44 protein-coding genes and 1 pseudogene (1 of these 45 running past the window's edge) are annotated in these 57671 nt (G+C 41.6%); 20 read left to right on the top strand and 25 right to left on the bottom strand.

Annotated elements, in window-relative coordinates:
* Nucleotides 1–280, top strand: the 3' portion of a protein-coding gene (gene rplJ, locus H6G74_RS13595; protein ID WP_190968174.1) for a 50S ribosomal protein L10. The gene continues 260 nt to the left of window position 1, outside the view; the window shows 280 of its 540 coding nt (coding positions 261–540); its start codon lies off the left edge, out of view; the stop codon is at nt 278–280.
* 188 nt (nt 281–468) lie between these two features.
* Nucleotides 469–861 carry a 50S ribosomal protein L7/L12 gene (gene rplL, locus H6G74_RS13590; RefSeq protein WP_190968173.1) on the top strand — a complete coding sequence of 131 codons (393 nt, stop codon included), beginning with the start codon at nt 469–471 and terminating at the stop codon, nt 859–861.
* Nucleotides 862–1069: 208 nt separating this feature from the next.
* Here the strand turns inward: rplL and H6G74_RS13585 are convergent, their stop codons facing one another.
* Nucleotides 1070–2092, bottom strand: coding sequence for a GGDEF domain-containing response regulator (locus tag H6G74_RS13585; RefSeq protein ID WP_190968172.1), 1023 nt, complete (start codon nt 2090–2092; stop codon nt 1070–1072).
* 923 nt (nt 2093–3015) lie between these two features.
* On the opposite strand from H6G74_RS13585, the gene H6G74_RS13580 reads away from it, so the two are divergent.
* Nucleotides 3016–3276: a chlororespiratory reduction protein 7 gene (locus H6G74_RS13580; protein WP_190968171.1), complete on the top strand. Its 261-nt coding sequence runs from the start codon at nt 3016–3018 to the stop codon at nt 3274–3276.
* A gap of 81 nt (nt 3277–3357) precedes the next feature.
* Here H6G74_RS13580 and H6G74_RS13575 read toward each other — a convergent pair whose 3' ends face one another.
* A complete protein-coding gene (locus H6G74_RS13575) occupies nt 3358–3903 on the bottom strand; it encodes a DUF2854 domain-containing protein (protein WP_190968170.1) in 546 nt (181 codons plus the stop codon).
* A 157-nt stretch (nt 3904–4060) separates the two neighbouring features.
* On the opposite strand from H6G74_RS13575, the gene H6G74_RS13570 reads away from it, so the two are divergent.
* On the top strand, nt 4061–4243 hold the full coding sequence (locus H6G74_RS13570; protein WP_190589107.1) for a hypothetical protein: 183 nt from the start codon (nt 4061–4063) through the stop codon (nt 4241–4243).
* Nucleotides 4244–4370: 127 nt separating this feature from the next.
* Here the strand turns inward: H6G74_RS13570 and H6G74_RS13565 are convergent, their stop codons facing one another.
* From H6G74_RS13565 to H6G74_RS13540, 6 genes are all read right to left on the bottom strand, one after another.
* On the bottom strand, nt 4371–4787 hold the full coding sequence (locus H6G74_RS13565; RefSeq protein WP_190589109.1) for a response regulator: 417 nt from the start codon (nt 4785–4787) through the stop codon (nt 4371–4373).
* 157 nt (nt 4788–4944) lie between these two features.
* Complete coding sequence (gene ppk1 / locus H6G74_RS13560) at nt 4945–7152, bottom strand: polyphosphate kinase 1 (RefSeq protein ID WP_190968169.1); 2208 nt, start codon at nt 7150–7152, stop codon at nt 4945–4947.
* Between the two features lie 274 nt (nt 7153–7426).
* Nucleotides 7427–11731, bottom strand: coding sequence for a carboxypeptidase regulatory-like domain-containing protein (locus H6G74_RS13555; RefSeq protein ID WP_190968168.1), 4305 nt, complete (start codon nt 11729–11731; stop codon nt 7427–7429).
* A gap of 186 nt (nt 11732–11917) precedes the next feature.
* Nucleotides 11918–12808, bottom strand: coding sequence for a fimbrial biogenesis chaperone (locus H6G74_RS13550; protein WP_190968167.1), 891 nt, complete (start codon nt 12806–12808; stop codon nt 11918–11920).
* A 19-nt stretch (nt 12809–12827) separates the two neighbouring features.
* A complete protein-coding gene (locus H6G74_RS13545; protein WP_190968166.1) occupies nt 12828–13262 on the bottom strand; it encodes a hypothetical protein in 435 nt (144 codons plus the stop codon).
* A gap of 229 nt (nt 13263–13491) precedes the next feature.
* The gene (locus H6G74_RS13540) at nt 13492–14088 is read right to left on the bottom strand and encodes a hypothetical protein (protein ID WP_190968165.1); all 597 of its coding nucleotides are present in this window, start codon (nt 14086–14088) and stop codon (nt 13492–13494) included.
* Nucleotides 14089–14593: 505 nt separating this feature from the next.
* Between H6G74_RS13540 and H6G74_RS13535 the strand changes: the two genes are divergently transcribed.
* From H6G74_RS13535 to H6G74_RS13525, 3 genes are all read left to right on the top strand, one after another.
* Entirely contained in the window at nt 14594–16006 is a 1413-nt protein-coding gene (locus tag H6G74_RS13535) for a sensor histidine kinase (RefSeq protein WP_190968164.1), read from the top strand.
* A 197-nt stretch (nt 16007–16203) separates the two neighbouring features.
* Nucleotides 16204–16683 (top strand): DUF2267 domain-containing protein, encoded by a 480-nt coding sequence (locus H6G74_RS13530; RefSeq protein WP_190968163.1) that lies wholly within the window; start codon nt 16204–16206, stop codon nt 16681–16683.
* A gap of 141 nt (nt 16684–16824) precedes the next feature.
* Nucleotides 16825–17679 (top strand): hypothetical protein, encoded by an 855-nt coding sequence (locus tag H6G74_RS13525; RefSeq protein WP_190968162.1) that lies wholly within the window; start codon nt 16825–16827, stop codon nt 17677–17679.
* 193 nt (nt 17680–17872) lie between these two features.
* On the opposite strand, the gene H6G74_RS13520 is transcribed toward H6G74_RS13525, so the two are convergent.
* Both H6G74_RS13520 and hslO read right to left on the bottom strand, forming a co-directional pair.
* Nucleotides 17873–19930: a chromosome segregation ATPase gene (locus tag H6G74_RS13520; RefSeq protein WP_190968161.1), complete on the bottom strand. Its 2058-nt coding sequence runs from the start codon at nt 19928–19930 to the stop codon at nt 17873–17875.
* 312 nt (nt 19931–20242) lie between these two features.
* On the bottom strand, nt 20243–21142 hold the full coding sequence (gene hslO / locus H6G74_RS13515; RefSeq protein ID WP_190968160.1) for an Hsp33 family molecular chaperone HslO: 900 nt from the start codon (nt 21140–21142) through the stop codon (nt 20243–20245).
* Nucleotides 21143–21355: 213 nt separating this feature from the next.
* On the opposite strand from hslO, the gene H6G74_RS13510 reads away from it, so the two are divergent.
* Both H6G74_RS13510 and H6G74_RS13505 read left to right on the top strand, forming a co-directional pair.
* A complete protein-coding gene (locus H6G74_RS13510) occupies nt 21356–21742 on the top strand; it encodes a hypothetical protein (protein ID WP_190968159.1) in 387 nt (128 codons plus the stop codon).
* Nucleotides 21743–21907: 165 nt separating this feature from the next.
* A complete protein-coding gene (locus tag H6G74_RS13505) occupies nt 21908–22231 on the top strand; it encodes a hypothetical protein (protein ID WP_190968158.1) in 324 nt (107 codons plus the stop codon).
* Between the two features lie 11 nt (nt 22232–22242).
* Here the strand turns inward: H6G74_RS13505 and H6G74_RS13500 are convergent, their stop codons facing one another.
* The 3 genes from H6G74_RS13500 to hisD all read right to left on the bottom strand — a co-directional run bounded on the left by H6G74_RS13500 (nt 22243) and on the right by hisD (nt 24782).
* Nucleotides 22243–22830 carry a Uma2 family endonuclease gene (locus H6G74_RS13500; protein WP_190968157.1) on the bottom strand — a complete coding sequence of 196 codons (588 nt, stop codon included), beginning with the start codon at nt 22828–22830 and terminating at the stop codon, nt 22243–22245.
* Between the two features lie 19 nt (nt 22831–22849).
* Nucleotides 22850–23281, bottom strand: coding sequence for a universal stress protein (locus H6G74_RS13495; RefSeq protein WP_062290373.1), 432 nt, complete (start codon nt 23279–23281; stop codon nt 22850–22852).
* A 199-nt stretch (nt 23282–23480) separates the two neighbouring features.
* A complete protein-coding gene (hisD, locus tag H6G74_RS13490; protein WP_190968156.1) occupies nt 23481–24782 on the bottom strand; it encodes a histidinol dehydrogenase in 1302 nt (433 codons plus the stop codon).
* A gap of 777 nt (nt 24783–25559) precedes the next feature.
* On the opposite strand from hisD, the gene rpsT reads away from it, so the two are divergent.
* The 5 genes and pseudogenes from rpsT to H6G74_RS13460 all read left to right on the top strand — a co-directional run bounded on the left by rpsT (nt 25560) and on the right by H6G74_RS13460 (nt 37669).
* Nucleotides 25560–25853: a 30S ribosomal protein S20 gene (gene rpsT / locus H6G74_RS13485; protein ID WP_190968155.1), complete on the top strand. Its 294-nt coding sequence runs from the start codon at nt 25560–25562 to the stop codon at nt 25851–25853.
* A gap of 75 nt (nt 25854–25928) precedes the next feature.
* Nucleotides 25929–26714 (top strand): TatD family hydrolase, encoded by a 786-nt coding sequence (locus tag H6G74_RS13480; protein ID WP_190968154.1) that lies wholly within the window; start codon nt 25929–25931, stop codon nt 26712–26714.
* 737 nt (nt 26715–27451) lie between these two features.
* Complete coding sequence (rpoB, locus tag H6G74_RS13475) at nt 27452–30751, top strand: DNA-directed RNA polymerase subunit beta (RefSeq protein ID WP_190968153.1); 3300 nt, start codon at nt 27452–27454, stop codon at nt 30749–30751.
* A gap of 118 nt (nt 30752–30869) precedes the next feature.
* Nucleotides 30870–36896, top strand: a pseudogene (locus tag H6G74_RS13465) (DNA-directed RNA polymerase subunit beta'').
* Between the two features lie 224 nt (nt 36897–37120).
* The gene (locus H6G74_RS13460) at nt 37121–37669 is read left to right on the top strand and encodes a GIY-YIG nuclease family protein (RefSeq protein ID WP_190968150.1); all 549 of its coding nucleotides are present in this window, start codon (nt 37121–37123) and stop codon (nt 37667–37669) included.
* Between the two features lie 332 nt (nt 37670–38001).
* On the opposite strand, the gene H6G74_RS13455 is transcribed toward H6G74_RS13460, so the two are convergent.
* The 3 genes from H6G74_RS13455 to H6G74_RS13445 all read right to left on the bottom strand — a co-directional run bounded on the left by H6G74_RS13455 (nt 38002) and on the right by H6G74_RS13445 (nt 41717).
* Nucleotides 38002–39276, bottom strand: a complete 1275-nt coding sequence (locus H6G74_RS13455; protein ID WP_190968149.1) for a hypothetical protein — start codon at nt 39274–39276, stop codon at nt 38002–38004.
* A gap of 369 nt (nt 39277–39645) precedes the next feature.
* On the bottom strand, nt 39646–41094 hold the full coding sequence (locus H6G74_RS13450; RefSeq protein WP_190968148.1) for a DUF4335 domain-containing protein: 1449 nt from the start codon (nt 41092–41094) through the stop codon (nt 39646–39648).
* The gene (locus H6G74_RS13445) at nt 41091–41717 is read right to left on the bottom strand and encodes a DUF3038 domain-containing protein (protein WP_190968147.1); all 627 of its coding nucleotides are present in this window, start codon (nt 41715–41717) and stop codon (nt 41091–41093) included. The genes H6G74_RS13450 and H6G74_RS13445 overlap by 4 nt, the downstream gene beginning before the upstream one ends.
* Nucleotides 41718–42262: 545 nt before the next feature.
* Here H6G74_RS13445 and H6G74_RS13440 point away from each other — a divergent pair.
* From H6G74_RS13440 to H6G74_RS13430, 3 genes are all read left to right on the top strand, one after another.
* Entirely contained in the window at nt 42263–42781 is a 519-nt protein-coding gene (locus tag H6G74_RS13440; protein WP_190968146.1) for an adenine phosphoribosyltransferase, read from the top strand.
* Nucleotides 42782–42959: 178 nt separating this feature from the next.
* Nucleotides 42960–44000 carry an ABC transporter permease gene (locus H6G74_RS13435; RefSeq protein ID WP_190968145.1) on the top strand — a complete coding sequence of 347 codons (1041 nt, stop codon included), beginning with the start codon at nt 42960–42962 and terminating at the stop codon, nt 43998–44000.
* Nucleotides 44001–44035: 35 nt separating this feature from the next.
* The gene (locus tag H6G74_RS13430) at nt 44036–44317 is read left to right on the top strand and encodes a hypothetical protein (protein WP_190968144.1); all 282 of its coding nucleotides are present in this window, start codon (nt 44036–44038) and stop codon (nt 44315–44317) included.
* 88 nt (nt 44318–44405) lie between these two features.
* On the opposite strand, the gene lspA is transcribed toward H6G74_RS13430, so the two are convergent.
* The 3 genes from lspA to cruF all read right to left on the bottom strand — a co-directional run bounded on the left by lspA (nt 44406) and on the right by cruF (nt 46674).
* Nucleotides 44406–44879, bottom strand: a complete 474-nt coding sequence (lspA, locus tag H6G74_RS13425; protein ID WP_190968143.1) for a signal peptidase II — start codon at nt 44877–44879, stop codon at nt 44406–44408.
* Nucleotides 44880–44959: 80 nt separating this feature from the next.
* Nucleotides 44960–45514, bottom strand: a complete 555-nt coding sequence (locus H6G74_RS13420; protein ID WP_190968226.1) for a biotin transporter BioY — start codon at nt 45512–45514, stop codon at nt 44960–44962.
* A gap of 251 nt (nt 45515–45765) precedes the next feature.
* A complete protein-coding gene (cruF, locus tag H6G74_RS13415; RefSeq protein ID WP_190968142.1) occupies nt 45766–46674 on the bottom strand; it encodes a gamma-carotene 1'-hydroxylase CruF in 909 nt (302 codons plus the stop codon).
* A gap of 526 nt (nt 46675–47200) precedes the next feature.
* Here cruF and H6G74_RS13410 point away from each other — a divergent pair.
* A complete protein-coding gene (locus H6G74_RS13410; RefSeq protein ID WP_190968141.1) occupies nt 47201–47647 on the top strand; it encodes a hypothetical protein in 447 nt (148 codons plus the stop codon).
* A gap of 274 nt (nt 47648–47921) precedes the next feature.
* On the opposite strand, the gene rpmA is transcribed toward H6G74_RS13410, so the two are convergent.
* From rpmA to H6G74_RS13395, 3 genes are all read right to left on the bottom strand, one after another.
* Nucleotides 47922–48203, bottom strand: coding sequence for a 50S ribosomal protein L27 (gene rpmA / locus H6G74_RS13405; protein ID WP_190592671.1), 282 nt, complete (start codon nt 48201–48203; stop codon nt 47922–47924).
* Between the two features lie 24 nt (nt 48204–48227).
* Nucleotides 48228–48617 (bottom strand): 50S ribosomal protein L21, encoded by a 390-nt coding sequence (gene rplU, locus H6G74_RS13400; RefSeq protein ID WP_190968140.1) that lies wholly within the window; start codon nt 48615–48617, stop codon nt 48228–48230.
* A 425-nt stretch (nt 48618–49042) separates the two neighbouring features.
* Nucleotides 49043–50470: an ABC transporter substrate-binding protein gene (locus H6G74_RS13395; protein ID WP_390849788.1), complete on the bottom strand. Its 1428-nt coding sequence runs from the start codon at nt 50468–50470 to the stop codon at nt 49043–49045.
* A gap of 72 nt (nt 50471–50542) precedes the next feature.
* On the opposite strand from H6G74_RS13395, the gene H6G74_RS13390 reads away from it, so the two are divergent.
* Complete coding sequence (locus H6G74_RS13390; protein ID WP_190968139.1) at nt 50543–51301, top strand: YebC/PmpR family DNA-binding transcriptional regulator; 759 nt, start codon at nt 50543–50545, stop codon at nt 51299–51301.
* A gap of 445 nt (nt 51302–51746) precedes the next feature.
* Here the strand turns inward: H6G74_RS13390 and H6G74_RS13385 are convergent, their stop codons facing one another.
* The 3 genes from H6G74_RS13385 to H6G74_RS13375 all read right to left on the bottom strand — a co-directional run bounded on the left by H6G74_RS13385 (nt 51747) and on the right by H6G74_RS13375 (nt 55756).
* Nucleotides 51747–52940 (bottom strand): catalase, encoded by a 1194-nt coding sequence (locus tag H6G74_RS13385; protein ID WP_190968138.1) that lies wholly within the window; start codon nt 52938–52940, stop codon nt 51747–51749.
* Nucleotides 52941–53053: 113 nt separating this feature from the next.
* A complete protein-coding gene (locus H6G74_RS13380; RefSeq protein ID WP_190968137.1) occupies nt 53054–54691 on the bottom strand; it encodes a peroxidase family protein in 1638 nt (545 codons plus the stop codon).
* 54 nt (nt 54692–54745) lie between these two features.
* Complete coding sequence (locus H6G74_RS13375) at nt 54746–55756, bottom strand: DUF2235 domain-containing protein (RefSeq protein ID WP_190968136.1); 1011 nt, start codon at nt 55754–55756, stop codon at nt 54746–54748.
* A gap of 369 nt (nt 55757–56125) precedes the next feature.
* Between H6G74_RS13375 and H6G74_RS13370 the strand changes: the two genes are divergently transcribed.
* Complete coding sequence (locus tag H6G74_RS13370; RefSeq protein WP_190968135.1) at nt 56126–57394, top strand: FAD-dependent hydroxylase; 1269 nt, start codon at nt 56126–56128, stop codon at nt 57392–57394.
* Nucleotides 57395–57671 lie beyond the last annotated feature (277 nt).

Raw genomic sequence — 57671 nt, 5'->3', positions numbered from 1 at the left:
AGAAGACTTCTCCTCAGCAATTAAGGCTTACCAAGACTTCCAAAAAGCCACCAAGAAAACAGAAATGCGTGGTGGTGTCATGGAAGGCCGTCTGCTGAAAGAAGCAGATGTCAAGGCTTTAGGAGACTTGCCATCCAAAGAACAACTCATGGGTCAAATTGCTGGAGCTATCAACGCATTGGCTACCAAAATTGCTGTTGGTATCAACGAAGTTCCTGGTGGCTTGGCTCGTGCTTTGCAAGCTTTGGCTGAGAAAGAACAAGGAAGCGCAGCTGAATAGTCAGCAAAAAATAGGAAGTATGAAGTATGAAGTGTAAAATAAGCCGATTATTCAAAAATGGTTTATTTACTGATTTTTTCGTTCTTTAGACTTCTTTAGTCAAGAGTCAATAGTCAGTGGTAATTACAAATGACGAATGACAAATGACAAACTACTCATAATTAATCAAAAATTACGGAGTTACATCAATGTCTGCTACAACCGATAACATTTTAGAACAGTTGAAATCCTTGACCTTGCTAGAAGCTGCTGAATTAGTTAAGCAAATCGAAGAAGCTTTTGGCGTAAGTGCTGCTGCACCTGCTGGTGGCATGATGATGATGGCTGCTCCTGGTGCTGCTGCTGCTGCTGAACCAGTAGAAGAAAAAACCGAGTTTGACGTAATTCTGGAATCTGTTCCTGCTGATAAGAAGATTGCCGTACTGAAGATTGTCCGGGAATTGACTGGTCTAGGCTTGAAAGAAGCTAAAGACTTGGTAGAAGCTGCTCCTAAGCCAATCAAAGAAGCGATCGCTAAAGAAGCTGCTGAAGATGCTAAGAAACGGATTGAAGAAGCTGGCGGTAAAGTTACCGTTAAATAGTTTTAGTTTCAATATTTGTTTTTAATTAAGAAGCCTAAATAGGCTTCTTTTTTTGTATTTTTATTCATTATTTTTCTACCCATAGCCAAAGCAGTTATACCAATTCTATGAGAAGCTGCACTTTCTAAATTCTGTAGAGACGTTTTATACAACGTCTCTACAACAACTTTTAATTCTGCCGCCTGTCACCTCTTACCTGTCCTCTGCTTTATCTTAGAATAATTCGATTACGCCCTTCAGCCTTAGCGGTATAAAGTGCTTTATCTGCGGCCACAATCAAATCAGAAGGTGAAGATTCCCATGTAGGAATTAGGGTAGCCACACCGATACTCAGAGTGACATACTCATTTACCGCAGACGCATCGTGAACAATTTGTAAGTTGTTAACACCATTCTGCATTGCTGTGGCTACATGAAATGCACCAGCAGCATGAGTATTTGGCATAACTACAGCAAATTCTTCGCCACCATAACGAGCTACTAAATCGTGATGTTTTTGTGCATTTTTGCTCAAAACAGCACCCACCCTCTGCAAACAAACATCTCCGGCTGGATGACCATATTGATCGTTATAAAATTTGAAATAATCGATATCACATAAAATTAATGACAGAGGAGATTCTTCCTGTGCCAAATTTATCCATTGGGTATTCAGGTATTCATCAAAGCGACGGCGATTAGCCAAGCCAGTTAAGCCATCAACATTAGCGAGTTGTTGTAAAGCTAGGTTGGCTGCTTCTAATTGTTTATATACTTGCGCTTGTTGTAGTAGACGACGTAAACGTTGACGTAAAACTGCCCAATGAATTGGCTTGGTAACATAATCAGAGGCTCCTGCTTCAAAGGCGCGGTCTACGGATTCGGAATCATTTAAACTAGTAATCATTAATATGGGTGTGCGTTCCCATAATTTGGAGATCACAGTATTGCCTGTAGCAGAGTCAGTATCAAAATTTGCCAATGCTGACATAAGGTTATTTCTGGCAATTTGGAGCAGGTGTTTACAACAAGTAAAGCCATCCATGACGGGCATGATTGCATCTAGCAATACTATGTCGGGTTTGACAGTTTCATAGGCATCTAAACACTGCTTGCCATCTGCAACCTCAACAACTCGATAGCCTTCTTGTTCCATAGCTTCACGCAACAGCAAGCGGATGGTCTTGTCATCATCAGCCACCAGAATTACTGGAGGTTGTTTAGGTAGAGAAAATGGGCTTAAGCCTGACATGAATTGCGTTCCACAGAAAATGAAAGTATCGACGAAGGGTAAGCTGGAGAAAACCTGCATAACACAAAAAAATAGCCATTGAGTAAGATTTTGTGACAGTAAATCTTACTGGAAGACATCTGGCTGAAATTTCATGACCACAGTAAAACTTGGCAGTACTGTAATGGTCTATATTGTGCAGGAGGTTTGAATTTCCTATTGGAGTGAGTGCTTGTTAGCATTAATGACTGATAATGGAGGGTGCGATCGCACAACCGTTCCATCATGGCTAGAAATTTTCTACCCAACCTGTCCGACTGCACAATCAATTTTTTTAGGAAAAGAGAATATTTAATCAGCTTTAGTAAAGAAAAATTTAGATAAATTGGTTTCATAGACAATTTACTGACAAGGGAAAAGCAATTTTTACTTGGGTTGCTCTAGCTTTGCAAAGAAGGCTTATTTTTATATTTCCCTAGTCCTAAAGTGTAATTACTATTTTGAGCAAAACTTCAAATCTACACTATGCTGATTAAACTCTCAAGTGACTTTGGACATATACTAAGCAGATTCTCAGCCATGACAAGTATGGCCGAGAAAACAGCTAAACTAAATCTGAAAAACGCTGGAATGTCCTTGGTTCCTACTTGTAATGCAATCTCACCCATTTCAATGGATGGATAATTACCTAGATTAAACAGTGTTAATATCAAGCTATATAAAAATTTTATTTTTTAAAGTTTAATTTACTTTCGAGTTAAGTAAAATTCCTGATTTCAACCTGAATAGTTCGTGGATAGCACAAAATCATAGATAAACTTTTAAATAATCTTTATTTATCTACTAGAATGTGTTAAGACACATTTACAGAAAAATTGTTTAAATAATATTGTTACAGCTAAAATTTTTAATAAAAATAAATTTAAATTAACTCAATTACAGCTATGCCAGACTCTTTAATGTATCAACAAGATAACTTTGTGGTCTTAGAAACCAACCAACCAGAACAATTTCTCACAGCATCAGAGTTATTTGAAAAGCTAAAAACAGTTTTACAAACAATCAATTCTCAAGATTTACCACCAGATTTACAAAATATTGAATCTTTAGAAGCTAGAGTCCAATATCTCATCGATACTAGTTGTGAGTTGGATGTTGGCGCAGGTCAATATTTACAGTGGTATGCAGTTCGGTTAGAAAAGTGATTGTCGGTCAATCGTTATTAGGCGATCGCACAGTCAATAGCTAATAATTAATATTTATTGCTATTGACCATTGACCATTGACTATTGACTAGTAACCAACGCTAACTCAATTTGATCTGCATCGGGCTGGGTGATTTTGATCTCTACTCCAGGGCCAAAGTAACTGGTCATTTTTTCTTGTTTTTGTTGCCAAATATGAAGAGGTATATCAGGAGAATCAAATTCTAAAATTAAGGTGTAAGCACCATTAGTTTCCTCTTCCCTTAACCCTGTAACAGTTGGTCTTTCTTCGTCGGTGGGGCTGAGACCTAAGTAAGAAAGTGCTGCATCCAAGTGAGCATCTTGACCATAGCAATACCGAGTGATGTCTTTGCGGATTTTATTTTGCGTGACAGTTGCTTGCTGCTCACGCAGAGATAATACTGATGGTGCTGTGACTTGGCTGAAGGGTATTGGTTTAAGTTCATTGGCTTTGAGTGCTAGTCCCCCCAATAACAAGGGAAAACCATAAAAAAACCCGACAAGATTGAGTGTGGCATTATTCGCAGCATAGGCAATGAAGCCAACAAGGGTTAATATGCTACCAACTGTTAAACCTAGAGTTCCCAAAGAGATTTGGCGTAACATGAGCAGAAGATAATATTTATTAAGACATTAGTTTTATTATCATCGGCTATGTGTCACAGATGATGACAGCCGCATAACTTTCATCCAGTTGTTCAAGCTTTGCCTGATTTTGCGTTAACTTTAAACTGGACTGTAGTTAATCAAAGGCAGATAAACAATGGATTTACAAACTATAAAAGAACGAGTTGCAGCAGTTCAAAGCAAACGCGACTACCTTTTGAGTCTTTTAGAACAGCCAAATTTAGGAACTTTGAGAATTGATGTCAATCAAGCTTTAGAAGAACTAGATGATTTACTTGATGAATATAAACGTACTATCCCAGAAACGGGAAATAATTAATTTGTACTAAAAATTGCGTCGGTATCTCTGATGAGGATCAGGTTGATGCCGACGCTTCTCAATAACAAAACATTACTAGCTCTCCACCAATGAGCCAAGCCTAAGTCAACATAGCATTTGCGCCAATTTATCGCATAATTTCACTGTCGCCTCTACGTTTGCCTAATTGTCTGACTAAAGCGATGAGTTCAGAGGTTGAGACATCTTTTTTACAAAAATCATCGAAATTAGCCATTCCTGTGGCACGAGGAGATTTAGCCTCTTCTACTGAAGAGTAAGCAAGTATTTGAGTCTGGGGAGAAATGGCTTTAATTTGACTCGAAGCACTCCACCCGTCCATGATGGGCATTTGTAAATCTAAAACAATCACATCAGGACGGCAGCATTTTACCATTTCGATCGCTTCTTGACCGTTACTCGCTAACCCAACAACTTGAATATTCTCTTGACAAGAAAAAGCCAATTGTAGGGTTAAACGAGTTAATTCATGGTCATCAACCACGAGAACACGTAACACAGAAGACTCACAGGAGAGCATTAACATTCAAGGTAAAAAACTAGTGACAACAATGTTTATAGTTTATGAGAGCGAGTCCTGATAATTACTCTATCTTATGGTTGATAACTCCTGTTTTATCAACCATAAGATAGAGAAAATACAGAAAAATTAAAGTTTGCTAAAAAAATCAAATTTTTACTAGTTATTCAGTGTAAGAAAGACTCTTCTGAGCATCTAGCAAATTTGGAGTTACGCCTGTAGAACGGAGTGCCATATTCATCAGAGTTATTTGTGAATTAGCTTCTGGGCAATCATCACCAGGACGGCGTTGAATATAAGTACCATCAGCTTGTAATTCCCAAGCTTGGCGATTATCTGCCAGCATAATTCCTAAGATTTCTTGCAAATCTTTGGCAATATCTTGATCTTTGATTGGTGTAATCACTTCTACTCGCCGATCTAGGTTGCGACGCATCCAGTCCGCACTACCAATATAGATTTCTTCTTGGCCATTGTTATAGAAATAATAGATGCGGGAGTGTTCTAAAAAGCGACCGATAATGCTGATTATCCGAATGTTTTCACTAATGTCCTTGATTCCTGGACGTAAACAACAAATGCCCCTAATAATCAAATCAATTTGCACACCAGCATGGGAAGCTTCGTATAAAGTAGCGATGATTTGTGGGTCAACAAGGGAGTTCATTTTGGCAACAATGCGCCCAGAAAAACCATTTTTGACATTTTCGATTTCGCGCTGAATTAAAGACAAAAAGCGATCGCGCATATTCACAGGCGCAACTAACAATTCTCGATAGGATTTTTGCCGGGAATAGCCAGTTAAAAAATTAAACAAATCTGTAATATCAGCGCCTAATTCTTCACGACAACTAAACAATCCTAAATCGGTATATAGTCTTGCAGTTTTAGGGTTATAATTTCCTGTGCCGATATGTACATAACGACGCATTCTGTCTTTTTCGCGCCGCACTACCATAACGGTTTTGCAATGGGTTTTTAAGCCAACTAACCCATAGACAACGTGTACTCCCACCCGTTCTAAACGCCTTGCCCAGTAAATATTATTTTCCTCATCAAATCGGGCTTTTAATTCTACTAAGACGGATACTTGCTTGCCATTTTCAGCCGCCGCAATTAAAGCATTAACGATTGGCGAATCACCGGAAGTCCGGTAAAGAGTCATTTTTATGGCTAGTACATTCGGATCATGGGCTGCATGGGTGATAAACCGCACCACTGTTGCCGAAAAAGACTGATAAGGATGGTGGACGAATAAATCCTTTTCTCTAATCACAGAAAAAAAATCTTTGCCTTCCTCCATTTCCAAGACATCTTCGGCTATGTTCGGTTCGCGCAACCGTTGTAGACGGGAAGGAACAACAGATTGACGTGGAGAATCTTTCAGTTCTGGCAAGGGCAAAGCCATAAAATACATCAAATCTCGCAGACCCAATAAACCATCTACCTCATAAACATCGCTGTCGATTAAATCTAAATCTTGTAATAACCTTATACGGATTGGTTCGGGAGTTTGGGATTGAATTTCGATTCTGACGGGACTACCACCGATGCGACGTTTGCGTAGTTCTTGTTCAATGGCTAACAACAAATCATCGGCTTCATCTTCTTCCAGGGTTAAGTCAGCATCACGGGTAATGCGGAAGGGGTGATATTCCTGGATATTCATCCCTGGAAATAGAGTATGTAAGTTATGGGCGATCGCTTGTTCTAAAGGTACACCCGTCCAGTTGGCTGTATGGCCATTTTCTTGAATACCCAACTCTGGCGGTAAAGGCAAAAATCTGGGTAACACACTTGGGACTTTGACTCTAGCGAAAAATTCTTCTTCGGTATCTGGGTTTTTGACCACCACTGCCAAATTTAAACTGAGATTGGAAATGTAGGGGAAAGGATGGCTAGGGTCAACGGCCAAAGGAGTCAAAACGGGAAAGATTTGTTCTTCAAAATAATTATCTAAATAAGTCCGTTGTTTTTGGTTTAAATTAATGTAGTCCAGAATGTGAATACCTTGCTCGGCTAGTAGCGGACGCAAAACTTCTTCAAAATGCTGATGCTGTTTAACTACTTGCGGGCTAAGATGCAGCCGAATATCATCTAACTGTTGTTGCGGGGTACGGCCATCGGGTGTTAACTGAGTTACCTTTGCTTCCACTTGTTGCTTTAAAGCGGCAATCCGCACCATAAAGAATTCATCTAAATTGGAACTGAAGATGGCTAAAAACTTCAGTCTTTCTAAAAGTGGTGTGCGTGAGTCAAAGGCTTCATGCAATACTCTGTTATTAAATTCCAGCCAGCTTAACTCTCGGTTGATATAGTATTGTGGATCATTGAGATTGATGGGATTGGCAATCTTTTTAGATTTCGGCATGACGATCTGCGGGTAGCCAGAAGTAGCCCACAAGGCTGAAGAACAATAAACATATTAGTGGAAATTTGTAATTGCCGAGAAGTTGCTTTTTTACAAAACAGGACTTACGCACAAAGATTTTGTGTTGAGACTGGGTGTGGGGGTTAAAGAGTTTTGAATAAGTACACCCTTACACCTTTCCTACAACCTTTGGTTTTCGTATTACTGCGTAAGTCCTACAAAAATCAAACAATTTTGGATTTTGAATTAATTTGCTAGTGAAACATAAAAAACTTTACTTTTCTTTAGTTTCCTTTGCGGCTGTAGAAATTGGTAATTGCAGATTTTGGTCGTAGACGAACTCGTTGTGAATAGTGACATCACGTTTGGGGAAAGTCTCACTATTGGCGATCGCTTCTTGGGGTGGAATTCGCAATGTATACTTACCGACAGGCACACCATCTACACGATACAACCCAAATTCGTCAGTCATCGCTGCTAGAACTTCTGTACCATCAAGATTGACGAGTTCTACCCGGACATCAGACATGGGTTGACCTGCAACATCAGTAATTCGGCCTGCTAAACCATATTCTAATCTGGCAGTAAAGTCTACATTCGTTACACCTGCCATTCCCACTTCAGCCACACGGCTGGTTTTTTGTACGGTGAGTTCTACAGGTAATTGTTCTGGGTCAACTTCGACGCGATAAACACCTTCTGGTAAACCACCAACAAAGAAGTTACCACTAGAGTCTGTTTTTGCACCACCCACAGGTTTGTTGCGGTTATTGATGACTCTAACACTAGCGCCTTGTAAATCATAACCTTGATTTTCGCCTGAAACAGCAATGCGTCCCGCGATCGCACCACGGTCTTTACCAAGAGAACTAAAGCTACTAGGAACAGCCCGACCACCAGCAAATGACAAGTCTGAGACTAATGATACTGTCAGGCGATCGTCATTAAATCCGCCAAAAGCATTTCTCCTCCCCGCAAAGGGAATACCTTGATATTCAACCCTGGCGAATAATCCCGGTAGTACTTGCATACTAGCACCAACAATCGGGCCAAAATTCCCCTCACGGTAAGCCAACCCCATTCGCCAACTCAGTTGTCTAATACTTGCAGGACTATAGTTCAACGTCGCTGTATAGCGAGTAGCATAATTACCACCAAAATCAGTACCTAAAGAAACTTGATAGTTACGATTAAAGTTATAACTTAAATCACTAGCATATCTATCTCCATAAGTATTAAAAGATAGTCGTGCCGCACGATTTACTTGATAATAAGCATTGAATAAATACTGCCCAGTAATATCAGGTCTACCGCTTAAAGATAAACGAGCAAAAGGTTGTAGAAAGAAAGTGGGCGATATATATTCATTTGTATCCGTACCGCTTTTACGACTACGTGCTAGAAATCCTAACTGAAACTTATTATTAAATCGATAACTTACTTCTGCACTATGGTTAAAGAACTCACCAGAGTTTTTGCCATTCCGATATCCGTTGGGATAAGACTGGGAATTAGCCGTAATATCTAACTTTCCTAATTGAATATCTAAATCTGTGTTATAAGCTAACTTGCCAAAAGAATTACCCACACTAGCAGATAAAACCACAGGATTCGCTACCCGCCAAACTAATCCGGCTTGGCTTTGAATTGTATCTGGTATCGCCTGTACAGAACCTTCAAAAGTTAAATTATTAGAAATACCTTGGCGAATTTGGTAAAATCCAGCAAATTGCCCAGCATCAGTACCATTGTTATTATCAAACAAAGAATTTTGGACTAAATTTCCAGTTAAACCCACCCCTGCTAATTGAACATTACCACCTGCTGGTAGTAATAAATCAGAAGCATTAATTCTCACAGAACGGATTTCACTAGGAACATTGAGATTATTCCGGTCAAAAACTAAAATTTCAATTTGATTATTTTGCCCAACAGGCAAATTAACATCAACAAATTCGTATCTACCATCAAACCCAACCTGCTGCTGTGCTACAACGACTCCAGAAACTCTCAATTGCACAAAACTTGCGGGTGGAACTACACCTTGGAAAGTTTGTAAAGGTCGAGAACGTCTTGGTAATAACTCATTCGCATTGTTAGTTTGATTAAAGCGATTGGTTGGTATATTAGTATAACCAAATTGCGCTCCAGTCAAATTTAGACTATTGACTAGGGGGTTAATACCAATTTGTTGCCTACCGACTTGATAAAGAAAGCCTCCATTGCGTTTATAGTAAAAATATTCTGATACATCAGGAGAGTTTTCAAAATTATTATTGACCCTTACACGCCATAAACCACCTGCTAATCTGCCCCCCAGCAATGTAGAACTGCGTAAGTTGACATCGCCAGCATTATTAACAATATTTAACTCTTGTCTTAAATTAGAAAAACCATTGATTGGTGCAAATACATCTGGTTGTAAGTTAACTGCTTCACTTGTATATGCTGTACCATCACCACGCCAAGGCAAGTCAATAATCAAAGCCAGATCCAAAGAGTTAAATTCAATACTTGTCGATAGTTTTTCTCTAACAAAGGCATCACTAATATAGTTGACACCTTTAAAATTTTGAATATCACTCTCTGCAAGATTAATTGTACCTAATGGTGTATTTAAATATGTATTGTTATCTTTGGTTTCTACTGTAAAACCAGCAAGTTTAGCAAAATCCTCCAAAGGCAGAAGCAAGGTATTTCCTTGGCGGATAACATCTAAGTTTCCTACTTCTTTTCGATTAATAATTACTCCTAGCAATAAATTCTCTAAATTTGAGCTCGCTGTTTGAGTAAAAGTAATACGTGAGTTGTCGTCTATATTTAAGATATTTTTACTAACATCTACTCCTTGTTTTGGCGGCTGTACTTCAGCAGGTTTAGTGTTTGGTTGTGGAGTTGATTCTGTGGCTGAACTTGGTGCAGGAGTAGTGTTAGTAGCTGTTTTTTGCGGAACCTGTGGATGAGCTGGTTGTTTTGTTAAAAATGCTGATAAATCTTCTGATTTTTTTGATGTTTGGCTGTTAATTGGAACTTCAGCAGGTACATTGGCAACTTTATATTGAACTGATGAATTAGACGGTTGTTGTGTTAAAAATGCTGCTAAGTCATGAGAATTTATCGAAGTTTCGCTAGTTGCGGCGGTAGATTCTGTTGTTGTAACATCAGGAAACTGCGATTGAGGTGTTTGTTTTGCTAAAAAAGTACCAAAATTATCAGCATTTGTATCAGTTTCGTTGGTCGCTACTTCAGAAAGTGCTGTAATTGTTTGCGACCTTTGTTTATTAACAAAAGTTGCCAAGTCTTCTGGTGCTTTAGCTGCAATTGTCGCTGATGCAGAAGCTGTTGTATTTTGAAGCTGTTGGGGTTGTTTATTTAAAGAACCAGTTAGTTCTTCTGGTGTTTTGGCTGCATCAGCATTACTGGCAACTTCAACTTTAGTATTTTGTGGTTGTGGTGGTTGTTTTAATTTTGTTGAGTCATTATTAGTAACCTTGACAGGTACTGTAGTTCTTCGACGTTGAACTGATGTTTTTGGTTTAGTTTTGTTATCAGAAGTTGTCGTAACAACTTGAGTCGGTGCTTTGACTTTCTGTTGTACCGAAGCTTGTGCTGGTTTTTTTGTTGTTGATGCTGAGTTATCGGGTGTTGTTGTAGCGACTTGAGTCGGTGCTTTGACTTTCTGTTGTACCGAAGCTTGTGCTGGTTTTTTTGTTGTTGATGCTGAGTTATCGGGTGTTGTTGTAGCGACTTGAGTCGGTGCTTTGACTTTCTGTTGTACCGAAGCTTGTGCTGGTTTTTTTGTTGTTGATGCTGAGTTATCGGGTGTTGTTGTAGCGACTTGAGTCGGTGCTTTGACTTTCTGTTGTACCGAAGCTTGTGCTGGTTTTTCTGTAGTTGATGCTGAGTTCTCAGGTGTTGTCGCTGCAATTTGAGTCGGTGCTTTGACTTTCTGTTGTACCGAAGCTTGTGCTGGTTTTTCTGTAGTTGATGCTGAGTTCTCAGGTGTTGTCGCTGCAATTTGAGTCGGTGCTTTGACTTGCTGTTGTACCGAAGCTTGTGCTGGTTGTTCAGTAGACAAAGCCACCAAGTTACTTGGCTTTTTTGGAGTTTCGCTGGTAGTAGTAACTTTAGAAGGTGCTTTGACTGGTTTGCATTTAACTAATTGCTTAGTTAATAAATCTGGGGACTCTTCTGATATTGCTGAACTTGCACTAATTGAAGCTGTTTGTGCAGAATTTGATGCTGTTGTGCATTTATCAAGTTCTTGGGTTGATGTTTCCGATACTTCGGGAATTCCGCTTGTAAACGAAATATCAGATAGTATTGTACCTTTCGTACTACGTTGAACTGGTGCTTCACTAGCATTACTTTCAGCAGATGACTCTTGTTCCTCTACACCATTGGTAGAAAATTCTGCTTCTGGTGTAGTTTCTGGCGGAAGTGGAGTCGCTACTGTATGTCGCGCAGTTTTATAAGCTGGGTTTGCACTATTTTTATCTGGCGCTGTAATAGGAGTATCTTGCGCGGGTAGAGTAGTAACTTCTGCTGGTGGTAAAGGTGGTGAAGCTTGGTAGATCATACTTGTATACAAATGCTGGTATGACAGCCTAAAAAAGTTATAGGCTGGAAGTTGATTGCAGAGACAGACAAGGTAACTAATTTAAAAAACTAGAGAATTTTGGTTAGATAACTGGCAAAATCTACACAATGTGAGGAGAGATTAGAAGATTACCAGAAGTGAGAAAATCAATTTTTAAACAGTATATTATTTACTTCTGGCTGTAACTGTAAAAGGAATACCCTTATCGATTGCACTGCCATTTAAATCACCATTCACATCTAAAACATATTGCCCAGGAGGCAGTTTTTTGGTGATATTTAGTATTAATTGACGGCGCGTACCTGGCAAAACAGGTGTTGAAGGTAGCATTCCAGCATCCAATACACCATCTGGCTTCTTATTTTTTTCTGCTTGCAAGTTAGCTATTTGCTTAGTACCACTTGCACCAGGATATTTATTAGCAGACCAAACAGCATATTGACCATTCATTCGCACATAAGCATTACCTTGGCTAGAAATGTCAAATGCAGCTTTTAAATTATTAGATTTACCATCAACCGAAATTGAATTCAGAACACCTACTTTTTTGATACTGCCAACATAAGCATAGACAGCAACACCAAAACGTCCTAAAACTTTAACGCCAGAACTGGGTTTTTTCTCCTGGTTAGACTTGACTTCTTCGACAAAGATTAAAGCACGGTGTTCTCCAGCTTGAGGTTTAACACGAGGGCGAACTGAAAAACGCACGGTTTGGGTTTTGCCAGGAGGAAGAGTAAAGCTGACAGGGTTGACAGTAATCCAGTTATCTAGAGATTGCTCAGTTGATTTTACAGGCTGAATTTCATTTTCTTCGTTAAGAATCCAACCTTGGATATAAATCCTAAATGTTGCAGGTTGATTATCAATATTCACGACACGAAAAACCTGAGTTTTAGGTTTTTTATCATCAAGTTTTAATTCAAACCTGGGTGGGCTAACTCCAATTGCTATTGCCAGGACATGGTTGCAATTAAAAGCAAATGTGCTTAGAGTTAATAGCGCGGTAGTCCCAATTTTATAAAGTCTATTCACTAATTCTTGCTGCTGATTCATTGGTTAATTGCGTTAATATTTAAATCCCAGTAAATGTCACCTTTAATATTCCTGAATAGGAGCCAGAAGTCTTAATATCTGAAAAATCTAATCTAAAAGTGGCTCCTCCTTCTAGAATCCTCTTCGCAGAATTAGGATCTAAAGTTGGGTTAATTGGAGTAATAGAAACAACTTTTATTTCTTCACTAATACCTTCTTTACTCAGACTATTCTCAGTTCCCTGATCTGAATTCACACTATAACTCACAGATATTTGGGTTTCATCTTGAGCTTCTGTAAGTTCTAGTTGCCAGATTTTTTGGATTGTACGATCCACTATTGTAGTCAGTGTAGGTGTTGGTAATGATGGGTTGATTAAGTTGGTTTCTATTTTGCCATTGCCTACTTGATTAGACCCTTCAGTGAAAACTTCATTGACTTTGATTGGATCTAGAGTAATTTTACTACCAGGCAAACTAAATTGCCCCCAAGTCTTGGGGTGATACAAGAGAAATACAGACAAAAATGTGCTAATAAATAGTAGGCGTTTCATCAGATGCTTACCTGACTAAATCAAAGAATGACCTTGAGATATTAAGTTCTGGGAAGAGCATTTAACCTAATGTCATAATTTTGCTCTGAGCCAGAACTTGCCATTTTTACCTATTGGTTTAGATGCAACTCAAGGCCAAAATTTACTATGTCTAAATACCTGTAGCTGTGATTCTCAAAGCTTCTCCTGCTGGTGGAGAGTATGTACCAGATGCTAAGGCGTTTGCAAAGTTAAATCCAAACTGTACATTTCCTAAAATAGGATCTAATGTTGTATCAAGACCTGGAGCAGCATCTGATTTAGCTGAGGTAGGCGAGATTACAGAAATGGTTATCTGATTGCTGGATGCGGTATCACCATTCAGATAAAGTATTCCAGAACCGTTATATTCAACCTTATGTTCAATCTGATTATTTACACCAGTGCTTGTACCCCAAATTTTATAAACTAAAACGTCCCCTGTTTGTATTGTTCCTGAAGTAGCAGTTAAGGTACCAGGATCAGGAAGAGGTGTATCAACGCTACCATCAGAAGTAAAGTTTCCAACGGTGTTTTGAGGAACTCCAAAAAACTCTGAGCTATTGGGTTTAAAAGTCAGGCTTTGGTAGGTTTGGATGTAAATAATCTCTGGTACTTCGACTTGGATTGGTACATCAACAAATGCTGCTTTAACAGGTGCAGATAGTAAAGTATTTGCCAGAGAGGCTGCACCGAGAGTAACTGCTGCTAATAAGAAGTTCTTTTTCATGGGGGCTAAATAATTACTCTTTAGAAAAAGATGACAAAATCAATGTAGCCGTTGTAGCAAAAATAGCACCTCAGAGAATTTACCAAAGTCTACGCATTTTACATATATTTCCCTTGTTGGTAATTCTCTATAAAGTTAATGTAAAAGCATAGTTTTTTTATGCTAATTACTTCTTAAGTACTTTGATATAAACTGAGTGAATATTTTTCTGTCTACAGTGAAAATACGATTATTGTGCTAGGTAAAATATGCTTTCATCAAGCAGTTTATAAGTTAAATTTAGGATTTAGGTGTAAAATTTTTACTCAATCAACTTCTATTTTGATAAATTTAGAATCAAGATATTTGGCGCTGATTTAACTAGGACTTAAGCAGTAAGACGGAAAATTAAGGGTCTGGGGTAGTTTGAAGGGGTATAGAAGTGTAAGACCTTGTAATCTAATATATTCTTAGCTATTAGTTATTGTTATCAATAAATCTACTTAAGTAGATTTGGGTTGCAAGTATGTTTCAAGCTACTCGTCGTCGGTTGGCTATTTGGTACACTGCGGTAACTGCTGTGTTGTTATTGCTGTTTGCTAGTGGTGTGTACTTATATGTTCGGAGTACGTTGGTGGAGCGAATTGACGATACTTTAAATCATGTGGTGGAAATTGTTGAGCGATCGCTTGTCATTGAGCCAGTAAATCACGAAACTGATAAACTCCGCATTAATGTAGAAGCCAGTTTTCGCAACAATGCCAATAATGTCGATGATGACCACATTGACTTAGAATGGTTTAGCCCTACAGGGAAGTTACTTTGGTCAACTTTCTCAGAACCTTTAAATATTCCCATTCACGGTAATCATACTGGTGAAACAGTCCGCATCCCCAAACCAGACCAGTGGGAAGACTCGGAACTATCGTTGCGTCAAGTCACCCAGCGCGTAGAATTTGGTCGACAAGTATTAGGATATCTGCGTGTTAGTCATCCGTGGTTTGAAGTTACTAAACCCAGTCGTCAGCTAATTTTAGATTTAGCATTGGGAATTTGGTTAATGTTACTGTCGGTGGCTGCAAGTGGCTGGTTTCTGTCGGGAAAAGCAATGGAACCAGTGGGTGATTCTTATCAAAGACTCAAGCAATTCACTGCTGATGCTTCCCATGAATTGAGAAGTCCCATTACTTTGATTCAAACTAATGTACAAGTCGCCTTAAGTGAATTAGAGTTAGTGGAAACAGAGGTGAGTAGTTCTACTAACTATCGTCAACAGTTAAAAGTAGTGGAACGACTGACGCAACGCTTAGGTAAGTTAGTCAATGATTTATTATTTTTAGCAAGACAAGATAGCGGTATCAGTAAAGATACATTTTCACCTTGTCCTTTGGATGCTTTACTGATGGAAGTGATTGAAGAACAGCAACTTCTCGCTAGTGAAAAAGGCATTGCTTTAAATTTGCACTTAGTTGATCCGCCAGTTGCGGAAACGAGTCCTGAATTACTAGAAAATTGGTTCACCCTCTTAGGTGATTGGGATCAACTAGTTAGACTATTGACAAACTTAATTAGTAATGCTTTACGCTATACTCCGGCGGGTGGTAAGGTAAATGTCGAGTTGGCACGCCAAGAAGGAATAAGTCGGGTATCGAGGATGCGTGTCAGCACGGCTCAGTTACAAATTAAAGTGAATGATACTGGCGTTGGTATTCCCACAGAAGCATTACCCAGGTTGTTTGACCGTTTTTATCGGGTAGATCCTGCGCGTACTCATAAAAAAAGTGAAAGCACAGCTACAGATAGTGCTACAGGTTCAGGATTAGGACTGGCGATCGCTCAAGCTATTGTCGAACATCACCAAGGTCAAATTCAAGTGGAAAGTAGTATTGGTAAAGGTACAACTTTCATTGTCACTCTCCCCGTAACTCTAGAGTCTTAAATTTTCGTTTATTGTTTTGTTTCCTGTGACAGATGAATAGATTTGGCATTACTTACTAACTTAGATATTAAAGCTTGCATTTTTTAAATCATAAATTTGAGCGAACACAGTTTACTGTTTACTCTGATGAGGATGCGATAAACTGCTGATTTGTTTTGCCCAAATGCAGCTAAAGATAGGTTATTGGAGGAGATAAGATGCCAACTCCCATTGCAGAAAAAAATCTACCTTTTTTAGAGAAGGTAAAGCAAAATAGTGGTTTAGCTGACCTTTACGATGCTAGAGATATTACAGAAGTAGTATTTCGCGTGATGCGTGACTTAATGACTACAGAAGCGGCTGACCGAGTTGAAGATGAACTACACAAACCAGCCGAAGAAACTGAAGATAAATCTCTGCAAATGGAAATTGCCGAACTGTGGCACGATACTAATCCGATTGTGAGCTTTTTGAGTCGGGTACGTCCACCCTGGCAAGGCCCTGGCATCTTTAAAATTGATAGCGATCGCTTTTTATTCCGTGTTGCTAATGAAGGCACTATGCCACCAAATGTAGACCGCGAACAAGTCGTAAAAGCCGTTTTTTCTGCTACGAAAGATGAACTTTCACAAGAAAGAATTGCAGAAATTGCTAGTTGGCTTCCAGGCAGAGTTCGTCAACTTTGGGAAGAAGCTTAGATTTTTAATCTGGTTAACTGAAATATTTAAGTTATGAATTTGTCATTAGTTATCTGTGTGGCTTAATAACAAATAACTAATGACAAATGACGAACCAGATAGTTATTAATACTCGACCTTCATCAGGAGTAAAAGCTAAATATGAACTCTCAAAAATTACGTCAACTTACTGGCATATTCAGTGCTGTTTGCGGCGGTTTATTAATTAGTTTACCTGCAATTTCACAAACAGTAGTAGCCCAACAATCACCTACTGTCACACCACAACAATCTACTTCTAAGGTGAACCCTTGCCCTAGTATTTTTTATGAAGAGCCACACAATAACCGAGTTGTAGTACCGCAAGGATGTCCACCGAATGCCCTCACTCAAAGATTAGCAAATCAAGGACTGTTACCTGCAAATCCCACCACAACTACCTCCTCTCCATATCAAACAGGATTAGGTGTGGGTGGTGAAACACCGCAAACTGGTGCGGGTAAAATCAATCCTTGTCCTCGGATTTACTATGAAGAACCTTTCAACAGCAGAAATGTTGTACCGCAAGGTTGTCCACCTAATGCTTTCTCTCAAGGACAAGGAAACATTTCTAGCCAAGGTGTACCAGTAAGTCCCCAGGTTTCTACTGGTGAAACTACCACCACTCAAACCCCTTCGCCATCTCAACAACAAACACCCAGTGCAACGATCGCTCTGGCTAATGGTAAAGTTGATGTGAAGTTAATCAATGATACTGGCGCTAAAGTTACTTACCAAGTTATTGGCGATACAGAAGCGCGATCGCTCGAAGGTAAGTCCAATGTGATGTTACAAGGTATCAGCGCCCCAGTTACAGTCACATTCCAACGCGAAGACGGCGGACTACTGTTAGTCACACCCCAAGCTTCTACTACACAACCCGGAATGCTAGAAGTAACTTTAAATGAAGCAACTGACTTAAGCCAAGACACTAAGGCTATGCGAATTCAACAAAACGGTTCAGTATTCTTGAATTAGTTTTAATTGGGAGTTGGGAATAGAGGAACACATATCTTGCACTTAGCCCCGACGAATGGAATTCGCGGCTATAAAAACCAAGTCCGCCTACGCGGACTAAGGTAAAATCAATGCTTTTTAACCCGCGCATCTGGGTTTTGCTTGTGTAGCCGCGACTTCAGTCGTTTGGCTTATTCCTCCCAACTCCCTCTCTTCACAAATTAGTCCCTTCGGTAGTTGATGACGGTAACAAAGGCTCAGGTTGTGGTACTGGTTGAGGATTTAACAATTGCTGCCAATTTTTAATTTGTTCTTGTGCTGTACCGTAAGCACTCGTACCTCTAGGAACCAACTGAGCAGTTTCAATGGCTTTGCTGAGGTTAGAACTACTTTGAGAGCGAGCCAAGTCTAGTAACTGTTGACTCCATTGGTCAATAGCGACATTTGCATCCAAGCGCAGAATATTACTGCTGGGGACTTTATTGGCTAACCGAATTGCCTCAACTAAGGCATCTGGTGTACCCACAGCCGCAACTTGTCTGGCTCTGCTCCAGTTATCTTTGGCGCGAATTTGTCCTCGCCAATCATCAATAGCTGCTTGAGCTTCCCCAGAAAGCGCCCTTCCTGAAGATGCAATTGTCTGTGCGGCGTTAATTGCGGCGTTTAAATCTCCAGTTTGAGCCAAGTCTCGTGCTTGGTCTAAGTATGGTTGGTCTTGGATGCGTTCTATTTTCGCAGTCCAACTGTTAATTCTTCTGCGTGCTTCTGGGAATAATGCCCGCCCTTTACGAATTTGGCTGGCTTCGGCGATCGCAGCTTGTAAAGAGTTGATATCCTCTAATAAGGCTATTTGTTCAGCACGTTCTAAGTAGGGACGGTCTTCAATGGTTTCCACTTGAGATTGCCAACGTCCGACTTCTTGCCTAGCTTCGGAAGAACGCGGATTATTAGCAGGAATTTGTTGCGCTTCAATAATGGCTGCTGCTAAATCATTAATTGTACCTTGGCTGGCTAATGTGCGTGCTTTTTCCAGGCGAGCGACATCTTCAATTTCCAATTGCCAACGCGCAATCAATTGTTGGGCTTTATTATAGTTGGCGCGGGAAGGGTCAATTTCTTGCGCTTGGGCGATCGCTGTTTCTAAACTAGCAACTGTACCTAGCCACGCACTTCGTTGTGCGTCTGCTAAAGCAATAAAGTCTTCGACATCTGCTTGTAATTTAGTAATATCAGGAATTTGTCGCGCAATTTCTAAAGCTGCATCAGCATCTTTAGCATCCATCTTAGCTTGCGCCAATTCCAGCATTTTACGCCCATATAAAGGAATCGACTCTTGGGCTTTATCATAAAAATAACTATCTTTGCCAATCGATTCCGCAATTTTGATTGCTTCTAATAAGTTATCTACTACTTTTGTTTTGGCTAAACTATCAGCTTTATCTAGCTTATCTCCATCTTCCCGCACCGATACAATCAAGCGGTTGATTTGGTCGTATTTAGTACTTGACCAATATTTATTATCTACCCGCAGTAATTTTGCTGCCAACATTGAGGCTGATTGCCAGCGTCTTTGCTGCAATTCTGCTTCTACTGCTTGATAAATTTCGTCAGCTTTAGCCCAAATCGATTGCCACTTAGCAATTTTCTCATCTACTAACTTATATACAGGCAAGTCTTGGGGAATTTTTTGGGCGGTGGTAATTGCTGCTTCTAAATCTCCGGCTTGAAAACTTTGATCTGCTAACTGTAAAATATCCCGCGACCACTCCTCAATAAACCGATCAATTTCTCCCCGCAGTGGGTGATTTTCTGGTAACTGTCGAACTAAGGCGATCGCTTGTAATAAATCATTGACTGTCTGCTTAGAAGCCGCCAACTGAGCGCAGTGTAACCGCACCGAAGCACTAGCCAACGGCCAAAAAATCGACGGACAGTTAGGAGCCGCAGGCAATTTTAACAGCATTGCCATTGCGATAAATCCGATACTGCCAGGAATCAATGCTAACAATGTTGCCCATAACACCCAGCTTTTCATCCAGCGTGGCAAAGGTCTGGAAGGTTTACGAGGTGGAATGGTTTCGGCAGAATGATGATCTATTATTGGTAATCCTTCTGGATTATTTTCTGTTTGTTGTTTCACTGACTTAGAGTTAGAACCAGTAGCTGGGATGCCAAATGCTTGCGTTTCACCGAAGTGTGGTGTTCGGTTTGTGTGATCTGGCTCTCTAGCTCTAGCTGGAGACCAATCTTCTGGAATATCCCGCTCTGTCATCTCTCACACCAAAAATTTATTAAATAGTTATTGGCTCTAGGTCAAACAATTTTGGATTTTGGATTTTAGATTTACCTTACCCACAAGAGGGATATAGTTTAACAATTTTATATAGGTTCTGCCCTAACGTAGCGGGGCTGGAACCAAAAAACCAATCTAAAATCCAAAATTCCAAACCTCAAATTCGCAGGGTCAACAATTCAGTTGTTGCCATAGTAACTTTCTCATTGTGAAAAAGCTACTGTTTTTCCGAACTTTCTCCTGGTATACCTTTAACCTTGGCTAAAATCAGTGTTATTTTATACTTAATTTTCAACCAGAAGATTCTGCTTGTAAATCAACAATTAATTGTGCTAAGTGATCACTACTTGCTTGATAAACTCTGCTACAAAAATCGCAAGTAGCCTCAGCACCATTATCTTTCGCAATCATGTCTTGTAATTCCGCTTCTCCTAAAATCTTAAGTGCGCTCAATACCCGATCAAAAGAACAACTGCAATGAAAACGCAACATCTGAGTTTCGGGAAATATTGACAAACCCATATCTCCCAACAAATCAGTAAAAATTTCTGGTAGGGTCTTACCTGCTTGCAACAATGGGGTAAATCCTGATAAGGCAGCCACCCGTGATTCTAAAGTTTCTACTAATGCTTCATCTCTAGCTGCTTTCGGTAAAACTTGGACTAACAATCCTCCAGCCGCAGTGACTCCAGTCGCACCCACAAACACACCTAATACTAAAGCTGATGGTGTTTGTTCTGAGTTTACTAAGTAATGCGCCACATCATCGCCAATTTCCCCAGATACTAGTTCAACAGTACTAGAGTAAGGATAGCCATAACCAATATCCCGAACTACATAGAGGTAGCCACTACCGACTGCACCGCCAACATCAAGTTTACCTTTAGCATTAGGTGGCAGTTCTACAGACGGGTTGCTGACATAACCCCGCACTGTTCCATCCAAGCCCGCATCTACCAATATACCACCCAAAGGGCCATCGCCTTTCACCCGGATATTAATCCTCGAACCAGCACGCTTCATGCTAGAAGCCATTAATAAACCTGCTGCCATAGTCCGTCCTAGTGCGGCTGTTGCCACATAAGAAAGTTGATGGCGCTGCCGAGCCTCTTCTGTCAAGCGTGTAGTGATGACACCCACTGCACGAATCCCACCTTCGGCTGCTGTTGCGCGAATTAACTGATCCGCCATGAAAAAACCTTACATTTCTTAACAACTTCACTGTTTCTATTCTAAGTTCTCAGTTACCATCCAGGTGGGTGGATGCTCAGTGGCGATCGCATTTGCAATACTAGAAATACAATTCATTCAAGAATCTAGAAGTCAGGATTTAGAATGCAGAATTTTATGGCTTCTCGCTTTTGAATACTTTTTTGTCGTCCTCACCTTTACAATTCGCAAAAAATGCTAGGTAATTTTCAACAAAGCCAACTACGGATAGAAATCGCAGCATCAGCCAGCGCCATTGGTGATAGCTTGCTACGTCCAGCACAATTAGAAAAATGGCTCTTAGGGCAACGTTTTAACCCCGGAATGCCCGAAGAAATTTATCCAGGATTCCAGTTTACAAGCTGGACTGGCCCTGTCTCCATTCATCATCAGGTGGATGTAGTGCAGTCCAATTGTCTGCGGTTGCTACTCAGTGGCGGTATTGACGGTTTTCATGAATGGTACTGGGGCGAAGGTTGGGTACAGTCCCGCTTGGAAGGCATTTCGATGTTACCCATCAATTTAGGTCAAACCTTGAGTTTATTAAGCCTGCGGCAGTTTTTAGTGCAGAAAAGCATATGAAAAATGACAAAGACGAATACTAAACGCAACTTCTGACTTAGACTTATGTACTTTCAAAACTAAAAGAGTAGGGAACAAAAATCAATATAAATAATTGGCGAAAAAAAGAGTCTATGTTATTGTCGTAAGACGATAAATTAACGTAGTTCAACTTTATACTTGCTTATGACTTTATATTATAATCCTCAAACAAAAAAACTTGAAAGTAAGTCCCCTCTAGGTATATTTTCACTACTCTTTCCAGCTTTTTTTCCTATCCTAGAAATATTCTCTAAACCTGGTAATCTTGAGAATGATGATGCTAAAAATATAGAAACTATTATCAAAGCTGGTAAGGACAATAATGTAGATGAAATGGAAATAGAATTGGATCGTCAAGTAGTGCAAGGTTTAGACATAAAGTGTATTGAACAAAATATAGAGGGTATTAATATAACCTTGGGTCAGAAAGGAAAAACTAATTATAAACTTAAAGTAAAATACAAATAAAGTTTTTACCGTTAATCTTCCGCAGATAACACTTGCTCAACTGTTAATTTTAATTCGGGAAAAGTTGCCGATAAAATTTTTTCTGAGCCGATAAATTCTGCTGGTTCGTATAATTCATCAATCAATGTGAAGACAGTTAATTTATTGATTAATGGATCAACAATCCAATACTCTGGAATATTCAGAGCATTATACTCAACTCGCTTGGCTCGATAATCTACAGTTTTGGTTGATTCGCTGACAACTTCTACTACTAACAATGGCGGTGGTTCATTAATTTCAATCACTGCTTCTCTGTTTCTTAATTCTCGCCATTGAGGTAAGGGAATAATCACGACATCAGGAATTCTGGAGGTGTCCCATTTACCTGCACGGGGAGAACGCACACCAATCATCATTTGTTTGGCAGTCCAATCAAAATTTAGTCTAATAATTTCATTTTGAAAACATTGAGTAATAAATCCGATGATTGCCCCGTGTTGCCCACTTCTCAAACTCAGGGGAATTAATTCTCCATTGACTAGTTCGTAACGAGTATCAGTGCCATCATTGTATTTTAGATATTCGGCAAAAGAGAGTTTTGGGGTAGTTGTAGTCATATTGCTGTTACTACCATTGTTAATTTTTACTGGGCTTTACCACTAATACAGAACAATTAGCTTCTTCTACTACTTGACTACTCACAGAACCCTGGACAATGCGCTTCATTCCAGTTAATCCGCGACTCCCAATAATAATTAAATCAGCTTTATAAATATTAGCTAGGCGAATAATTTCATCGGCAGGTTCGCCAGTGACTAATTCTACTGCACTGTGAATCGATATTTTTTCTTTGTAAGATTGGAGTTGTTTTTCGATTTGGAAATAAGATAATGCTGGAGATTCTGGATGAGGACGATCGGCGGGTAGTTCCATCTCTGAATCTGGTGTCGGAAATACGTGACACAAAACGACTTTAGTTTCTGGTGATAATACCAAATCATCCAAAACCTGAATGACACGTTCTGCAATATCCGAACCATCCAGAGCTACCAATATATTATTCAGCACTGCCCTCGTCTCCTCAAAAGTAGACCCCTGAAACTCTAGCACTTACACCAATAATATTACTGATGGAAGCTCAGGTTTATCTTATTTTATGTATGCTTGGCGATCGCTAATCGCTTTGCCGCCATACAGTTTGATTTTCTAGTGTGCAGCCCCAGGCTAGTTTTTACTAAAAGTGTTGGAAAAAATTAAGCATTCCCCATTACTCATCTTTTTGAATCCGCCGCCGGACTGAATCAGCGTGGGAAGGTAGTCCTTCTGCTGTTGCTAGTGCGTCAATTGCGCCAGCCATTTTTTGCAGGGCTGTGGGTGAGTATTGAATAATACTGGAGTGTTTGAGAAAGGTTTCTACACTTAAAGCTGAAGTATAACGGGCTGCGCCAGAGGTAGGTAAGGTATGGTTTGGCCCTGCTAAATAGTCACCAACAGCTTCTGGTGTGGAGTAGCCTAAAAATATCGCTCCAGCATGGCGGATTTGCGGCAAAATTGCCCAAGGATCTTTGACTTCCAACTCCAAATGTTCCGGTGCAAATTCATTGGAGAGTTCTGCTGCGGCTGCTAAAGATTCTACCAGCACAATTAAGCCGTAGTGGGCGATCGCTTTTTCCGTATCGATCCGCCTGGGGTGATCAACTAATTGTCTTTCCACCGCGACTTGGACATTTTTCGCCAAAGCCGGATCTGTAGTTAATAAAATTGCTGCTGCCATTGGATCATGTTCGGCTTGGGCTAACATATCAGCAGCCACATGCACCGGATTGGCAAATTCATCGGCAATAATTAACACCTCGCTCGGCCCTGCGAGCATATCAATGCCCACAGTACCATAGACGAGTTTTTTGGCTAAGGTGACGTAAATATTGCCTGGCCCGGTAATTACATTAACTTTCGGAATTGTTTCTGTCCCATAGGCTAAAGCGGCGATCGCTTGCGCCCCGCCAACGCGGTAAATTTCTTCGATTCCGGTTTCTTGGGCCGCCACCAGCACGGCTGGGCTAATCACTTTCCCCGCCCCTGGTGGTGTCACCATCACAATTCGGGGTACGCCAGCCACCTTCGCTGGAATAGCATTCATTAACACCGTACTTGGATAAGCCGCACGACCACCAGGAACATATATCCCGGCTCGGTCTACTGGGGTGTAGCGTTTGCCCAAGACTACATCATCTTCCCCAAAATTGACCCAGCTTTTGGGGACACGTTGACGGTGAAATGCTTCAATTTGCCGAGCCGCTAACTGAATCGCTTGGAGCAATTCTTTAGAGACTTGCTGATACGCCGTATCTAGTTCCGAACCCGTAACGCGCAGTTCTTCCAGCTTTAAGGCTTGGTGGTCAAATTCAGCCGTGTAGTGCAGCACAGCTTTGTCGCCTTGGCGCTTTACCGCTTGCAACACTTCCCGCACCGTTGCTTCTTTATGAACCACTTGTTCGTCATGGGTGCGATCGCAGATACGTTGTAGTTCTGCTTTAACATCTGCCTGCTGAGTAATGATTCGCAGCATGGAGTAAGGAAAATGCCAAAATTTTTAGATTATTCCCGCTTGAGAATTAGTCTGGCTCTTGACCCCCAAGAGGGATGAGTTTCGCTTTAATTCTCATCTCTAGCTTAACCTGGATTTTTTTGATACTCCCCAGGATGCCAGCACATGGGTGAGTTAATTTAGATGATCGAATTGCCTCAGTTCGACTTGCCTAGTGGGCTTTTGGATAGAAAGCAGGAGTGTAATTCTACCTATCTTTCCCCCCTATGCCTTACTTTCTATGGTTTTCTTATGTCGATACATTTTGATTTGCCAATCCAAAAGGTCAGTATAGGGTCTGAGTATAGTTATTACTTATTTGATTATTTATTCAGGTACTTTATTCTAGCTTATTTCCAGGGTTCGGCACAGAAATTCACTGACAGAAGAGGCAGAGGGGAAGGGGGCAGGGAGCAGGGGAAGCAAGCCCTTCCCTGGAGTGCGGAAGCATGGGTGCGAAGCCCCGCCCTGGAAGGACGCTCTGGCGGGGACAAAGTTCAAGCTCAGGCTAAGTCTTCCCCCCGCCCCCTGCCCTCTGACTTGAAAATGCTGAGTGCTGAGCAACAATGCTAGTCCCACTTTCATGCTTGGCTATGAAACTTGTTTCATCGGGACTGCCCCTGCCCCTACTCCCTGCCCCCTGCCTTCTTCAAACCAAAGCAAGATTTTTTTGAGAAATTCTGATATTGGCAAGATGAATGCTATATTAGTAAATCTAGTAGTGTGTGTACATATTAAATAGTCTTTTTGGAATCGACTGTGGCGAATACAAAGTCTGCTCTTAAACGCGCCAGTATCGCAGAACGCAATCGGCTGCGGAATAAAACCTACAAATCAGCTGTTAAGACGCTGATGAAGAAATACTTAACTGTGGTAGAAACCTACGCAGCTAATCCTACGCCCGAACTCAAACAAGAAGTTGACTTAAGGCTGGCTGAGGCTTACAGCAAAATCGATAAAGCTGTAAAGCGGGGCATTCTGCATCCTAACAACGGTGCTAGGAAAAAATCGAGATTGGCTCATAAACTCAAGCCAGTCGCAACCGCACAGTAGTAGTCATTGGTCATTTGTCATTGGTTATGTGTTGCAGCAAAAACCAATGACAAAAGACAAAGGACAAAAGACAAAATGCAGCTAATTGACACCCACGTTCATCTTAACTTTGATAACTTCCAGCCAGATTTAGCAGCAGTGCGATCGCGGTGGCAAGCAGCAGGGGTCGTGCGTTTAGTACATTCCTGTGTAGAACCATCAGAGTTTTCCAGCATTCAAGCAATTGCCCAGCAATTTCCTGAACTAAGTTTTGCTGTAGGGTTACATCCTTTGGATGCCGAACAATGGCAAAGTGACACAGCCGAGAAAATTAAACACTTGGCAAGTTCCGAGGCGAAAGTGGTGGCAATTGGGGAAATGGGGCTGGATTACTACAAAGCCGAAAACTATGAGCAGCAGCGCATGGTATTTACCGAGCAATTAGCGATCGCATCAGCACTCAATCTGCCCATGATTATTCACTGTCGAGATGCGGCCAGTGATGTCAGGGAAATTTTGCAAAAATGGCAGGAAATTACAGGCGGAAGAATGCGGGGTGTAATGCACTGCTGGGGTGGTACACCAGAGGAAACCCAATGGTTTTTGGATCTGGGTTTTTACATTAGCTTTAGCGGGACTGTAACATTCAAAAACGCTAAAGAAATTCACGCCTCAGCCGCGATGGTAAGTAGCGATCGCCTATTAATAGAAACAGACTGTCCTTTTTTGGCTCCTGTTCCCAAACGGGGTGAAAAACGCAATGAACCAGCTTATGTCCGTTATGTAGCGGAAAAATTAGCCGAATTGCGGGGAGAGACTGTAGAAGCGATCGCCCACCAAACCACGCACAATGCTTGTAAACTATTTGGATTGGCTCTTTAAGTAATTAACTGTTGCAATTGTCGGGTGTGTACCAAGATAAAAAAATTCAGGAGGATAAAAATATGCTAATATTAATGCCTCCAAAACATTTTGCTTGCGTCATAATGATAAAGGAAGAAACCAAAGACTTTTAAGCTTAATATATTGTTATCAACTTGACCATCCTCCACTCTCCACACACGGATGCTCGGAATCAATGAATCACCATAGCAACCGACATTGAGATAAAATTTGGCAAAATATACCCTGCTTTGTATCTAAAACTATAGAAAATTGTTAAAAGTACTTGTCTTGTGAGTAAAACCCACCAAAATAAAGCCATTTTGATTCAAAGCCAGCATCACGCGGCCGATTATCATTATCTTTTGATATTGCCGTGAAGATAAGCGTGCTTAATTTAAAGATTTAAGATGCAAAAATTTTGAGCTGCGTAAGCTACTTACGCGCTTTGGAGGGGAAGTGAGGAAAGTAAATCAAAGGCAGAACTCTCTCAACCTGTCGTTGAGAAATCAAGTTAATAGCTGGGTTATAACCGCTATTAATAGCTTGCAAGGGCGTTTACCCCCCTTGTCAAAATCACCCTGTCCAGATTAAAAAAATGCTGCGGTTATCAGCATGAATTAATAACAGGTGGCACAAGGAGAAGTTCCCCAATGGCTACGGACACTGACGCGGATCAAGCATCATCCCCTAGCAGTGTCCTCTAAAAGTTTAACCAGGTTGACAAAGGTAGAGGCATGAATAACGACAAATATATGGAACCCGCCTTTTTGTTGCCCGACTTGATTGAAATTCAGCGATCAAGCTTTCGCTGGTTTTTAGAAGAAGGGTTAATAGAAGAACTGAACTCCTTTAGTCCTATTACAGACTACACAGGCAAATTAGAACTGCATTTTTTAGGACATAACTATAAACTTAAGGAGCCGAAGTACAGCGTAGAGGAAGCAAAACGGCGGGATAGTACTTACGCAGTGCAAATGTATGTCCCCACGCGCCTGTTGAACAAAGAAACAGGGGACATTAAAGAACAAGAAGTATTTATTGGTGATTTGCCGTTAATGACCGATCGCGGCACGTTCATTATTAACGGAGCCGAGCGGGTAATTGTCAACCAAATTGTGCGATCGCCTGGAGTTTACTACAAATCGGAAATCGATAAAAACGGTCGGCGGACATATTCTGCCAGCCTCATCCCCAACCGGGGTGCATGGCTGAAATTTGAAACCGACCGGAACGATTTGGTGTGGGTACGGATCGATAAAACCCGGAAACTCTCAGCGCAAGTACTTCTCAAAGCCTTGGGTTTATCAGATAACGAAATTTTTGATGCCCTACGTCACCCAGAATATTTCCAAAAAACCATCGAAAAAGAAGGGCAATTCTCAGAAGAAGAAGCCCTGATGGAGTTGTATCGCAAACTCCGTCCCGGTGAACCACCAACCGTATTAGGTGGACAGCAACTATTAGATTCTCGCTTCTTCGATCCCAAACGCTATGACTTGGGTAGAGTTGGTCGTTATAAACTCAACAAAAAACTCCGGTTGTCAGTTCCCGATACCATGCGTGTCCTGACCCCTGGTGATATTTTGTCAGCCGTCGATTACCTCATCAACCTGGAATACGATATTGGTAGCATAGACGATATTGATCACTTGGGTAATCGCCGAGTCAGAAGCGTGGGCGAATTGCTGCAAAACCAAGTCAGGGTGGGTTTGAATCGTTTAGAACGGATTATTCGGGAACGGATGACCGTATCTGATGCCGAAGTTTTGACACCAGCATCTCTGGTCAACCCCAAACCTCTAGTCGCAGCCATTAAAGAATTCTTTGGCTCCAGCCAATTAAGTCAGTTCATGGATCAAACCAATCCCCTGGCTGAACTGACCCACAAACGCCGACTATCAGCTTTAGGCCCTGGCGGTTTGACTCGTGAACGGGCGGGGTTTGCGGTGCGGGATATTCACCCCTCCCACTACGGACGGATTTGTCCCATCGAAACTCCTGAAGGCCCCAACGCGGGTTTGATTGGTTCCTTGGCAACCCATGCGCGTGTTAACCAGTACGGCTTCTTAGAAACACCATTCCGTCCAGTAGAGAATGCACGGGTAAGGTTTGATTTACCTCCTGTTTACATGACCGCCGATGAAGAAGATGACCTGCGGGTAGCACCAGGAGACATACCTGTAGATGAAAATGGTTTAATTATTGGGCCACAAGTACCAGTCCGTTACCGCCAAGAATTCTCCACCACGACCCCAGAGCAGGTAGACTACGTAGCGGTTTCCCCAGTACAAATTGTATCGGTGGCAACTAGTATGATTCCCTTCTTGGAACATGACGACGCGAACCGGGCGCTGATGGGTTCTAACATGCAACGTCAAGCAGTACCCTTGCTGAAACCAGAACGCCCCCTAGTGGGAACTGGTTTGGAAGCCCAAGGCGCGAGAGACTCCGGGATGGTGATTGTTTCCCGGACAGACGGAGATGTTACCTACGTAGACGCGACAGAAATTCGCGTGCGTCCCAAACCAAATGCACCGGAAATTAGATACACCGTTTCTAAATACCAACGTTCTAACCAAGATACCTGTTTGAACCAAAAACCCTTGGTACGGATTGGGGAACGAGTAGTAGCTGGACAAGTACTAGCAGATGGTTCCTCCACCGAAGGCGGTGAATTGGCACTGGGGCAAAATATTGTCGTCGCTTATATGCCTTGGGAAGGCTATAACTACGAAGACGCAATTTTGATTTCGGAACGGTTGGTACAAGATGATGTTTACACCTCAATTCACATTGAAAAATATGAAATTGAGGCTCGGCAAACCAAACTCGGCCCAGAAGAAATCACCAGAGAAATTCCCAACGTTGGGGAAGATGCTTTACGCCAGTTAGACGAACAAGGCATTATCCGCATTGGGGCTTGGGTAGAATCAGGCGATATCTTAGTCGGTAAAGTTACACCCAAAGGTGAATCCGACCAACCACCAGAAGAAAAACTCTTACGTGCCATCTTCGGGGAAAAAGCACGGGATGTGCGGGATAACTCCTTGCGTGTACCAAACGGTGAAAAAGGTCGTGTAGTTGATGTTCGCTTGTTCACTCGTGAACAAGGAGATGAACTACCACCGGGAGCCAACATGGTAGTACGGGTGTATGTCGCCCAGAAGCGGAAAATCCAAGTCGGGGATAAAATGGCGGGTCGCCACGGTAATAAAGGGATTATTTCACGGATTTTGCCACTGGAAGACATGCCTTACTTACCAGATGGTTCCCCAGTAGACATCGTACTCAACCCCTTGGGCGTACCCAGCCGGATGAACGTCGGACAAGTATTTGAGTGTTTGTTGGGCTGGGCTGGTCATACCTTGGGTGTGCGCTTTAAGATAGTTCCCTTTGATGAAATGTATGGGGAAGAATCATCCCGCCGCATTGTGCATGGCAAATTGCAAGAAGCACGGGACGAAACAGGTAGAGACTGGGTATATAACCCCGATGACCCCGGCAAAATCATGGTGTTTGATGGACGTACCGGCGAACCCTTTGATCGACCTGTGACCGTTGGTGTAGCTTATATGCTGAAACTGGTGCATTTGGTCGATGACAAGATTCACGCTCGTTCTACAGGCCCCTACTCCTTGGTTACACAGCAACCCTTGGGCGGAAAAGCTCAACAAGGTGGTCAAAGATTTGGGGAAATGGAAGTGTGGGCGTTGGAAGCCTTTGGTGCAGCTTACACCTTACAGGAATTGCTGACAGTGAAATCCGACGATATGCAGGGACGAAATGAAGCCTTAAATGCGATCGTTAAAGGTAAGGCAATTCCCCGACCAGGTACACCAGAATCCTTTAAGGTGTTGATGCGAGAATTGCAATCCTTGGGGTTAGATATTGCGGTTCATAAAGTAGAAACCCAAGCTGATGGTAGTTCTTTAGATGTGGAAGTTGATTTAATGGCAGACCAGTCAGCCAGACGTACACCACCACGTCCAACTTACGAATCTCTCTCCCGTGAATCGTTAGATGACGACGAATAGAGAGTAATGAGTGCTGAGTGCTGAGTATTTAATACCTCAGTATTCGCACTCACAGCTTAGAAATCTCTTGATTGATTACTTTTAACTGAATACTTTACTTGTAACTCAACACTTAAGTATGAGAGCAGCCCAAACTAATCAGTTTGACTACGTAAAAATCGGTTTGGCATCACCAGAACGCATTCGGCAATGGGGCGAACGCACCCTACCTAATGGTCAGTTAGTAGGTGAAGTCACCAAACCAGAAACGATCAACTACCGGACTTTAAAGCCAGAGATGGATGGCTTATTTTGTGAGCGCATCTTTGGCCCCGCAAAAGATTGGGAATGTCACTGTGGTAAGTACAAGAGAGTCCGCCACAGAGGCATTGTTTGTGAACGTTGTGGGGTAGAAGTCACCGAATCTAGAGTGCGTCGCCACCGGATGGGATATATCAAACTGGCTGCACCTGTAGCTCACGTTTGGTATCTCAAAGGCATCCCCAGTTATATTGCTATCCTGTTGGATATGCCTTTGCGGGATGTAGAACAAATAGTGTATTTCAACTCTTATGTTGTTCTCAGCCCTGGTAATGCCGAAACTTTAACTTACAAGCAACTACTGAGTGAAGACCAGTGGTTGGAAATTGAAGACCAAATTTACAGCGAAGATTCTACCTTACAAGGGGTAGAGGTTGGCATTGGTGCAGAAGCACTGCTGCGCTTGTTAGCTGATATTAATTTAGAGCAAGAAGCAGAAAGCCTGCGGGAAGAAATTAGCACAGCTAAAGGTCAAAAACGCGCCAAGCTGATTAAACGGCTGCGGGTAATTGACAACTTCATTGCGACGGGTTCTAAACCAGAGTGGATGGTGATGACCGTCATACCCGTGATTCCGCCAGACTTGCGTCCAATGGTGCAACTTGATGGTGGACGGTTTGCAACCAGCGACTTGAATGATTTATACAGACGTGTAATCAACCGCAACAACCGTCTGGCACGCCTACAGGAGATTTTGGCACCAGAAATTATTGTGCGGAACGAAAAGCGGATGCTGCAAGAAGCAGTAGACGCGCTGATTGATAACGGTCGTCGGGGTCGGACGGTAGTTGGTGCTAATAACCGACCACTAAAATCTTTGTCTGACATTATTGAGGGTAAGCAAGGACGTTTCCGACAAAACTTGTTAGGTAAACGGGTTGACTACTCTGGACGTTCAGTAATTGTGGTGGGTCCGAAACTGAATATTCACCAGTGCGGCTTACCGAGAGAAATGGCGATCGAGTTATTTCAACCGTTTGTGATTAACCGCTTAATTCGTAGCGGGATGGTGAATAACATTAAAGCGGCGAAAAAGCTGATTTCTCGTTCTGACCCAAGTGTTTGGGATGTGTTAGAAGAGGTGATCGAAGGACACCCAGTGATGCTCAACCGCGCACCCACACTACACCGTCTGGGGATTCAAGCTTTTGAACCAATTTTGGTGGAAGGACGAGCCATTCAATTACATCCTTTGGTTTGTCCGGCGTTTAACGCTGACTTTGACGGCGACCAAATGGCGGTACACGTCCCACTTTCTTTGGAAAGTCAGGCGGAAGCAAGGTTGTTGATGTTGGCTTCTAATAATATTTTGTCGCCAGCTACAGGTAAACCAATCATTACACCTAGCCAAGATATGGTTTTGGGGGCTTACTACCTGACCGCAGAAAATCCCCACGCGACAAAAGGCGCTGGTAAATACTTTGCTTCCCTCGAAGATGTAATTATGGCCTTTGAGCAACAGCAAGTAGACTTACACGCCTATATCTACGTGCGGTTTGATGGTGAGGTTGAATCAGATCAACCTGATACAGAACCTTTGGAAGTAACCAATAACGATGACGGTACCCGGACATTACTGTATAAGTTCCGCCGAGTTCGAGAAGACTCCCAAGGAAATTTGATTTCTCAGTACATACGCACAACACCTGGCCGCGTCATTTACAACAAGGCAATTCAGGAAGCACTAGTAAGTTAAAAGTAAAAAGGCAAAAAGCAAAAGTAAGAACTTTTTTACCTTTTTACTTTTGCCTTTTGACTTCTATTGACTAAGGACGAATGACTAATGACTAACGAAAAAAAAGTTTTTCGCAATCGTGTAGTTGATAAAGGTCAACTGAGAAATTTGATTTCTTGGGCGTTTACCAACTACGGTACGGCGCGAACCGCAGTGATGGCGGACAAACTCAAAGATTTAGGTTTCCGCTACGCTACTAGGGCTGGGGTTTCCATCAGTGTGGATGATTTGATGGTACCACCAAGCAAGCGCAGTCTTTTGGAAGCCGCCGAAGAAGAAATTCGGGCGACAGAAGCTCGTTATCAACGGGGCGAAATCACAGAAGTAGAACGTTTCCAAAAAGTAATTGATACTTGGAACGGTACGAGTGAAGCTCTCAAAGATGAGGTGGTGGTTCACTTCAAAAAAACCAATCCCCTCAACTCTGTGTACATGATGGCGTTTTCGGGAGCGCGGGGTAATATTTCCCAAGTTCGTCAGTTGGTAGGGATGCGGGGACTGATGGCAGATCCTCAAGGGGAAATTATTGACTTACCAATTAAAACCAACTTCCGGGAAGGTTTGACGGTTACAGAATATATTATTTCTTCTTACGGTGCGCGGAAAGGCTTGGTAGATACGGCGCTGCGGACGGCTGACTCTGGTTATTTGACACGCCGTCTGGTGGACGTGTCCCAGGATGTGATTGTTCGAGAATTCGATTGCGGTACTAGCAGAGGTCTAGCTCTACAGTCGATGACGGAAGGTAGCAAAACCTTGATTCCTCTGGCAACGCGCTTGATGGGACGGGTAGTGGGAGAGGATATAGTGCATCCTACAACCAAAGAAGTAATAGCACCACGCAACACCCCCATTTCTGATGACTTGGCAAAAATAATTCAAAAAGCTGGGGTAACACAAGTAGTGGTGCGATCGCCTCTTACCTGTGAAGCCGCCCGTTCTGTATGTCAACATTGCTACGGCTGGAGTTTGGCGCACGCCAAGATGGTAGACCTGGGGGAAGCGGTGGGGATCATTGCGGCGCAAAGTATCGGTGAACCCGGTACTCAGCTAACCATGCGGACATTCCACACTGGTGGGGTATTCACTGGGGAAGTTGCTCAACAAGTACGCTCCAAAATGGCTGGGACAGTCAAGATTCCTCGCAAGTTGCGGACAAGACCTTACCGTACACGCCACGGGGAAGATGCTTTGTACGTGGAAGCGAACGGCATCTTAATTTTAGAACCCAAAAAAGAAGGTAGCGAAACTCCTGTTAACCAAGAAATTCAAGTTACCCAAGGTTCCACACTATACATCACTGATGGTCAACAGGTAAAACAAGGTCAGTTATTGGCAGAAGTCGCCATTGGGGGACGGACAACTCGCGCCAACACTGAAAAAGCGGTGAAAGATGTGGCCTCGGACTTGGCTGGAGAAGTGAAATTTGCCGATGTGGTGGCGGAACAAAAAACCGACCGCCAAGGTAACACCACAACCACAGCCGCTAGAGGTGGTTTGATTTGGATTTTATCTGGGGAAGTTTATAACTTGCCCCCTGGTGCAGAATTGGTCGTGAATAATGGCGATCGCATCGATAGCAACGGTGTGTTAGCGGAAACCAAACTCACCAGTCAGCATGGTGGTGTAGTGCGTTTACCCGAAGCTACCCCCGGCAAGAGTACCAGAGAAATTGAAATCATCACCGCTTCGGTGGTTCTAGACCAAGCAGCAGTTACTGTTAACAGTTCTCAAGGACGCAACAACTACTTAATTACCACTGGGAACAACCAGGAATTTAACCTGCGGGCTACCCCAGGCACAAAAGTGCAGAATGGTCAAGTAGTTGCGGAATTAATTGATGACCGCTATCGCACAACCACTGGTGGCTTTTTGAAATTCGCTGGGCTAGAAGTCCAGAAGAAAGGCAAAGCCAAACAAGGTTATGAAGTAGTACAGGGCGGTACCATCCTGTGGATTCCCGAAGAAACCCACGAAGTTAACAAAGATATCTCGCTGCTGTTGGTAGAAGATGGTCAGTTTGTCGAAGCAGGTTCTGAAGTCGTCAAAGATATCTTCTGTCAAAACAGTGGTGTCGTCGAAGTCACCCAGAAAAACGACATTCTGCGGGAAGTAGTGGTTAAACCCGGCGAACTGCTGATGGTGGATGATCCAGAAGCAGTGATTGGGCGAGATAACACCTTTGTCCAGCCAGGGGAAGAACTGTTGGGACAAACCTTTACTGAGTTGCGCTACATCCAGTATGTAGAATCTCCCGAAGGCCCAGCATTGTTAAGCCGTCCTGTAGTGGAATTTGCTGTACCTAATACCCCAGATGTACCTTCAACAACATCTGTAAGTCAGCAAACCGGACGTTCAATTCAATTACGCGCCGTACAGCGCCTACCTTACAAAGATTCTGAGCGAGTCAAATCTGTGGAAGGTGTGGAATTACTGCGGACTCAGCTAGTGTTGGAAATTGAGCAAGAAGGCGAACAAGACCACAATGCTTCGCCGTTAGCAGCTGATATTGAATTGATTCCTGACGCAGAAGACTCAGAAATCCAACGCTTGCAGCTAGTGATTTTGGAATCATTAGTAATTCGCCGGGACATTGTAGCTGATGCTACCCAAGGTAGTACCCAAACTAGTTTGGAAGTCAAAGATGGCGATACTATTGCCCCTGGGGCTGTAGTTGCACGTACCCAAATCTTGTGTAAAGAAGGCGGGATTGTGCGCGGTGTCCAAAAAGGCACAGAAACTGTACGCCGTTGCTTAGTATTGCGTCACAGCGATATGAACACCGTCACAACTGCTGCACAACCGAAGGTGAAAGTCGGCAATTTGCTCGTAGAAGGTGCAGAAATCGCCCCCGGTGTATTTGCGGAAGAATCTGGGGAAGTTGTAGAGGTGAAGAATGCGCCTCCCGCAGCTGCTGGTGATGAATCAGCCCTCAGTACCCAGAATTATCGGGTGACAATTCGCTCTGGTCGTCCTTACCGAGTCAGTCCTGGTGCGGTGTTGCAAATAGAAGACGGCGATTTGGTACAGCGCGGTGATAACTTGGTGCTGTTGGTCTTTGAACGCGCCAAAACCGGAGACATCATTCAAGGTTTGCCACGGATTGAAGAACTTCTAGAAGCACGCAAACCAAAAGAAGCATGTATTTTGGTACGTCGTGGCGGAGAAGTCAAGGTGGTTTATGGTGATGGCGATGAAGCGATCGCTGTTAAAGTTGTGGAATCCAATGGTGTAGTCACCGACTATCAGCTTGGCCCTGGACAAAACTTGATCGTACCTGATGGTTATCACGTAACAGCCGGACAACCCATTACAGATGGCCCATCCAACCCCCACGAAATTCTAGAAATCTTCTTCAGCTTGGGTTCTGAGGATGGAGTCTACGCCTGCGCCAGCCATGCGCTACAGAAAGTTCAAACATTCTTGGTGAACGAAGTGCAGTTAGTTTATCAGTCCCAAGGGATTGATATTGCCGACAAACACATTGAAGTAATTGTCCGCCAGATGACCAACAAAGTGAGGATTGATGATGGTGGTGATACTACCATGCTTCCTGGTGAGTTGGTGGAACTGCGCCAAGTTGAACAAGTTAACGAAGCAATGGCTATTACTGGTGGTGCAAGAGCGCAATACACACCAGTATTGTTAGGTATCACCAAAGCATCTTTGAATACAGACAGCTTTATCTCGGCTGCATCCTTCCAAGAAACAACCAGGGTATTGACGGAAGCAGCAATTGAGGGTAAATCTGACTGGCTGCGGGGTCTGAAAGAGAACGTAATTATCGGACGCTTGATTCCGGCGGGTACTGGGTACAATACCTATGATGAACCGGGTGCGATCGATGATTACTCAACTTTGGATACTACCAGTGTCTTGGATGAAGTTGATGATCCTCTGGATATGGTGTTAGACGATCGCACCGCCCGCGCCTACAATTTAGATGCACCTTCTCTGACTGAAGGTACTTATGGTAGCCGACGCACAGGATCAATTTTGGATGAAGATGATTTAATTATCGACGGAGTTCATGAAGTCCACGACCTCATACCTGATGATGAAGAGGATGAATACGAGGAAGTTGATGAAGATGATGATTTCGATATGTAAATCGTCAGTGAATAATTAGTTAAGAAAGGCAAGAGACAAGTTTCTTTTGCCTTTTTTTTGACTATTTTGAGAAAATTATGTTTTATCCACAAACATAGTCTTAAACTATGCTTCGACTGTTATATAGTAATTTTCATGGGAATGAATTACAAGAGAAAATTAACCGCCGATAAACGCCGATGAATTTTGTTTTGTAGAAAATTGAAATTAACAATATTTTATATATGAATAACGAAATAAATAATCCGTCTTTAACAAATCTAGAATATTTTCCTTACATTGATGCAGAGGGAAAACTCCCGGAAATATTTCAAGGAAAAATAGGTGTGTATGCAATTTTTAATCATGATCAATTGCTACAGTTTGTCGGATATTCTCGTGATGTTTATTCTAGTTTGCAACAACATTTAGTGCGTCAACCAGAACAATGCTATTGGGTGAAGGTACAAACTATTGAACGTCCTAGTCGGACAGTTTTAGAAAATATTGAAAATGCTTGGATTGTTGAAAATGGCACAATACCTGCGGGCAATGGTGACAATAAAGAGAAATGGACACAACCTATTAATGTCAAAAATTTAATGACAGTAGAAGAACAAGCGAGTTATAACAATCCTGTTAATGATGAGTTGGCACAAATCAAAATTATCAAGAATGTGGCGCGAAGGGTAGAAGCAGAAATTTTCAAAATTTTAGAATCTCGTGGGTTGCAATTACAAATGCGGTTTAATCCTAAATTGAAGGAAGAAGGATTACTCGATTTGAAGTCTTGATACCAAGTTGTAGAAACGTTATATAGCGTTTCCTAGTCTACTGAGGTACAAACTTATCTGTTTCCATCTGCGTTTATCCGCGTTCATCTGCGGTTAATTATTCTTGCTTGTACCTCACTAGAGTGAGAAACATTATATGTCAATACAGTTCAGTTAAGACTAAAACTCTTTGTTAAAGTCATTTTTTTGAACGAACCGCAAAGAGCGCAAAGAGCGCGAAGAGAAGAAAAAATGACTAACTAAACCTTATTGCTTTGGATTTAACGTCTCTACAAGATTCTGAGAATATGCAAACTGCTATTTTTTTGAAAAAAATCAACTAAATTTCGAGCTTACTGGAATTGCTTGAATTTATTATTGGCAGATAATAGCAACTCTTGGGCTTTTAAATAAACAGTTGTGCCTTTTTCGACTTTTTCTAATTGATTGATAATACTGTGTAATTGACTAATGACGCGATTGCGATCGACATTTTTGGGGTCATTAGGCAAAGATGCGACTAGGTTTTCTATTTCTTGTTGCGCCCTGGCTAATGCTTGCACAGAATCAGCTTCAGCTTGTCGTCTGATTTTGACTTGACCCAAATTAGTTTCATAAGTTGCTAACAGCTTTTGGGCTTCGGCATAACCTAATAAATCTGAGGAAGGAACTTGTTTTAAGCGTTCAATAGCTTCTGACCACAAATTTTCTATTTGTTGCCATTCGGTGACGGTATGTGGTGGATTTTGTCCGGCTTTTGCGGCTTGCCAAGAAAATTGTTGGGCGGCGGTAATTAAAGTACTGATGCGTTCATTGCCTGCGGCTAATCCCACAACTTCCTGAAATTCTCGTTTGTAGCCATCTAGTTGAGTTTGAGCAGTTTTTCCGGCTAAGGTTTCACCGGGGATTTCTTCTAGTTTATCCAGTGCAGCACGCCAAGCTGCGATCGCTGACTTTTTGTCTGTGATTGTTGTAGCCTGTTGATACTGCTGTTTTGCATTCAATAATGCCTGATTATTCTCAGTTAGCAGGGTTTGAGCATTTTTTTCTTGAAAAACCTTGGCTTCTAATTGTCCTACTTGACGACGCGCTGCATTCAAACCATAAACACTGAACCGCCAGTCATACCACCAATATTTATATTCTGGCCAATCGTTACCAAAAACCGTTGGCAAGTTATTCAGATGGATTTTTGTCTGTTGCAGTTGTTGTTCACCCAAGGCTAAATCTGCGGCGCTGGTTGGTTTTTCAATCAAGTATTCGGCTTGCTCAAGAGATGTCAAGGCTTGCCGATAATGTTGTTCTATATTGATGTAACTGGGAAGCAACAACAAAGGTGCTTTCTGCACTACAGTCCGGCGAATTGTCGGTTCTGGCTGATTTGCCACCCAAACTATACCTGCGGGAATGCCAATTAGTATGGTGAGCCAAATTAGCTTGCTACCTATACCTTTTTTGCTTTTGCGGGGTTGTTGTGGAGAAGATATCCTACTAATTTGCCCTTGTTTTGCTATTTCCTGTTCTAACTCCGCCAGCGTTTTTAGTTTTGCTGGTTGTGGGCTGACAGATGAATTGGTGCCAGAGTTTTTACGGACAAAAATCTTGGTAATTCCGTGTAAAAAAGCCATACGTATATTCAATGCTGAATTTAGTATTCCCAAACTCAGTTGAAATTCATATCTTGTCTGGTAAGGCGTAGTTAAAACTTACCCATGTCAAAAACAGGACTTACGCGCAAAGATTGTCTGTGAAAACTGGATGTAGGAGTGTAAGGGTTTTGAATAAGTACACCTCTATACCTCTATATCCTTACACCCTTTCCAAAACCCTTGATTTTTCGTCTCACTGCGTAAGTCCTAATCTAAAATGGTATATTTCCACAACCGAAAACCCAGATTTTGTTGGGTTTCACTACCCTGTGGGAAGCCACCCTTCGGGTGTCTACGTTCCACCCAATCTACATTTAGTTTTCTCTTTCACCTGTAACCTATCACCCGTCACTGATACCCCTTCCAAGGAGTAACTTCTAGTTTGCCATTAGGATTAAACACTACTTGGTAATGCGCTAGAGGTTCTTGGTTGTCTGGTGCTGCACCATTGGAACCATAAACTGATTGAAACATATTTGGCAATGGTGTTTCACGGAAATGATCAAAGGCAACTTGATTTAATGGTTCATAATCAGCGATGATGCCATCTTTATTGATGGCGACTCGATAGCGTAAATCCTTGGTGTAGCTGGGAGTACCTTTCCAGTTTTGGCGAATTGTGTTGTACAGCTTTTGGTTTAATTCTTTAACGGTGTTAGCGTCTGTAATTTTCCGGCCTACTACCTGTGGTGTACCTGCATAACCGCGCCAAGGACTAACTTCCAACACACCTTTGTTAGTAAACACTACTTTAAATTGGGCTATGGGTTCATTATTAATTGCCGAACGTTTTGCCGGGTTGTAAAGCAGTTTTGGTAGTGGAGTGAAATTAATGCCTTCATTTGAACCTTGATTTACTGCCTTATAACCAACGATCGCACCATCACCAGCTACACCAACACGATAAACTAAATCTTCCTTGACGGTCGAGCGATCGCTCCAAGCCGGGTCAATTTGATTCCACACCTGACGATTTAAAGCCCTTAGTTGAGATGGGTCAGTAATTTCGGCTGTTGTATTTAATAGGGCTTCTAAATCTGTGGTTGGGGGTGCTGTGGCGGCTGTAGTTGGAATGGCGCTGGGTGTCGCTGTCGGTGTGGCGCTGGCTAGGGGCGTTGCTTCTGTAGTAGGGGTGGCGACAGCAGTTGTCGTTGGTGTGGGAGTGGCGCTGCTTTGGGTTTCTGGTTGCGCTTCTGGTGTGCGAACTTGGGGGGGTGGAATCAAACTAAAAGCAACCGCCGCAACAGCTACACTCGCAACTCCAATACTGGCTGGTAGTGCTTGCTTGACGACAAGTTCACTAGCACCACTGTAGCGTCGGGGTATTGGTTGTAATTCTAGGGCTAACTCCGGTAGGGTTTGGGTATCGGCAAAAAATTGATCTACTGCTTCTACTAAATCAAATAACTGCACCGTATTCATATCAATTTGAATCGGTGATTTATTTGCCTGAGAACCCAAAGCTTCAGTACTGCTTTCAGAATGTACAATTAGCCGATGACGGTTATGGTCAATTTTTTGCAGTTCTACTAATTCTGAGTCTTGGTTATGGGCTTGGGGGTTGGGGATATTGCTTAAAAATTCTTGTCCATAAGCACTCACAGCCCTCACCAAACTTTCAAAAAATTCTCGACCTCCCACTAGAGGCTGCTTATAACCAGATATATAGCATTCTACATTGACCAATATCGATAATTCTGGGCGGAGTTCTTGTAAATGTGCTGCCCTGGAAGCATCGCTTAAACCCTCTAAAAGCAACGTACAGTTAGGTAAACTGTATTTCCGTTGAATGTTCATTCCACTTCCCCATCAAAAAGACTAATCCAGAATCGCTGCATTCCGGCCGTACCAGTACAAAATAGAAGTTTTTCTAACAAATTAATGGCTAACTCATCTAATTTTTCATCAGATGTTAATGCTAGTACCCCAGAACGCCGCGCATTCATTCTGCTTTTAAAATGCACTCGAAAGCGTTCTAGGTAATTAGATAAACGCAAATTTTGTTCCAGGGGGATTTGTTTTTCATTCATTTGCTGATATATCATCAGCATTTGACGGATGACCACGGTTAACCGCCGTGCAATGTAGCAAGCAATAACTACTAAAGCCTTGGCTTCTATAATTGTTAAGGGTCTGCGGATATTAGCGCGGCGCATGGGGTTAGAGCTACGCATCCGCCATAAATTTACCCGATTTTTAATAATATCTTTTAAATCCAACTCTTCTGCAAAGGCCAAAATTGCTTCGGAACCACCGAGTTCTAAAGCTTCAATGGCCAATAAGATGAGGTCGATTTGTAGCCGAGTTCTGGGCGGACATCCTTGTCCTGCGATCGCCGGATCTGGTAACGTATCCAGAATCATAGGCGTTGATGCAGGTGCGGGACTGTTGAACGGCGTTATGCTCGCGGAGACATTCATTCTATAAATTACCTTGTGCGCTTCCAACAGACTAGATACACTAGTACAACTAAATTTAAGATAAGTAGCCAAAAAATAACATTAAACCTGTGGCAGTAGCCATAATACCTGACGTATACATGACTTAACTTGTTCTACTCCAAAGCTCTCATATACCTAAATTTCCCTTTTTACAGCATCAGTTTACCTTCTTGTATTGAGTACCATTCCATAATTTAAGCTTGGTGTAGATTCTCACTATCGTCAATGGATGATGATACTAGAGCCTCAAATCCAGCGTATGACATTATAGTGTACGATTTTTCAAGTCTGAAGTTTAAAGTATGAAGTCTGGAGTGGGAAAATACTATATTTTCTGCTTCAGTCTCTCACCCCTAGTAGATTCCCGCTTAAAATCAAGCATCCATAACTGGGGAACAGGAGCCAGAATTCAGAATCCAGAATCCAGAATGAAAAATTTATTCTGACTCCTGAGTTCTGACTTCTGAATTCTTCTTCACACTTCACACTTCATACTTGACCTATTCCCTATTTTCTAACTGTTTATGGACTTAAAATCTTTAATTCGTGAAATTCCCGATTATCCCAAGCCTGGTATTTTATTTCGAGATATTACTACTCTACTGCGCGATCGCGAAGGACTGCGATATACTATTGACTTTTTTACAGAAAAATGCAATGCAGCAGGATTCCAAGCAGATTATGTGATTGGGATGGAGTCACGGGGATTTATTTTTGGCGCTCCCCTTGCTTATAAATTAGGCGCTGGATTTATTCCCGTCCGCAAAAAAGGCAAGTTACCCGCAGCTGTTCACTCCATTGAATATGAACTAGAGTACGGTACTGACTGCTTGGAAATGCACCAAGACGCTTTGCATCCAGGCAGCCGCGTTTTAATTGTGGATGATTTAATTGCTACAGGTGGTACAGCCGGTGCAACAGCCAAGTTAGTTCAAAAGCTTGAGTGTGAACTCGTAGGTTTTGGGTTTATTATCGAGCTACGGGATTTACAAGGGCGGAATAATCTCCCCAATTTGCCGATTATCTCGTTAATTGAATATTAGTCAATGGTCATTAGGAGCCAGTGTGTTGGAGAGACAGCGCGATGGGCGGGTTTCCCGACTTAAAGCGACTGTCGTCGGCTTCGCCGACTTGTAGCAACTGGCGTTCATTGGTCGTTAGTCATTTGACTAATGGCAAAGAACAAAGGACAAAGGACAGAGGACAGAGGACAAAATAAAAATGACAGCTACAAAAATTTCCTTGGAGACCAGTCGAGATTGGCTAATTCGGCTAATTACGAGTGAAACTTTTATTTATGTGGTGAAACGGGTATTACAAGCGTTGTTTACATTATTGTTGGCATCGGCGCTGTCGTTTTTCATCATCAAATTGTCTCCAGGAGATTATGTAGATACTCTGCGCCAAAATCCCAAAATTTCCCCAGAACGAATTGAGGAAATTAGAAGACAGTTTGGGTTAGATAAGTCTTGGCCTGAGCAATATTTATTGTGGTTATGGCGGATATTTACTAGAGGAGATTTTGGTACCAGTTTTGTCTATCAGCGTTCTGTAGCTTCGCTGTTGTGGGAGCGTGTACCGGCAACTTTATTATTAGCGATCGCTTCTTTAATTGTGACATGGGCGATCGCTATTCCTTTGGGCATTGTTGCGGCGGTGAAGCAAAATCGCGCTACAGACCGCATCCTACAAGTCATTAGTTATGCCGGACAAGGCTTTCCCAGCTTTATCACGGCACTATTCTTATTAATCTTTGCTCAATTTACCTCGCCTTTATTTCCCGTCGGTAGTATGACCAGCATTGATCATGCTGATTTATCCTGGTTCGGTAAAATTATTGATATCGGCTGGCACATGATTCTACCCACAATTGCCTTAAGTATCACCAGTTTTGCTGGTTTGCAACGCATTACCCGTGGGGAATTGTTAGATGTTCTGCGTCAAGATTATATTCAAACAGCCCGCGCCAAAGGACTGCCAGAAAATCGCGTCATTTACGTTCATGCACTCCGCAACGCTATTAACCCCCTAATTACTTTGCTGGGTTTTGAGTTAGCCAGTTTATTAGGCGGTGCATTCATCGCGGAACAGTTCTTTAACTGGCCAGGTTTGGGGAGGTTAACTTTACAGGCGGTTATCGCTAAAGACCAATACTTAGTTATGGCGAGTTTGGTGATGAGTGCTGTGCTGTTGAATGTCGGTAACTTACTCGCAGATTTAATGTTAAAAGTAGCCGATCCTCGAATTAAGTTAGACGCTTAAATAATTTAGTCAATGGTCATTCGTCCTTTGTCAATATGCTTTCCGAAGTTTATTATCTAGTGCGTTCCAAAACAGATGGTCGTTATTTAACAGCACGTCCCAACTCAGAAGAGTTAGGTTACATATTACTGTTTCGAGAAAGTTTTGATGCTTTAAGCTATCTCAATACTCATGCAGCAGAGGTAGCAAACCGCTTTGCTGTAGAGTCTCTCCCTGGAGGCCAAATCAGCAGTTTGCTCAAACGCTGGGGTTTTATTGGGGTAGCAATGGTTACTGACCCTTTATTACCCAAGGTAGAATTTTTACAGCATAGTTGAGTAGAGTCATTGGTTGATAGTCAATAACACCAAGCTCTCCCCTACTCCCCTACGGTCTTTATGATTGCTCTTTCGCCAGAAACTAAGATCACCTTCTGCGGGGGGTAGTGGGTGTTTTTTGAAATGAGGCTATCAGCAAACAAACAATACCTATACTAATAAATGAATCTGCAATATTAAATACAGCAAAATTAATCAACCGTAAATCTAGAAAATCTACTACATAGCCTAAAACAAAGCGATCAATACCATTACCCATCGCCCCGCCTAAAATGAAACCATAACCCAACTGATCCCAACGACTGAGCATTGAGCCGAACAAACCCAAGGCTACTAATACTAAACTGACTCCTAAAGATAACCAGCGTAACCACTCCACCTTGCCACTGAATAGACTAAAAGCTGCACCGGTATTAGTTACATAAGTAAAGTGAAATACTCCAGGTATGAGTGGTAATGTATCTCCTAATTTAAAGGTTTGTACTATCCAATATTTGGTCAGTTGATCTAAGAAAAAAGCAGTGAAGGCCGCAATCCAAAACAGGCGATTTTTTAAATTCATAGTGAGTTAATTCAGCGTCATTATTCATTGGTCATTAGTCACTAGCTTTTGACAAAGGACAAATGACAATGGACTAATAACTAATAAAACATTAAATGGCGTAATAAATAAGCTATTGAGGTAACAGCACAAATGACAACTAATTGTCCTGGTACGGCAAACCACGAGTATTTCAGAATTGCTTGGATTAAGGAGAGATTTTCTGTACCTTGCCACTGAAAAAAGTAACTCATGGTCAAATAAGCAATACCGCACAAGTGAATGGTTAACAAGCCACAAATACAACTAAATGCCAAAGATTCTAGTTTTGGCCTGGCTTTAAACGCTAGAAATCCACAAATCCACGCTCCAGGAATAAAGCCTAAAAGATAGCCAAACTGGGACAGTCGGACATAACCCAAACCTCCACCTTCGGAGAATACAGGCAATAAAGTTAACCCCATAACTAAGTACGCAATTTGTGAGAGCGCCCCAGCATTCTGCCCTCCCAAACAACCTACAAGTAATACGGCACCAATTTGAAAGCTAACACCTAAAGAAAAGGTTTGAATTCCATGTTGAGTCCAACTCCAAGGCCAGGTGATACTATATGCTTCCAAAAATGTGCCACCCATTGTTAGGAGTAAGCCAATCATAGACCATAATAATTGAACGGTTCCCACAATATCTGTACTTTCAGCTATGAATCTCTTAAATATGCTCAAAAACGGTAATTTTTAGGTTGTAAGTAAATTAACTGGAATATTTTTAACCTCAAGAACTATGCTTAATCAGTTTTAGATCCCCGACTTCTTGAAGAAGTCGGGGATCTAGTTGTTCATCAATAATTGGGGGTTAGGTACTGAGAGTAATTTCCCTTTTATCCCCGGCTATTGCCAAGAGTTTCTTACTTCAAAGCAACTTTGACGCTGGCTACAGAAACTTCTTTAGTTGCTGGTTCAAGGGTTACTTGATTATTTGCTGCTGATGCTTTCCACCACAAGGTAATTGCGGGGGTAACACCTAAAACTAAACCTAACAATACGGGAATAGAGAAACCAGCAGCCAAGCTCATGACTGTAGCAAAACCAAAGTTACTTAAGTAGACTACTAAAGGTAGATTTAGTTGCGATCGCTCAAATTTAATTGGCTGGTTTTTCCACAATAAGGCTGCTACTGTCATGAAGACTGTGCCAGTACCTAACCAACCAGCAAAGTTTTGATAAGGCATTCCAAAGAAAGCCCCTGGTTGTTGCCAATACCAGAAGGGTAAGGTAGTTTGACTCATGGCTGGGTCAAGCACAAAATCCCAGGAGGTTAGCAGCAAAGAACCCAAGCCAATTGCGCTAATATGCCGCCACAAGCTTGGTTTTGTATCTACTTCTAAGCCTGCACGAGCTAACAAGTAAGATACACAGCCTAAATAAAACCACGATAAGGGAATTGTAAAGGGAACTAAACCAGCAATTTTATATCCCAAGCCGCTTAAATATTGATAGTGACCAAAAGGAAAGCCTGTACTGGTTCCTAATAATTCACTAGTTAAAGAAATTAATACAGCAGGCAGCAGAAATGCCACAGCACGACCCACACCCAATGTCCGCGAGGCATACAACAATACAGCTGCTGCACCCAAAATCATATAAACTACACCACCACCAGCCATACTCCACTGCATCGCAGTTTGTCCAAATTCGGACAAGTTCAAAATCAGTTCGGCATTGGGTACAACCAATAATATCCCTACTAACCCAAACACCATTGACACAATATGACCGATGAGGCTTACACGCTCAACGACAACAAGTTGTTTCATGACCATTCCTTAATCAGATGTGATACTTTGCTACTCTGCTGCTAACAGTTTACAAATGTTTACGAAAATATTTAACTAGTTTGTACTGTAATTCTTGGGAAATTTATAGAATGTGCGGACGGCCTATTGATTACGTTTGGTAAAAATAGGATGATAAACATATAGTCTAAGTCATTCTCGTCAAAATATACTTAAACTAACCTAGCTTTCTGGAAGAGAGCGATCGCCTTTACTCCCACCAGCATCACAACTCCTACAAGTATGATCATGTCGGCTAAAAGACAGATGAGCAACACCGTATGGGGTAGAGTAAAGGTCTTTGTGTTTATGCACTTATGCACGAATATTAAAACTGAGTAGTTGAATATGATACTTCAGAAGTCAGAATAAGAATATGCTTTCTATCTAGCTTTGACAATTCAACTATATAGTTCACTGACTTGCAGTCTGCTGCATCAGTTGAAGTTTTTGGTCATGGAAAATTTATTTAAAGCATCAATTTACTTATTTATAACGAGAGCAACTTATGTCTATTTTCAAAAACCTTCCTTGGACATCACTATTATTAGTACTGATTAGTTATAGTACCCTGGGCTGGGTGTTATCAGAAGCACACATGCCTTTATCTCTTTGGATAGTCATCGTAGTTGGGATATTAGTTTTACTATCAAGTTTAGCCATTCCCTTTTTAGCAATGGCTAATTATTCTAGTGTATTTTTTGAGTCGAGTATCAAAACTTTTTTTATTGCCGTGTTTGGGGCATTTTTATTTTTCCTGATGGTTGCTTGGTTTCGCCTCTTTCTTGATACCTTACTCATTATTGCGGCGGCAATCTTAGCAAAAATTGATTTTTACACAGCCGGATTTAATGGCAGGTCAGCCTTTTTAATTACATCCTTATTTTCATTGGTAGGTATAGCTTGCGGTGCAATTCTCCACGAAGAATTTGCTGTATATACATCTATGCGTTGAAGGAGGTAGAAGGCAGTCCCAATGAAACAAGTTTCATAGCCAAGCATGAAAGTGGGACTAGCATTTTTACTCAGCACTCAGCACTTTCAAGTCAGGAGGTTTTTATTCAGCTATGGGATTCAGACTCCTCCTGAATCATAGCCACCAAATTTTTAATCTGGTGCGGTATCTCACATACTAACTCCTGCATTCATTGATAAATAAATGAGGGTGGAAGTAACCAACCCTCATTTTTTATCGACTATTCTGGCTAATGAATCAAATTAGCAAGCATTTAGCTGGCTACTGCTTCAGTGGGTGCAGCAACTGGATAAATGCTAACTTTTTTGCGAGATTTGCCTTTTCTCTCAAAGGTGACAACGCCATCAATTAAGGCAAACAAAGTGTCATCGCTACCGATACCTACATTGTTACCAGGATGGAATTTTGTGCCACGTTGACGTACAAGAATATTACCTGCACGCACAACTTGACCACCAAAGCGTTTGACACCTAGACGCTGGGCATTAGAATCACGACCGTTGCGTGTACTACCTGTTCCTTTCTTATGAGCCATAATTTCCTTGTTATGTTTATTTTTTTATGATTCAGCAGTGGTTTCCGCAGGGGAATCATCAGCTACAGCCGCCGCTTCCGATGCTGTAAATACCTGACCATCGAGAGTAATGGAGTTAATTAACAGTCTGGTAATTTCTTGGCGATGACCCCGTTTTTTGCGGGTTTTCTTCTTCGGCTTCATTTTGTAGACTATGACTTTGCGACCTCGGAAATGGCGCAATACAGTTCCTTCTACAGTTGCCCCAGATACTAGAGGCTGACCGATGCTGAGTCCACCATCATGTTGTACTAGTAGTACAGAATTTATTGTAACTTTTTCGTCTGGTTGGGCAGTTAGCAGTTCAATGTCGTAAAAACGACCAGGCTCAACTCTAACTTGTTTACCGCCAGTTTCAATAATTGCGTAGGTCATTAAATTGTCCTTGGAGTTGCCGTACAGGTAGCTAACAAAAATCTCTTGTAGAGAAAGCGAAATATCTAAACTTGATGAATCGCTGTGGTTAGCCTTTGTGGTGTGTCTACCTGATCCGAGCAGGAATAAGACAGACAATCTAAAATCATAATTGATTTATAGGACTAACGTCAATATCAATATGCACAAAGGTTGTCTGTGGAGAATGGGTGTGAGGGTTTGAGTAAGTAATTGATTTTTCGTCTTATTGCGTAAGTTTTATGGTATGTGAGAGTCAGTTGAGTAAATTTACAGATTATTTTTTCAACTTTGCATAAAGTTGGTGAATATGGCTGAAGTTAATAGTGACACAGAACAGCACCAACAAAATCTGAGCGGAAGATGTCACTGCTCAGATTTTTCCCTTGATTATGGTGATTTTGGAGTTATTTAAAGATTAAATCTAGCCGTTGCTGACTAGTTTGAAGTGCTTCTGTTGGCGAAAGTTTACCCAGTAATACAGCCTCTACTGCCCGTCCGATATTATCGGAAATGCGATTGTAACCAGGAAAAATCGGGCGACTACGGCCATACTCTGCCTGTGCTAAAAAGACTTTTAATTGGGGTATTTTCTCGATAAATTCTTGATATTTGGCGCTTTGGCGAGATTTTAAATTAATAGGTAAATAACCTGTTCCGAGAGCTAATTCTGTTTGAAAATCGGCACTCATGGCATATTCAGCAAATTTGAAGGTTGCTTTTTGACGTTCTGGTGTGGTTTTGAATAAGAAGAGATTTTCACCGCCAATATTTGTAGCAGGTTTTTGGTTCACTGGTAGGGGAAATACACCAAAATCAACGTTAGTAGCTTGAAATTGCCCTAAATTCCAAGGGCCATTGATTTGCATTGCGACTTTTCCAGATAACAAGGGGTCTGTTTCATAACCTCGTTCTGGGGCAGATAACATTGTGGAACCATCTGTAATTAAGTTACGCCAAAATTGTAAAGCTGCGATCGCTCCGGCATTTTCGGTTAATCTCACACCTACGGCATTTTGGGCATCACCAGTCACCAACTCACCACCACTACTCCACATAAATGGCAACCAAGTAAAAACTGTAAATTCACTTTTACCCAAGGGCAGAAACATTCCATACTGGTCTATCTGGCCGTCATTGTTAAAATCACGAGTTAATTTTTGGGCAACTTGGCGAAATTCTTGCCAATTGTGCGGAATTTTTGTAATTCCCGCCGCTTTAAATAAACTTGGACGGTAAAAAATGCCCAGGTTATTGGTAGCAAAAGGAAGCGACCATAACTGGCCTTTGTATTCCATAGAAGCATACAGAGTTGGGTCAATTTCGTTTTTGACTGGGGAATTTGCTAACATCTCATCTACAGGAATTAGCGCCCCTAGTTCTACCAATTGTCCAGCAATAGTTGGGTTATACCACAATAAATCCGGTGGTGCATTGCCAACAACAGCAGCCAAAATTTTTGGTGTTTGCTGATCCTGTTGCCCAATGTATAAAGATTCTACTTGAATATCTTTATGGGTTTGGTTAAATTTATCTACCAACTTTTGTAAGACATCTCGATTTGGTGGTGGATTCACCCCATGCCATAAAGTAATATGAGTAACCTTACCTGCTTCTACTCTAGAACGCAGAGTTTGACATCCGCTTAAAGCAATTATGCCTATGAGTAGTAATAACAGTGATTGCTGAAGATATTGTGGCAATTTCTTTTTTCTGCGCCTAAATATGCGACTAGTACGCAAAAATCGTGCCAAAATTCGCTGGAGAAGATGAATCATTAATTTAACAGGGAATAGCAACTCTTGAAGAATGAAAGTTAAATTTCTATACTTCATACTTCAGACTTCACACTTCATACTTCACTTGTATATCCTAATCTTTGGAGATAGCGGAAATAGTTACAAGTTATGGCAGGTCATAGTAAATGGGCTAATATTAAGCGCCAAAAGGCTGTAGTGGATGCTAAAAGAGGAAAAACTTTCACGCAGTTATCGCGGGCTATTATTGTGGCGGCGAGAAATGGTGTACCAGACCCGGCGGGGAATTTTCAACTACGTACAGCGATTGAAAAGGCAAAGGCGGCGGGTATCCCCAATGATAATATAGAACGAGCGATCGCTAAAGGTGCAGGTACATTTAACGGCGATAACCATAGCCTGGAAGAAATTCGCTACGAAGGTTACGGCCCCGGTGGTGTGGCAATTTTAGTTGAAGCCTTGACTGATAATCGCAATCGCACGGCGGCTGATTTACGGGTGGCTTTTAGTAAAAACGGCGGTAACTTGGGTGAGACTGGTTGCGTTAGCTGGATGTTTGACCAAAAAGGCGCGTGTGTTGTGCAGGGTGTGGTTGATGAAGACCAGCTTTTAGAAGCATCTTTAGAAGGCGGCGCTGAGTCTTATGAAATGACTGAAGATGAAACGGCGGAAGTATTCACCGAGGTTGCTAATTTAGAAATTCTCAACAAAACCCTGAAAGACAAAGGCTTTAAAGTCACTGATGCTGAATTGCGCTGGATTCCCAGTAATAATGTCGAGGTGACAGAATCCGATCAGGCGCGATCGCTACTCAAGTTAATTGATACTCTAGAAAGCTTAGATGATGTGCAGAATGTCACATCTAATTTTGATATGTCAGAACAGTTATTGGCTGTGAGTCTTGTTTAAGCATCTATCTAGCAAATTGGTAGTAAACAATTTGTCATTTTTGTCCAATTTGACACAAAAAATTTATATCCAGAACAAAATAATGACACATTGTTTTGCGATAGTTTTGTTTGTAAGTTACTGATGAGATTTCCATTCTCGCTAAGTAATTAGCTTCAAGGTTGATAAGGCTTTAGTCTTCTCAAATTAAAAGATGTTTTCCGTCTTAACCTGCATTTTAGAGAAGACTAACAAGCCATTTCTTAAAAATAAATTTTATAGGAGGCTACAGTATTCAATCCACAAATTTAATTAATAAATCTACTGCTGCTGCTGGCAACAAAGCTCACAAATAACAGTTCTACATAGATTTATATCTTCTCAATTTTCTGGAAAAGTAATTACTCAGGTTGAAAGTCGCTATTATCTGCGGATAACAGCGATATTTTTTTTATAATTACTAGTTTTAAACTTTTGTCTCGATTGTTGGTTCTTGATACTTGACTCCGCGTTTTGTATGACGGGAATTAGCCACAATAGGATACACAATTGAACGTAAGCGATTAATTGCACCAACAGGACGATGAACGGCTAAACCATTTCCTGGCGAAAACCGGAGATTTTCACCAAAATTATTTTCTAGGGGAGAATCGACTTTTTGATGTTTAACTGTCAGACGACCAATTGTAAAAAAGGGTGATTCTTCTTCACTCCAAACAATGGTGGAATCATCAACAGACATTTCTGGTTTGGTTTGAAATTGAATTTGAAAATCCCAAGTATATTCTGCATCTGGCTTGGCTAAAGCTTGCATAATATCTTCTCGGTAATAATTATCCTCTGCACCGGAAGTTTTGACACGTTGAAGCTCACTTTCTGGTCTCGACTCTAGAGGTAGTAGTTGATGAGGTGCTTGACTAGAAACTGGAACAAACCCATATTTAATAACTGCTGGGTATTCTACAGGAAATCGACCTACTTGGGATGGGTCAAAATCTGATTTGAGTCCCACAGCATAAGCTGAAGCACTCCAATAACGTTCTGTAAGTAAACTTTTAGGAAACCGTTTGAAACTTGTTTGTAAAAGAGTAGCTTCGTAGGGATGTAACTTGAGCCAAATTAGCACCAACAACCTCAAAAGTGGAAATAACCCGGCTCGATAAATTGTCAAAAAAAAGCTGTAGAAGTCTTTAATAGTTCTTACAAAAAAGACATCATGATTATGAACAATAATGTCATGGGTGTGTAACTCATGACTGTGGGGTATTCGTTCTCCTTCTACACCTATAATTTTAACTGCCATCGAGCGTGTATCGCCTTCATAATCATTTTTAACAGAGAAAGCCCCACTGGCAAATCTTAACCACACCGGATATTGTTTTGCTTGAGCAAATAAACCTTGTTTGAGGGAAATTCCTTGAATTTCAGCTTCAGGCAATGCAGTACGTTGACGCAATTCTTGTTTAATTGCTGCTTCATCAAAGTCAAAAATTTCTAAAGTTCCTTGAACAGCCGCGTGGGTTTTAGAGTGAGTGTCTCTCTTGGCGATTTTTTGCTTTTCACCTTTGTACAGATTATCCATATTCTTTTTGACTAGCTCACTCATCAGAGCGCAGTATTTAGCTTCTTCTTGTTCTGGATATTCAGTAAATAGTTTCATTTTTCAGTTGCTAGATAAGTAGAAGGATTAAATTAAACAATGAGAATTTCAGATCCCCGACTTCTTAAAGAAGTCGGGGATCTAATTGTTCCTATCAATCAAACTCAAATCAACTATGCTTTGTTTAGGTCAAAAGTAACATTGTACTTTTTACCTGATGAGGGAACGTTGCGATTCACTAAATCTGATACGGTGTTGGTAGTTTGATAGATTTCCCAACCGATAGGTGACAGAGTATTTTGATTGAAGATTTTTGGTGATAATAAAGGATTAGTCAGAGCTTGGGAAAAAGCATCAATCCCAATTAATCTAGCGACTAACGGAGGAATCGTAGAATTTTGTCGCACATCTTCTGAGTAGAGTCCTACAAAGAACTCAATATTATCAACATGACCATAGAATTCTTTGAGTTTTTGTTGAGTAAATTCATCCCCAGTAATTTGATCAAAGCTGGTGACTCTGGGGAAACCACACAATTCTCGATAATCGTTGTAGCTGGCTAATTGTAGTTCTCTACCGAGTCTGATGGAAGGTAATTCAGCTAATTCAACTAAGATATCAGGCGTGTTGAATAAACCAATTCTTGTCCCTGCTTGCGAACAAGTTTCTTCCATTAATGAGCCTAACCCTTGGTCAATTAATATTTTATTGTTCCAGAGAATTTCGACAACATGAGTTGGTTTACCGTTACAAACAAATTTTTCGGGAATTGCACTATGCCAACGATAAACAAAGTCAAATTCAATAGCCATGTGATTGGTACGATACCAACTTTCTTTAGTAAAAGCTTCTGGATCAGCAAATAGCTTAAAGTGATAAGGAGTGATGTGGTTGATGTACTCTTCCATAATAATTTTGAGAATAATTGCCATGAGAATATTTCTGGCAGTTTGGAAGAGACGTTCATCATCCCAATCAGGATAATTCTTAGCTAGAACATCACAAATACGGTTGTGTTCGCGCAGACAAAGAACATTGAGCATCACATAACCAATTTGAACATTGGCTCTTTCTACTCCCATCGCAAACATATATTGTTTTTTATCGGCTGGCTGTCTTTTTTCATCATTGATTGGTTCATAAAGACCAGCAAATTGGGGGTCTACTATACCTTGTGCTGGGTCAGAATAATAAAATAGGGGGTATTCTTCTTCTACTCCGTCTTGGCGTTTGAGTTTTTGAGTTTTGAATTTACCGCCTTGAAAGCTTCTTAAAAGATGTGTTTGTTTTCTGGTTAAACCATAAACATTACACAAGTCAATTTCATGGTTGGATGTATTTTTTAATTTGTTATGATGATCGATGCGGAGGAAACTATCGGTAAACCACTGTACCCAATAGGGAAACAGCATCGTTGATTTGCTAGAGTAAATGGTTTGACCGTCTCTTTTACGGAATAAAATAGCTAGGTCTTCAACTTTAGGAAGATTTTCTGGTGTATTGAGTTTGGGGTCTGGTGGTAAGTGTCTACCTGTGTAAGTGCGATCGTTGAGTGATTCCCAGGAAGTATAAGTATCAGTTTTTTTCTCTTTATCTGTATCAGGAATATGCTTATCTAGTGTCATCATACTGTAGGGATTGGGACGAGTGGGAATTTTGTAGATGAGACTATTGAGCAATGCTTTATTTACTTTCCGTCTGATAGATTCATTACTTTGAAGTAATCCCCAAACGCCTTTAAAATTAGTTAATACAAATGTTTGAATTTTGTTGTTTAAACCATCTCTGGATGTGTCTCTTTTACCAGCCATAATACTTACCTCTGTATTGATTACAAGTAAAATCAAAAATGCCAAAATTGGAAGTTAATCTAAGATTTTGGCAATAATCTTTTGTAAATTTTTGGGGCGATAGTCTTTGCGAACTTTCAAACGGTTGATTGTGCTGTCGTGTAGCTCTTCAATCGCGTCACCGACATCACGCAGTTTGATTCCTGCTAATTTGAAGAATCCAGGGTCATTCTTAAATTCGCATTTATAATTGGGGTTGATCCCTGTGGGAATGACGTTTGGATCAAATTCCAGTCCCAGTCCTAAATCACCCACTGAATCAATCATCCACTGTAAGGCTGCATCTGATAAGCCGCTATGTTCTTCAGTTCCACCTCCAACGCAACCATGTTCACCAGGAAACCATTTTTGAATTACCCGTTGGTTTTCGGCTTCAGGATGGGGTTTCATGGGGGTGACATCAAAGATTTCCCGAATTTCATCAATGGCCATTGCGTGCAGTGCATTTTGGATATCTTTGTTTAAGGTGGTGTCGTGGAATCTGTAACGCTGATTCAGTTGGTCGTGAAATTTTTTGAAGGCGGCTAACCCAGGAATTCCCAGCGCCCCAACGGTGTCAAAACAACCAATTAAAGTGATCGGAACGCGATCGCCATATTTGTTCCGATAATCTACAGCTTCTTTATCTTTGGGCTTGACATTGCGTTTTCGATAAAGTTCGTAAGCTTCATGGGCTTTGGTGACATGTGGTCGGTCTAGCAAACCTGAACAATAAATCATTCCCGCTAGACTTCTGACTGTGTAAGCACCACGACTAAAACCAAATAAATAAATTTCATCACCAGGAACATAGTTAAGCACCAGAAACCGATAGCAATCTTCGATATTTCTATCAATTCCTAACCCCGTTGCTCCACCTAAAATCTTTTGATTTTCGGTACCAATTCCCTCATCATAAAATACAATCTGTGGAACTCCGTCATTTGCAGTTGATTTGACTGATTGAGCCAGTTTCACGACATTACTGGGGTAGGCATTCGTTAACTGTTGCCAAGTTCCATCACAACAAATTACAAGCCGTTTCATTATTCTGTTTTCAGGTTATGAAGTAGTTTTAGCGCAGTCAAAAAATGTCAAACTTTAACTCATGATTTATAAGTTAAATTAAGACTTTTTGGGTATGGTAATTATGTTTTTTTAGTAACCAAAATTGCCATACGCTAGACTACAAACACTTTATTAATCCAGCAAGTATTTGTACAATAAATTTACTTTCACTCTCCTTGAATCGGACAGTTAAGACAGTTAAGACATTTAAGCCAAGTAAATTAGTTAGAAAAATTCATGAATTACTTAGGGATGTTGATGGCAGGATTGAGAATTTAGGTTTCAACTTGCTCTATCGGGGGCGATCGCGTAAGAATAATAGTTAGGATTGCTTAATTTCTCTTAACAATGGCGCTAACGCAGTTTACTCAAACTATTTCCCCCCAGCAACCCGCAACAGACAAACGGGGATATGACTATGATTTGGTGATTGTCGGCGGTGGAATTGTTGGGTTAACCCTAGCCGCAGCTTTGAAAGATTCTGGCTTGAATATCTTGCTAATTGAGGCGAAGGTAACATCAGCATCCGTAGCCAAAGGCCAAGCTTATGCAGTGCATCTGTTATCAGCACTGATTTACCAAGGTATCGGCGTGTGGGACAAAATCTTACCCTACATCGCCAAATATCGTCATGTGCGGCTTTCGGATGCTGACTATCCTGATGTGGTGGAATTTGACGCAGCAGATATTGGTAGAAGTTCGCCAGAGTTGGGTTACGTCGCGGAACACCAAGCTTTGCTACAGCCATTGCAAGAATTTGTCCAGAAATGTCCGAATGTGAATTATCTTTGTCCGGCTGAGGTTGTGAACACGCAGCATCAGCAGGATATAGTGGCAATCGATATCAAGATTTCTGAGCAGATATACACAGTCCGCAGTAAATTACTGGTGGCGGCGGATGGATCGCGATCGCCCATTCGCCAAGCGGCGGGAATTAAAACTCATGGCTGGAAATATTGGCAGTCTTGTATAGTGGCTTTTGTCAAACCAGAAAAACCCCACAACGATACTGCTTACGAAAGATTTTGGCCGAGTGGCCCGTTTGCGATTTTACCTCTGCCAGGGAATCGTTGCCGCATTGTCTGGACAGCCCCCCACGAAGAAGCAAAGGCTTTGTGTGCTTTGGATGATGAGCAATTTTTGGCAGAACTTAGCCGCCGCTACGGTGATCACATGGGTAAATTGGAGTTACTCGGCGATCGCTTTGTCTTCCAAGTCCAACTGATGCAAAGCGATCGCTATGTCCTTCCCCGCTTGGCGTTAGTTGGTGATGCAGCCCACAACTGTCACCCCGTCGGCGGACAAGGCTTAAACCTGGGTATTCGAGATGCAGCCGCCCTCGCCCAAGTTATCCAAACAGCCCACAAAAAAGGCGAAGATATCGGTAAAATTCAAGTCCTCAAACGCTATGAACGCTGGCGGAAACTGGAGAACCTGACAATTTTAGGGTTCACCGATTTGTTAGATAGAATGTTTTCTAACCAAATCCTACCTTTGGTAGCGGTGCGGCGTTTGGGTTTATGGTTAATGCAGCGAGTTCCAGTGTTAAAGGTATTCGCCCTGAAGTTGATGATTGGTTTAAAGGGACGGAGTCCACAGTTAGCACAACGGTTTTAACAATCCAGTCTATAACTTGATTTTGGGAATGCGATCAGACTGGAAATAATAGATGAAATATTCATTAGCCAACAGCGCAAATGACCCAATATCAAAACTCCAAGCCAAAACCTCTCAAAAACTCTAATTCTCCCTCCTCGCTTGCGGGGAGGGGGTTAGGGGGTCTGACAGGTGTAGGTTTTTTACAAAGGTGTGAGTAGTCAATCACTCTCGACAGAAAATAAAAGCAGAATCATAGAGTGAAACAGAGGCTCAAATGCTAAAAAATGAGTACCTC

Origin of the sequence: Nostoc spongiaeforme FACHB-130 (assembly GCF_014698475.1) — a bacterium.
GTDB classification, from domain to species: domain Bacteria; phylum Cyanobacteriota; class Cyanobacteriia; order Cyanobacteriales; family Nostocaceae; genus Nostoc_B; species Nostoc_B spongiaeforme.
Note: the sequence above shows the minus strand (reverse complement) of the source record. Positions and strands in the feature narration are given on the sequence as shown.

What these genes read in the sequence shown, in the direction of transcription:
- H6G74_RS13535 (WP_190968164.1), top strand. Translation starts at nt 14,594, where the DNA reads ATGTTTCAAGCTACTCGTCGTCGGTTGGCTATTTGGTACACTGCGGTA.
- hisD (WP_190968156.1), bottom strand. Translation starts at nt 24,782, where the DNA reads ATGCTGCGAATCATTACTCAGCAGGCAGATGTTAAAGCAGAACTACAA.
- H6G74_RS13455 (WP_190968149.1), bottom strand. Translation starts at nt 39,276, where the DNA reads ATGGCTTTTTTACACGGAATTACCAAGATTTTTGTCCGTAAAAACTCT.
- H6G74_RS13435 (WP_190968145.1), top strand. Translation starts at nt 42,960, where the DNA reads ATGACAGCTACAAAAATTTCCTTGGAGACCAGTCGAGATTGGCTAATT.
- H6G74_RS13575 (WP_190968170.1), bottom strand. Translation starts at nt 3,903, where the DNA reads ATGTTACGCCAAATCTCTTTGGGAACTCTAGGTTTAACAGTTGGTAGC.
- H6G74_RS13430 (WP_190968144.1), top strand. Translation starts at nt 44,036, where the DNA reads ATGCTTTCCGAAGTTTATTATCTAGTGCGTTCCAAAACAGATGGTCGT.
- ppk1 (WP_190968169.1), bottom strand. Translation starts at nt 7,152, where the DNA reads ATGCCGAAATCTAAAAAGATTGCCAATCCCATCAATCTCAATGATCCA.
- H6G74_RS13530 (WP_190968163.1), top strand. Translation starts at nt 16,204, where the DNA reads ATGCCAACTCCCATTGCAGAAAAAAATCTACCTTTTTTAGAGAAGGTA.
- rplL (WP_190968173.1), top strand. Translation starts at nt 469, where the DNA reads ATGTCTGCTACAACCGATAACATTTTAGAACAGTTGAAATCCTTGACC.
- H6G74_RS13500 (WP_190968157.1), bottom strand. Translation starts at nt 22,830, where the DNA reads ATGACTACAACTACCCCAAAACTCTCTTTTGCCGAATATCTAAAATAC.
- H6G74_RS13540 (WP_190968165.1), bottom strand. Translation starts at nt 14,088, where the DNA reads ATGAAAAAGAACTTCTTATTAGCAGCAGTTACTCTCGGTGCAGCCTCT.
- H6G74_RS13410 (WP_190968141.1), top strand. Translation starts at nt 47,201, where the DNA reads ATGTCTATTTTCAAAAACCTTCCTTGGACATCACTATTATTAGTACTG.
- H6G74_RS13380 (WP_190968137.1), bottom strand. Translation starts at nt 54,691, where the DNA reads ATGGCTGGTAAAAGAGACACATCCAGAGATGGTTTAAACAACAAAATT.
- H6G74_RS13440 (WP_190968146.1), top strand. Translation starts at nt 42,263, where the DNA reads ATGGACTTAAAATCTTTAATTCGTGAAATTCCCGATTATCCCAAGCCT.
- rpmA (WP_190592671.1), bottom strand. Translation starts at nt 48,203, where the DNA reads ATGGCTCATAAGAAAGGAACAGGTAGTACACGCAACGGTCGTGATTCT.
- H6G74_RS13445 (WP_190968147.1), bottom strand. Translation starts at nt 41,717, where the DNA reads ATGAATGTCTCCGCGAGCATAACGCCGTTCAACAGTCCCGCACCTGCA.
- H6G74_RS13390 (WP_190968139.1), top strand. Translation starts at nt 50,543, where the DNA reads ATGGCAGGTCATAGTAAATGGGCTAATATTAAGCGCCAAAAGGCTGTA.
- H6G74_RS13375 (WP_190968136.1), bottom strand. Translation starts at nt 55,756, where the DNA reads ATGAAACGGCTTGTAATTTGTTGTGATGGAACTTGGCAACAGTTAACG.
- cruF (WP_190968142.1), bottom strand. Translation starts at nt 46,674, where the DNA reads ATGAAACAACTTGTTGTCGTTGAGCGTGTAAGCCTCATCGGTCATATT.
- H6G74_RS13525 (WP_190968162.1), top strand. Translation starts at nt 16,825, where the DNA reads ATGAACTCTCAAAAATTACGTCAACTTACTGGCATATTCAGTGCTGTT.
- H6G74_RS13420 (WP_190968226.1), bottom strand. Translation starts at nt 45,514, where the DNA reads ATGATTGGCTTACTCCTAACAATGGGTGGCACATTTTTGGAAGCATAT.
- H6G74_RS13460 (WP_190968150.1), top strand. Translation starts at nt 37,121, where the DNA reads ATGAATAACGAAATAAATAATCCGTCTTTAACAAATCTAGAATATTTT.
- rpoB (WP_190968153.1), top strand. Translation starts at nt 27,452, where the DNA reads ATGAATAACGACAAATATATGGAACCCGCCTTTTTGTTGCCCGACTTG.
- lspA (WP_190968143.1), bottom strand. Translation starts at nt 44,879, where the DNA reads ATGAATTTAAAAAATCGCCTGTTTTGGATTGCGGCCTTCACTGCTTTT.
- H6G74_RS13510 (WP_190968159.1), top strand. Translation starts at nt 21,356, where the DNA reads ATGCTAGGTAATTTTCAACAAAGCCAACTACGGATAGAAATCGCAGCA.
- H6G74_RS13385 (WP_190968138.1), bottom strand. Translation starts at nt 52,940, where the DNA reads ATGAAACTATTTACTGAATATCCAGAACAAGAAGAAGCTAAATACTGC.
- H6G74_RS13585 (WP_190968172.1), bottom strand. Translation starts at nt 2,092, where the DNA reads ATGTCAGGCTTAAGCCCATTTTCTCTACCTAAACAACCTCCAGTAATT.
- H6G74_RS13555 (WP_190968168.1), bottom strand. Translation starts at nt 11,731, where the DNA reads ATGATCTACCAAGCTTCACCACCTTTACCACCAGCAGAAGTTACTACT.
- H6G74_RS13450 (WP_190968148.1), bottom strand. Translation starts at nt 41,094, where the DNA reads ATGAACATTCAACGGAAATACAGTTTACCTAACTGTACGTTGCTTTTA.
- H6G74_RS13550 (WP_190968167.1), bottom strand. Translation starts at nt 12,808, where the DNA reads ATGAATCAGCAGCAAGAATTAGTGAATAGACTTTATAAAATTGGGACT.
- H6G74_RS13580 (WP_190968171.1), top strand. Translation starts at nt 3,016, where the DNA reads ATGCCAGACTCTTTAATGTATCAACAAGATAACTTTGTGGTCTTAGAA.
- rplU (WP_190968140.1), bottom strand. Translation starts at nt 48,617, where the DNA reads ATGACCTACGCAATTATTGAAACTGGCGGTAAACAAGTTAGAGTTGAG.
- H6G74_RS13480 (WP_190968154.1), top strand. Translation starts at nt 25,929, where the DNA reads ATGCAGCTAATTGACACCCACGTTCATCTTAACTTTGATAACTTCCAG.
- H6G74_RS13520 (WP_190968161.1), bottom strand. Translation starts at nt 19,930, where the DNA reads ATGACAGAGCGGGATATTCCAGAAGATTGGTCTCCAGCTAGAGCTAGA.
- H6G74_RS13395 (WP_390849788.1), bottom strand. Translation starts at nt 50,470, where the DNA reads ATGAAGTATAGAAATTTAACTTTCATTCTTCAAGAGTTGCTATTCCCT.
- hslO (WP_190968160.1), bottom strand. Translation starts at nt 21,142, where the DNA reads ATGGCGGATCAGTTAATTCGCGCAACAGCAGCCGAAGGTGGGATTCGT.
- H6G74_RS13565 (WP_190589109.1), bottom strand. Translation starts at nt 4,787, where the DNA reads ATGTTAATGCTCTCCTGTGAGTCTTCTGTGTTACGTGTTCTCGTGGTT.
- H6G74_RS13505 (WP_190968158.1), top strand. Translation starts at nt 21,908, where the DNA reads ATGACTTTATATTATAATCCTCAAACAAAAAAACTTGAAAGTAAGTCC.
- H6G74_RS13570 (WP_190589107.1), top strand. Translation starts at nt 4,061, where the DNA reads ATGGATTTACAAACTATAAAAGAACGAGTTGCAGCAGTTCAAAGCAAA.
- H6G74_RS13370 (WP_190968135.1), top strand. Translation starts at nt 56,126, where the DNA reads ATGGCGCTAACGCAGTTTACTCAAACTATTTCCCCCCAGCAACCCGCA.